At 68.8% G+C, this 56,605-nt stretch carries 52 protein-coding genes and 1 riboswitch (2 of these 53 only partly in view); of the genes, 26 read left to right on the forward strand and 26 right to left on the reverse strand.

The genetic code is table 11. The annotated features are described in order from the left end of the window. A protein-coding gene (locus tag ACQEVO_RS11210) for an arylsulfatase (RefSeq protein WP_432911864.1) crosses the window boundary here: on the reverse strand, positions 1–140 show its start. Its footprint begins 2,197 nt before the window's first position; the window shows 140 of its 2,337 coding nt (coding positions 1–140); it begins with the start codon at positions 138–140; its stop codon lies beyond the left edge, outside the window. A 347-nt stretch (positions 141–487) separates the two neighbouring features. Here ACQEVO_RS11210 and ACQEVO_RS11215 point away from each other — a divergent pair, with 347 nt between their 5' ends. The 4 genes from ACQEVO_RS11215 to ACQEVO_RS11230 all read left to right on the forward strand — a co-directional run bounded on the left by ACQEVO_RS11215 (position 488) and on the right by ACQEVO_RS11230 (position 5,702). Beyond that, entirely contained in the window at positions 488–2,062 is a 1,575-nt protein-coding gene (locus tag ACQEVO_RS11215) for an ABC transporter substrate-binding protein (protein WP_432911867.1), read from the forward strand. Between the two features lie 19 nt (positions 2,063–2,081). Continuing rightward, positions 2,082–3,041: an ABC transporter permease gene (locus ACQEVO_RS11220; protein ID WP_432911869.1), complete on the forward strand. Its 960-nt coding sequence runs from the start codon at positions 2,082–2,084 to the stop codon at positions 3,039–3,041. Positions 3,042–3,112: 71 nt separating this feature from the next. Further along, positions 3,113–4,036: an ABC transporter permease gene (locus ACQEVO_RS11225; RefSeq protein WP_432911871.1), complete on the forward strand. Its 924-nt coding sequence runs from the start codon at positions 3,113–3,115 to the stop codon at positions 4,034–4,036. A 13-nt stretch (positions 4,037–4,049) separates the two neighbouring features. Further along, positions 4,050–5,702, forward strand: a complete 1,653-nt coding sequence (locus ACQEVO_RS11230; protein ID WP_432911874.1) for a dipeptide ABC transporter ATP-binding protein — start codon at positions 4,050–4,052, stop codon at positions 5,700–5,702. 65 nt (positions 5,703–5,767) lie between these two features. Here the strand turns inward: ACQEVO_RS11230 and ACQEVO_RS11235 are convergent, their stop codons facing one another. Further along, entirely contained in the window at positions 5,768–6,853 is a 1,086-nt protein-coding gene (locus ACQEVO_RS11235) for a fatty acid desaturase family protein (RefSeq protein WP_432911877.1), read from the reverse strand. Positions 6,854–7,133: 280 nt separating this feature from the next. On the opposite strand from ACQEVO_RS11235, the gene ACQEVO_RS11240 reads away from it, so the two are divergent. Beyond that, positions 7,134–7,883 (forward strand): hypothetical protein, encoded by a 750-nt coding sequence (locus tag ACQEVO_RS11240; RefSeq protein WP_432911879.1) that lies wholly within the window; start codon positions 7,134–7,136, stop codon positions 7,881–7,883. Between the two features lie 80 nt (positions 7,884–7,963). On the opposite strand, the gene ACQEVO_RS11245 is transcribed toward ACQEVO_RS11240, so the two are convergent. Continuing rightward, complete coding sequence (locus ACQEVO_RS11245) at positions 7,964–9,256, reverse strand: NAD(P)/FAD-dependent oxidoreductase (protein ID WP_432922573.1); 1,293 nt, start codon at positions 9,254–9,256, stop codon at positions 7,964–7,966. Positions 9,257–9,398: 142 nt separating this feature from the next. Continuing rightward, a complete protein-coding gene (locus ACQEVO_RS11250) occupies positions 9,399–10,010 on the reverse strand; it encodes a TetR/AcrR family transcriptional regulator (protein ID WP_432911882.1) in 612 nt (203 codons plus the stop codon). 99 nt (positions 10,011–10,109) lie between these two features. On the opposite strand from ACQEVO_RS11250, the gene ACQEVO_RS11255 reads away from it, so the two are divergent. Further along, positions 10,110–11,489 (forward strand): cytochrome P450, encoded by a 1,380-nt coding sequence (locus ACQEVO_RS11255; protein ID WP_432911885.1) that lies wholly within the window; start codon positions 10,110–10,112, stop codon positions 11,487–11,489. A gap of 36 nt (positions 11,490–11,525) precedes the next feature. On the opposite strand, the gene ACQEVO_RS11260 is transcribed toward ACQEVO_RS11255, so the two are convergent. Continuing rightward, positions 11,526–12,311: a tyrosine-protein phosphatase gene (locus ACQEVO_RS11260; protein ID WP_432911887.1), complete on the reverse strand. Its 786-nt coding sequence runs from the start codon at positions 12,309–12,311 to the stop codon at positions 11,526–11,528. 174 nt (positions 12,312–12,485) lie between these two features. On the opposite strand from ACQEVO_RS11260, the gene ACQEVO_RS11265 reads away from it, so the two are divergent. After that, entirely contained in the window at positions 12,486–13,418 is a 933-nt protein-coding gene (locus ACQEVO_RS11265; protein WP_432911890.1) for a LysR family transcriptional regulator, read from the forward strand. 14 nt (positions 13,419–13,432) lie between these two features. On the opposite strand, the gene ACQEVO_RS11270 is transcribed toward ACQEVO_RS11265, so the two are convergent. The 5 genes from ACQEVO_RS11270 to ACQEVO_RS11290 all read right to left on the reverse strand — a co-directional run bounded on the left by ACQEVO_RS11270 (position 13,433) and on the right by ACQEVO_RS11290 (position 18,651). Continuing rightward, entirely contained in the window at positions 13,433–14,197 is a 765-nt protein-coding gene (locus ACQEVO_RS11270) for a carbohydrate ABC transporter permease (RefSeq protein WP_432922576.1), read from the reverse strand. A gap of 61 nt (positions 14,198–14,258) precedes the next feature. Further along, a complete protein-coding gene (locus ACQEVO_RS11275) occupies positions 14,259–15,209 on the reverse strand; it encodes a carbohydrate ABC transporter permease (RefSeq protein WP_432911892.1) in 951 nt (316 codons plus the stop codon). A gap of 4 nt (positions 15,210–15,213) precedes the next feature. Then, on the reverse strand, positions 15,214–16,071 hold the full coding sequence (locus ACQEVO_RS11280; protein ID WP_432911894.1) for a metallophosphoesterase: 858 nt from the start codon (positions 16,069–16,071) through the stop codon (positions 15,214–15,216). Between the two features lie 41 nt (positions 16,072–16,112). Further along, positions 16,113–17,459: an ABC transporter substrate-binding protein gene (locus ACQEVO_RS11285; RefSeq protein WP_432922579.1), complete on the reverse strand. Its 1,347-nt coding sequence runs from the start codon at positions 17,457–17,459 to the stop codon at positions 16,113–16,115. A gap of 58 nt (positions 17,460–17,517) precedes the next feature. Continuing rightward, on the reverse strand, positions 17,518–18,651 hold the full coding sequence (locus ACQEVO_RS11290) for an ABC transporter ATP-binding protein (protein ID WP_432911896.1): 1,134 nt from the start codon (positions 18,649–18,651) through the stop codon (positions 17,518–17,520). A 391-nt stretch (positions 18,652–19,042) separates the two neighbouring features. Between ACQEVO_RS11290 and ACQEVO_RS11295 the strand changes: the two genes are divergently transcribed. From ACQEVO_RS11295 to ACQEVO_RS11305, 3 genes are all read left to right on the forward strand, one after another. After that, a complete protein-coding gene (locus ACQEVO_RS11295; protein ID WP_432911898.1) occupies positions 19,043–19,471 on the forward strand; it encodes a Fur family transcriptional regulator in 429 nt (142 codons plus the stop codon). 31 nt (positions 19,472–19,502) lie between these two features. Next, positions 19,503–21,734: a catalase/peroxidase HPI gene (gene katG / locus ACQEVO_RS11300; RefSeq protein ID WP_432911899.1), complete on the forward strand. Its 2,232-nt coding sequence runs from the start codon at positions 19,503–19,505 to the stop codon at positions 21,732–21,734. A 137-nt stretch (positions 21,735–21,871) separates the two neighbouring features. Next, positions 21,872–22,738: a universal stress protein gene (locus ACQEVO_RS11305; RefSeq protein WP_432911901.1), complete on the forward strand. Its 867-nt coding sequence runs from the start codon at positions 21,872–21,874 to the stop codon at positions 22,736–22,738. An 8-nt stretch (positions 22,739–22,746) separates the two neighbouring features. Here the strand turns inward: ACQEVO_RS11305 and ACQEVO_RS11310 are convergent, their stop codons facing one another. From ACQEVO_RS11310 to ACQEVO_RS11325, 4 genes are all read right to left on the reverse strand, one after another. Further along, positions 22,747–23,712, reverse strand: coding sequence for an ADP-ribosylglycohydrolase family protein (locus ACQEVO_RS11310; RefSeq protein WP_432911904.1), 966 nt, complete (start codon positions 23,710–23,712; stop codon positions 22,747–22,749). A 202-nt stretch (positions 23,713–23,914) separates the two neighbouring features. Continuing rightward, positions 23,915–24,622: an SDR family oxidoreductase gene (locus ACQEVO_RS11315; RefSeq protein ID WP_432911907.1), complete on the reverse strand. Its 708-nt coding sequence runs from the start codon at positions 24,620–24,622 to the stop codon at positions 23,915–23,917. A gap of 410 nt (positions 24,623–25,032) precedes the next feature. Continuing rightward, positions 25,033–26,406: an aminotransferase class V-fold PLP-dependent enzyme gene (locus tag ACQEVO_RS11320; protein ID WP_432911908.1), complete on the reverse strand. Its 1,374-nt coding sequence runs from the start codon at positions 26,404–26,406 to the stop codon at positions 25,033–25,035. Between the two features lie 47 nt (positions 26,407–26,453). After that, positions 26,454–26,567, reverse strand: a riboswitch (SAM riboswitch). Positions 26,568–26,774: 207 nt separating this feature from the next. Then, positions 26,775–27,392 carry a TetR/AcrR family transcriptional regulator gene (locus ACQEVO_RS11325; RefSeq protein ID WP_432911911.1) on the reverse strand — a complete coding sequence of 206 codons (618 nt, stop codon included), beginning with the start codon at positions 27,390–27,392 and terminating at the stop codon, positions 26,775–26,777. A 49-nt stretch (positions 27,393–27,441) separates the two neighbouring features. Here ACQEVO_RS11325 and ACQEVO_RS11330 point away from each other — a divergent pair, with 49 nt between their 5' ends. The 4 genes from ACQEVO_RS11330 (at position 27,442) to ACQEVO_RS11345 (ending at position 31,038) form a co-directional block, all read left to right on the forward strand. After that, positions 27,442–28,827, forward strand: a complete 1,386-nt coding sequence (locus ACQEVO_RS11330) for an oxygenase MpaB family protein (protein WP_432911913.1) — start codon at positions 27,442–27,444, stop codon at positions 28,825–28,827. Next, positions 28,824–29,120, forward strand: a complete 297-nt coding sequence (locus ACQEVO_RS11335) for a 2Fe-2S iron-sulfur cluster-binding protein (RefSeq protein ID WP_432911915.1) — start codon at positions 28,824–28,826, stop codon at positions 29,118–29,120. The genes ACQEVO_RS11330 and ACQEVO_RS11335 overlap by 4 nt, the downstream gene beginning before the upstream one ends. Positions 29,121–29,352: 232 nt before the next feature. Continuing rightward, positions 29,353–30,870 (forward strand): flavin-containing monooxygenase, encoded by a 1,518-nt coding sequence (locus ACQEVO_RS11340; protein ID WP_432911917.1) that lies wholly within the window; start codon positions 29,353–29,355, stop codon positions 30,868–30,870. After that, positions 30,871–31,038 carry a hypothetical protein gene (locus ACQEVO_RS11345; protein WP_432911919.1) on the forward strand — a complete coding sequence of 56 codons (168 nt, stop codon included), beginning with the start codon at positions 30,871–30,873 and terminating at the stop codon, positions 31,036–31,038. Between the two features lie 566 nt (positions 31,039–31,604). Here the strand turns inward: ACQEVO_RS11345 and ACQEVO_RS11350 are convergent. Beyond that, a complete protein-coding gene (locus tag ACQEVO_RS11350) occupies positions 31,605–32,204 on the reverse strand; it encodes a hypothetical protein (protein WP_432911921.1) in 600 nt (199 codons plus the stop codon). A gap of 170 nt (positions 32,205–32,374) precedes the next feature. Further along, positions 32,375–33,574: an oxygenase MpaB family protein gene (locus ACQEVO_RS11355; RefSeq protein ID WP_432911924.1), complete on the reverse strand. Its 1,200-nt coding sequence runs from the start codon at positions 33,572–33,574 to the stop codon at positions 32,375–32,377. 336 nt (positions 33,575–33,910) lie between these two features. Between ACQEVO_RS11355 and ACQEVO_RS11360 the strand changes: the two genes are divergently transcribed. After that, a complete protein-coding gene (locus ACQEVO_RS11360) occupies positions 33,911–34,555 on the forward strand; it encodes a TetR/AcrR family transcriptional regulator (protein WP_432911926.1) in 645 nt (214 codons plus the stop codon). 37 nt (positions 34,556–34,592) lie between these two features. Here ACQEVO_RS11360 and ACQEVO_RS11365 read toward each other — a convergent pair whose 3' ends face one another. The 4 genes from ACQEVO_RS11365 to tatB all read right to left on the reverse strand — a co-directional run bounded on the left by ACQEVO_RS11365 (position 34,593) and on the right by tatB (position 38,310). After that, complete coding sequence (locus ACQEVO_RS11365; protein WP_432911929.1) at positions 34,593–35,585, reverse strand: FAS1-like dehydratase domain-containing protein; 993 nt, start codon at positions 35,583–35,585, stop codon at positions 34,593–34,595. A gap of 79 nt (positions 35,586–35,664) precedes the next feature. Further along, positions 35,665–36,873, reverse strand: a complete 1,209-nt coding sequence (locus ACQEVO_RS11370; RefSeq protein WP_432911931.1) for a PucR family transcriptional regulator — start codon at positions 36,871–36,873, stop codon at positions 35,665–35,667. A 124-nt stretch (positions 36,874–36,997) separates the two neighbouring features. Further along, on the reverse strand, positions 36,998–37,792 hold the full coding sequence (locus ACQEVO_RS11375) for a PucR family transcriptional regulator (RefSeq protein ID WP_432911934.1): 795 nt from the start codon (positions 37,790–37,792) through the stop codon (positions 36,998–37,000). Positions 37,793–37,845: 53 nt separating this feature from the next. Further along, positions 37,846–38,310 (reverse strand): Sec-independent protein translocase protein TatB, encoded by a 465-nt coding sequence (gene tatB / locus ACQEVO_RS11380; RefSeq protein ID WP_432911937.1) that lies wholly within the window; start codon positions 38,308–38,310, stop codon positions 37,846–37,848. A gap of 228 nt (positions 38,311–38,538) precedes the next feature. Between tatB and ACQEVO_RS11385 the strand changes: the two genes are divergently transcribed. The 10 genes from ACQEVO_RS11385 (at position 38,539) to tatC (ending at position 50,513) form a co-directional block, all read left to right on the forward strand. Continuing rightward, positions 38,539–40,113: a condensation domain-containing protein gene (locus ACQEVO_RS11385; protein ID WP_432911940.1), complete on the forward strand. Its 1,575-nt coding sequence runs from the start codon at positions 38,539–38,541 to the stop codon at positions 40,111–40,113. Continuing rightward, the gene (locus ACQEVO_RS11390) at positions 40,110–41,588 is read left to right on the forward strand and encodes an MFS transporter (RefSeq protein ID WP_432911943.1); all 1,479 of its coding nucleotides are present in this window, start codon (positions 40,110–40,112) and stop codon (positions 41,586–41,588) included. The genes ACQEVO_RS11385 and ACQEVO_RS11390 overlap by 4 nt, the downstream gene beginning before the upstream one ends. Beyond that, complete coding sequence (locus ACQEVO_RS11395; RefSeq protein WP_432922582.1) at positions 41,588–43,195, forward strand: glycosyltransferase family 39 protein; 1,608 nt, start codon at positions 41,588–41,590, stop codon at positions 43,193–43,195. The genes ACQEVO_RS11390 and ACQEVO_RS11395 overlap by 1 nt, the downstream gene beginning before the upstream one ends. Continuing rightward, positions 43,192–44,328, forward strand: a complete 1,137-nt coding sequence (locus ACQEVO_RS11400) for an alpha/beta hydrolase (protein ID WP_432911945.1) — start codon at positions 43,192–43,194, stop codon at positions 44,326–44,328. The genes ACQEVO_RS11395 and ACQEVO_RS11400 overlap by 4 nt, the downstream gene beginning before the upstream one ends. 56 nt (positions 44,329–44,384) lie before the next feature. Beyond that, positions 44,385–45,590, forward strand: a complete 1,206-nt coding sequence (locus ACQEVO_RS11405) for an oxygenase MpaB family protein (protein ID WP_432911948.1) — start codon at positions 44,385–44,387, stop codon at positions 45,588–45,590. A 50-nt stretch (positions 45,591–45,640) separates the two neighbouring features. Further along, entirely contained in the window at positions 45,641–46,405 is a 765-nt protein-coding gene (locus tag ACQEVO_RS11410) for a lytic transglycosylase domain-containing protein (protein ID WP_432911951.1), read from the forward strand. 167 nt (positions 46,406–46,572) lie between these two features. After that, on the forward strand, positions 46,573–46,821 hold the full coding sequence (locus ACQEVO_RS11415; protein WP_432911954.1) for a hypothetical protein: 249 nt from the start codon (positions 46,573–46,575) through the stop codon (positions 46,819–46,821). 579 nt (positions 46,822–47,400) lie between these two features. Beyond that, on the forward strand, positions 47,401–49,185 hold the full coding sequence (locus tag ACQEVO_RS11420; protein WP_432911957.1) for a hydroxysqualene dehydroxylase: 1,785 nt from the start codon (positions 47,401–47,403) through the stop codon (positions 49,183–49,185). Positions 49,186–49,271: 86 nt separating this feature from the next. After that, positions 49,272–49,535 (forward strand): Sec-independent protein translocase subunit TatA, encoded by a 264-nt coding sequence (gene tatA, locus ACQEVO_RS11425; protein WP_432911959.1) that lies wholly within the window; start codon positions 49,272–49,274, stop codon positions 49,533–49,535. A 108-nt stretch (positions 49,536–49,643) separates the two neighbouring features. After that, positions 49,644–50,513 carry a twin-arginine translocase subunit TatC gene (gene tatC / locus ACQEVO_RS11430; protein WP_432911962.1) on the forward strand — a complete coding sequence of 290 codons (870 nt, stop codon included), beginning with the start codon at positions 49,644–49,646 and terminating at the stop codon, positions 50,511–50,513. A 286-nt stretch (positions 50,514–50,799) separates the two neighbouring features. Here the strand turns inward: tatC and ACQEVO_RS11435 are convergent, their stop codons facing one another. Continuing rightward, positions 50,800–51,606: a PucR family transcriptional regulator gene (locus ACQEVO_RS11435; protein WP_432911965.1), complete on the reverse strand. Its 807-nt coding sequence runs from the start codon at positions 51,604–51,606 to the stop codon at positions 50,800–50,802. Between the two features lie 6 nt (positions 51,607–51,612). Next, positions 51,613–52,893 carry a PucR family transcriptional regulator gene (locus tag ACQEVO_RS11440; protein ID WP_432911967.1) on the reverse strand — a complete coding sequence of 427 codons (1,281 nt, stop codon included), beginning with the start codon at positions 52,891–52,893 and terminating at the stop codon, positions 51,613–51,615. 262 nt (positions 52,894–53,155) lie between these two features. Here ACQEVO_RS11440 and ACQEVO_RS11445 point away from each other — a divergent pair, with 262 nt between their 5' ends. Beyond that, on the forward strand, positions 53,156–53,803 hold the full coding sequence (locus ACQEVO_RS11445) for a TetR/AcrR family transcriptional regulator (protein WP_432911969.1): 648 nt from the start codon (positions 53,156–53,158) through the stop codon (positions 53,801–53,803). Between the two features lie 46 nt (positions 53,804–53,849). Here the strand turns inward: ACQEVO_RS11445 and ACQEVO_RS11450 are convergent, their stop codons facing one another. From ACQEVO_RS11450 to ACQEVO_RS11465, 4 genes are all read right to left on the reverse strand, one after another. Continuing rightward, the gene (locus ACQEVO_RS11450) at positions 53,850–54,341 is read right to left on the reverse strand and encodes an SSI family serine proteinase inhibitor (RefSeq protein WP_432911972.1); all 492 of its coding nucleotides are present in this window, start codon (positions 54,339–54,341) and stop codon (positions 53,850–53,852) included. A gap of 292 nt (positions 54,342–54,633) precedes the next feature. Further along, the gene (locus ACQEVO_RS11455; RefSeq protein WP_432911975.1) at positions 54,634–54,876 is read right to left on the reverse strand and encodes a hypothetical protein; all 243 of its coding nucleotides are present in this window, start codon (positions 54,874–54,876) and stop codon (positions 54,634–54,636) included. Between the two features lie 165 nt (positions 54,877–55,041). Continuing rightward, positions 55,042–55,833, reverse strand: coding sequence for an SDR family NAD(P)-dependent oxidoreductase (locus tag ACQEVO_RS11460; RefSeq protein WP_432911977.1), 792 nt, complete (start codon positions 55,831–55,833; stop codon positions 55,042–55,044). Positions 55,834–55,874: 41 nt separating this feature from the next. Further along, positions 55,875–56,605, reverse strand: the 3' portion of a protein-coding gene (locus ACQEVO_RS11465; RefSeq protein ID WP_432911979.1) for a class I adenylate-forming enzyme family protein. Its footprint extends 934 nt past the window's final position; only the last 731 of its 1,665 coding nucleotides appear in the window; its start codon lies beyond the right edge, outside the window; the stop codon is at positions 55,875–55,877.

Below are 56,605 nucleotides of genomic sequence, written 5' to 3' on the forward strand. Positions count from 1 at the left end.
ACGACCACGATATTGGGTGCCCCGGCGGGCGCTGTGGTTTCCGGTGCCCACCAGGGCGTGGATTCCGCACTGGTGCGCGCTATATGCCCGCCGAAACCCTCGTATCCTCGTGCGTGGGCGGGAATACTCGAATCCGTCACTGTGGCAGTTCCTTTCACGCGGAGGCGGTACCCCGCCGAGACGGGGAAATATCTCGGCACGGAGAACTATTTCCCGCTCGAGCCCGGAAAATATTACGTTTGCTCACGACCTCCCCGAGTAGTTGAAATCGTGGCGATTCCAACCACCGGTTTTGTTTGTCGGCGCGCTCGGGCCGGTGCTAACTTCCATTCCATGGGAACCGCGACCACCTGCTGCCACCGCGCCGATGCGCGGTCCTGCTGCCGTAGCTGACCCGATCCGCTTCCGGCCTCCGGCGCCCGCGGAACCATTCCTTCTTCGCGTCTCGTTCTCCCCAGACTCCTGGGATCACCGCTAGGACACGACCATGTTCTCCCGCCTCCTCCTCTCCGTGTCCGCTCTCGCGGCAGTGGCCGCTCTGCTCACCGGGTGCACCTCGGCGGTCGCATTGCAAAAAGCCGGGACCGCCACCGAACTCGAACCCGGTCAGGAAGTGCCCGTCGGCGGTACCGCGCGGATCGGCGTGGACCGCGACCTGGTGCCGGCGAGTTTTCTGTTCATCACCAACAACCCGGTCAACGGTGGTGTGGCGGCGAATGTCTTCGACACCCTCGTGAGCTACTCCGGCGGCAGCCTCGAACCACATCCGCGGCTGGCCACCGCATGGCAGCTCTCCGGTGACGGGCGGCGGCTCGAACTCACCTTGCGCGACGACGTCCGGTTCCACAACGGCAAACAGTTCACCTCCGCGGACGTCGCGTTCACCCTGCGCACCCTCACCGACCCCGGCTGGAACGCCCAGTTCCGCCGGACCGCGGCAACCATCACCGCCTTCGACACCAGCGACCCGTTCCGGATCGGGCTCACCCTGGCACAGCCGACGGGCAATATCTTCGATCTGCTGTCGGTCGCCCCGATCATCGACGCACAAACTCTCGCCCGTTTGAAGGAGGGCCGCGAATTCAACGGGACCGGGCCGTTCCGGTTCGTCTCCTGGCAGCCGAAGGTCGGGCTGTCGATACGCCGCAACGACGACTATTGGGGTGCGAAAGCGCCGCTCGACGGCGCGACGTTCACGGTGGTCACCGATGAGCAGGCGCTGGTGACGAAACTGCGGACCGGCCAGCTCGACGCCGCCTACGGGGTGTCGCCGCTGGACGCCGAACTCGCCGTCTCCCGCGGTGGGTTCCGCAGCCACTTGCTGGAGGGATCGGAGGGCAACCAATACGTCGGGATCAATCTCGCCAACCCGGCCCTGCGCGACGTGCGCCTACGCCAGGCGATCGCGTACGCCATCGACCGCGACCGGATCCTCACCGACGTCTACCGCGGCAACGGGTACGCGTCGAGTCTGCCCTGGCCGCGCACCTCACCCGCCTACAACGAGCAGGACGCCGGCACCTACCGGCGCGATGTGGACCGGGCGCGCGCGCTCGTCGCCGAGATCGGGACCGTCCCACCGATCCCGCTGAACTACCAGGCCGGCCGGACCGACCGGATCATCGCAGAAATCATCCAGTCCAACCTCGCCGATGCCGGTATCGAGGTCCAGCTGGTGCCCACCGATGCGGCGCAGATGCTCAGCCTGCTCGTCGCCGGCCGGTTCCCGGGATTATGGGTGGTCCAGCACGGGTTCGCGCAGATGACACCGTCGACGCTGGCGGTCGCCGCGTATCCGTTCAACGCGGCGAAGAACGCGTCGAACTTCGTGGACGCGGGGTACCAGGCGCATGCGGTCGCGGCGTGGAAACAGCAGGATCCGACCTCACCGGAGGCCATCGCGGCCTACCGCGCGCTGAATCGCGATCTGCTCGACGCACTGTTCCTCGTGGAGATCGGGGTGATCCAGCCCGAGGTGGTGACGTCTACGGCCATCGGCGGTTTCGCCTGGACCCGGACCATCGATCCGGATCTGCGCTCGGCCTACCTTCTCCGCAGCTAGCCCACGACAGGAAACGATCATGGTGACCTATCTGGTTCGGCGGCTCCCGTCGGCCGTTCTCGTACTCTTTCTGGCGTCGATCCTGGTTTTCGCCGTCCTCCGGCTGGTTCCGGGCAGCCCGGAGGTGACCCTGGCCGGTGCGGACGCGACCCCGGAACAACTCGCCGCGGTCCGCGCCGATCTCGGCCTCGACCGCCCGCTCGCGGCGCAGTACCTGTCCTGGCTCGGTGATCTGCTCACCTTCGACCTCGGCACGTCCTATCTCGTCGGCGGCTCCATCGCCGAGCTCATCTCCTACGGTGCGCAGAACACGGTGGTGCTCACGCTCGCCGCGTTACTGCTGGCTGTCGTTTTCGCGCTGACGGTGAGCACCGCATCGGTGATCTTCCGCAGCCGGATCCTGAACGCGGTGGTCACGGTGAGCAATTCGCTCGCGGCGGCGCTGCCGATCTTCATCACCGGCACGCTACTGGTGCTCCTGTTCGGGATCCTGTGGCCGATCCTCCCGTCCGGCGGTACACCACCGGACGGGTTCTTCACCCGCCCTGATCTCGCGGTGCAGTATCTGCTGCTGCCGGCGCTCACGCTCGCCGTCCCCGCCGGGGCCGCGCTGACCCGGTTCCTGGTGGAGGCGCTGCATACCGAGCTGCGCCAGCCCTATACGGCCACCGCGCAGGCGCTCGGAGTGAGCCGCCGCCGGATCGTGCTGGCGCACGCACTGCCGAATGCGCTGCCGTCGGTGCTCACCGTTCTCGGGCTCACCATCGGCGGCCTGCTCGGCGGCGCCGTACTGGTGGAATCGATCTTCGTCTGGCCCGGTCTCGGGCTACTCGCCGAGGAAGCGATCAACAGCCGCGACTACCCGCTCGTCCAGGTCCTGCTCATTCTGTCCGTCGCGGTGTTCGTGGTGTTGCAGCTGCTCACCGATATCGCGCACGCCTGGCTCGATCCCCGTATCCGGCTCGGAGGTGCCGCATGAGCGAGTCAGGCCCGGAGAAGGCAGCGGAGCGTAACCACGGAGGGCCCTCGCACATGCGCGATGGACAGAGCATGAGTGAATTGATCGATCGCGAACCTACCGTCGAGTCGCCCGCCGCGGGCTTGGATATCGCCCCGGGGCTGATACCGGAGACGCCGGCCGATCGTGATCCGCGCGGAACGGCGGAGCCGCTGTGGCGCACGGTATTACACGGGCGCGGGCTCCTGGGCCTCACACTCGTGGGGATCGTGGCGTTCCTCGGTGTGTTCGCCCCTGTCCTGGCACCGTTCGCCCCGGACGAGCAACTCGACGCCGCGTTCCTGCTCGGGCCGAGCGGCACGCACTGGCTCGGTACCGACGATGTGAACCGGGATGTGCTGTCGCGGGTCCTGTTCGGTATCCGCGCCGATCTGCTGATCGTTTTCGTCGCCGTGCCCGTCGGCGCGATCCTGGGGTCGCTTCTCGGTGTGCTCGCCACCGTCCGCGGGTTCACCGACGTCGTGGCACAGCGGGTTTTCGATGTGATCCTCGCGTTCCCCGCACTGATCCTCGCGATCGCGCTGGCGGCCGTCCTCGGTCCCGGTGTCCGCGCGATCGTGGTGGTGATCGTCCTCGCCGAGATCCCGGTTTTCGGCCGGCTGGTGCGGACCTCGGTGCTGAAGGTCCGCGAACTGCCCTACGTGGAGGCCGCGGTTGTCACGGGGGCGAGTACCTGGTGGGTGTTGCGTAAGCATGTGCTGCCCAATTCGATCGAACCACTCGGTGTGCAACTGGCCCTGTCGATGTCGATCGCGGTGTTCATCGAAGCGGCGATGAGCTACCTCGGCATCGGTGTCGTCCCGCCGGACCCGTCGCTCGGTTCGATCCTCGGCGACGGTAACCGCTACCTCGAGATCAACCCCCTGTTCGCCGCCGGACCCCTGGTCGTGGTGTCCGCGCTGACCCTCGGCTTCCTGCTGATCTCCCAGGCCTTCGCATCCGCGCGACGCCGGTGAGAAAGGACTTCCCGTGACCGCCGCCCCCAGCACCCCCGCCCTCGAGGTCACCGACCTGCAGGTGACCTTCAGCCACCCGCGCCCCGCCGTCCGCGGTATCGGCCTGCGCGTCGACCGCGGTGAGATCGTCGCGCTCGTCGGCGAATCCGGGTCCGGTAAGACCATGACCGCCCGCGCCGCGATCGGCCTGCTTCCGGAGACCGCGACCGCCGCCGGTTCCGTCCGCGTCGACGGGGCCGAGATCATCGGTGCCGGTGAACGCGACCTGGACGCCCTGCGCGGCTCCCGGGTGGCGATGGTGTTCCAGGAACCGCAGACCGCCCTGAACCCCGTGCGCACCGTGGGATGGCTACTGGGCGAGGCGTTACGCGCCCACGGCCTGCGCGACCGGAAACAGATCCGGGCCCGCGCCGTCGAACTGCTCGCCCTCGTCGAGATCCCCGAACCGGAGAAGCGCGTCGGCTATTACCCGCACCAGCTGTCGGGTGGGCAGAAGCAGCGCGTCGTCATCGCGCTGGCGCTGGCCAACGATCCCGTGCTGTTGCTGGCCGACGAACCGACGACCGCGCTCGACGTCACCGTGCAGGCCGAGATCCTCGCCCTGCTGCGGCGCCTGCGTGACCGCACGAACGCCGGCATCTTGATCATCACCCACAACCTGGGCGTCGTCGCCGATATCGCCGACCGCGTCGTCGTACTCCAGCTCGGTGAGGTCGTCGAATCCGGGGAGGTCGAGGAGCTGTTCGCCCGGCCCCGCCACGCCTACACCCGGCACCTGCTGGACTCGGTGCTGCGGTTACCCGACGCCGATCCGGGCCCCGCGGCGCCGCCCGCCGGACGAAACGCGGCCGCGCCGGCCCCGTTGCTCGAGGTGACGGATCTGTCCGTGGTGTACCCGGGACGTGGCGGCCGCCCGCCGTTCCGCGCGCTCACCGATATCTCCCTGACCCTCGCGGCCGGGGAGGTCCTCGGCGTGGTAGGTGAATCGGGTTCCGGTAAAACCACGCTGGGCCGTACCATCGGTGGGCTCGTACCGGCCACGAGCGGAACGATCACCCTCGACGGCCACGATCTCGCCACCACCCGAGGTGCCGGGCTACGGGCGCTGCGCCGCCGGCTGGCCTTCGTCCCCCAGGATCCGGCGGCGTCCCTCGACCCCCGGTTCACCGTCGCCGAAAGCATTGCCGAACCCCTGGCGATCCACGGCGTCGGCGACCGCGCGAGCCGCCGGAAGAAGGTGGACGAGCTGCTGTCCGCGGTACGGCTGCCGACAGCATTCGCCACCCGGCTGCCGTCCGAACTGTCCGGTGGCCAGCGCCAGCGGGTCGCGCTGGCCCGCGCCCTCGTCCTGGAACCGGCGCTGCTGATCGCCGACGAACCTACCAGCGCCCTCGACGTCTCGGTACAGGCCGATGTGCTCGCCTTGTTCGCGACCCTGCAGCAAGAGTGGGGTTTCGCCGCCCTTTTCATCAGCCACGACCTCGCCGTCGTCGAACGGGTGGCCACCACCGTGGCCGTCCTGCGCGCCGGTGAACTCGTCGAAACCGGACCCGCGACCGGCGTACTCACCCGGCCGCGCCACGACTACACCCGGCGCCTGGTCGCCGCCGTGCCGGTTCCCGACCCCGCGGTCCAGCGCAGCCGGCGACCGGCGCCCATCGGATAGCAGAGCGCGGTCCGCTCGCCCTCCGCGGCGAGGCGGGGTGATACCGCCTCGCCGGTGCGCCCGCGTTATCCGCTGAGTGCGGGCACCGGGTCCGGGCGGTCGATACTGCGTCCGACGGCGTGGAGATGGCCCACCGACTGGGCGTAGGAGGTGAACAGGCCCGTCTCGCAGTAGGGCACACCGATACTCGCGCAGTAATCGGCGACGATCGGCTGGGCCCGGCGCAGATTCGCGCGTGGCATGGACGGGAACAGGTGGTGCTCGATCTGGTAGTTGAGACCGCCGAACGCCGTATCGATGATCGGCCCGCCGCGGACATTGCGTGAGGTGAGGACCTGGCGGCGCAGATAGTCGGTGTTGTCGCCGGCCGGGAGGACTTCCATACCCTTGTGGTTGGGCGCGAATGTGCTGCCCATGTACAGCCCGAACAGGCCCTGATGGACGACGATGAAAACGAGGGCCTGCAGCGGCGGCAGCACCACGAAGACGAGCGCGAGATAGCCGGCGGCGTGCGCGAGCAGCGTCCCAGCTTCCAGCCGCCGCCGCGGGATGGATCGTTGTACGAGTGCCCGGACCCCCGCGAAGTGCAGGCTCCAGCCTTCCAGGAGCAGCAGCGGGAAGAACAGCCAGCCCTGATAGCGGAAGATCAGCCGCCGTACGCCGCGCCCGGCGCGGGCCCGCAGGGTCGAATGCGCCAGGACGCCCATGATGTCGGGGTCGGCATCCTCGGTGTTGGGGTGGGCGTGGTGCCGGTTGTGGTTACTCGTCCACCAGCCGATACTCACCCCGATCGCCAGATTCCCGAAGAGCAGCCCCAGCAGGTAGTCGGTATTGCGCCGGCCGGAGATCTGCCGGTGTCCGGCGTCGTGGCCGAGGAAGGCGAATTGGGCGAAGACCGCGGCCAGGAAGGCGGCGGTCGCGAGCTGCCACCACGACTCGCCGATCAGCACGAAGGCGGTCCAGCCGGCGGCCAGCGCCAGCAGCACCGTCGATGCCTTCCACACGTAGTACCGGGGTCGCCGGTCCAGTAGTCCCGCGTCCCGCACCCGCCGCAACAACACGGAGTAGTCGGTGGTGCGGGCGGTCCGCACGGGTTGCGCTTTCTCGATCCGGTCGGCGGGAAGGTCGTATTCGGCGGCGTTTGCCGTCATGTGGTAACCGATCTCTGCACAGGTTTTGTTCGCCGGTGGATCATCTGTGACCGCCGCCGGCCGACCGTCCCGGTCGACTGATGCGCTCAGCCTACCTGCGCCGTCCGTGCGCCCGTGCCCCTGTTCCGCAAACGCGGCCCCATTCGGGCGAGGTCGGTGCGGGCCGCGGAGCATCCCGCCGGTGACGAGGTGGTTCCCGGGGATACCGGCGGGTTCGTTTTCCGGTGGAGTGGGTATATGCGAGGCACCCACGGTGCCCTGAACAGGAACGAGGCGAGCGATGCGCTACCGAACTCTGGTCCTGGCGACCTTGATCGCCGCCGCCTGTTCCGGCACGGTGCCGGCGGCCGCGCAACCGATACCGCTGCCCGGCCACCCCGCCGCGGCGGCCGACAGCGTGCCCGACCGGAGCGCCGTCTCGGTCCGCGGCCCGAACGGCCTGCGCTGGGGTACGGCCAACGAGTCCGAAACCCGCAGCGCGCTGTCGATGGCCAAGCTCTACCTCGCCGACTACGCCCTGCGCCACGGGGACGGTTCGGCCGCGGACCGCGCGCACGCCGAACGGATGATCAGCGTCTCCGACGATGCCGCCGCCGACACCGTCGCCGCCAAGTATCCGCAGGCCATCGATGCGATCGCGGCGGAGTACGGGCTGGAACAGACCACGGCCGGCGGCGGCTGGAACGTTTCGACCACCAGCACGGCGGATGTCGCCGATTTCCTCGCCGCGAAACAGTCCCGCGACCCCGGTTCGCCCATCCTCGGCTGGATGGCGACGGCCCCGCCCACGGCCGCCGACGGCACCCGGCAGAACTGGGGCACCGCCCGGATTCCGGGCGTGCAGGGCAGTAAATGGGGCTGGTCGGATGTGCCGCCGCCGGAGGTCGCGTCCGCGTCGTTCGGGCCGGGGTTCACCGTCGCCGCCCATACCCGCGGCAGCCCGGACGACCAGACCGCCGACGTCGCACAAGCCCTGGCGGAGGCGTTCGGCCGGATGGCCGGCGGCCGATTGGGAGCGGGGCGGCCGTAGCGTCGGTCGTTCTGCCCGTGCTCGCGAGTCCCTCCGTCCCCGGGCGATCGCGTGATATTCGCCCGTGGCAACCGCCGTGCTCACGCGTTGTGCCGAATTCCTTCGCTGGCATGGAAAGTCGACTCTTCCGGACTGACCAGGCCCAGCAGTGTCAGCGGTCGGGCGGTGACGGCGTTGGTCAGGTAGGTCAGAGTGATCGCCCAGCGGTTGAGCCCGCGCGGTACCGCGTAGGTGTGATACGCGCGGGTGACCGCTTTGGCCGGCAGACCCGACAGGCGCAGACCCAGCGGATTGGCCACGGCGAAACGGGGACCCAGATCCACCACCAAACCCATATCGCGATGTTTGTACGGGGCCGGCGAGCCGATGCCCAGGCTCGCGGCCACATTGCGGGCCAGCGTCTTGCCCTGCCGGGTGGCGTGCTGAGCGGTGGGCGGGGTGATCTTGCCGGGCTGGGTGAGGTCCGGTACCGCGGCCGCGTCACCACCGGCGAAGACCTCGGGATGGCCCGGGACCCGCAGCTCGGCGTCGACCTTCAGCCGCCCGCGTTCCATCGGAAGATCGAGGGTGCCGAGTACGGGCGCCCCGGTCACACCGGTGACCCAGGCGACGGTATGGGTCGGCACCGTCGTCCCGTCGGTGAGTACGACGTGATCGGCGGACAGCTCCTGCAGCGATATGCCGAGGCGGATATCGATGCCGCGGCCGCGCAGGACGGACAGCACCTGGTCGCTCAGCTTCTCGCCGACCTCCGGCATCACGCGGTCGGCCGTATCCAGGAGCAGGAACCGGATCTCCGACGGATCGAAACCGCGGCGGGCGGCGTAACTGTCGGCGAGCGCCCGCAGCTGCGCGACCAGTTCGGTGCCGGCGTACGACGCGCCCACCACGACGACGGTCCGCCGTGCCTGCCGGAGCTCCGGATCCTCCTCGTGATCGGCGAGCTCGAGCTGCCGGAGCAGCTGTTCCCGCAGATACAGCGCCTCGGCGACGGTTTTCAGGCCGCGGCCGTGTTCGGGGAGACCGGGTACGTCGAACAACCGCGTGACCGACCCGGGGGTCAGCACCAGGCGATCCCAGGACAACTCGCGGGGCCCGTGGTGGTCGCTGGTCACGGTGACGGTTTTGTTGTCGAGGTCGATCGATTCGGCGGTCGCGACGACCAGCCGGACGCGGGGCAGTGCGTCGGTCAGCGATACGGCGACGAATCGGGGGTCGATGAGCCCGCCCGCGACATCCGGCAGCAGCGGGGTGTACAGCATGTAGTCGGTCGGTGTGACGAGCACGACCTCGGTGTCGTCGCCCGCCGCCGCCAGGATGCGGCAGAGTTTGCGGGCGCAGGCGAATCCGGCGAATCCGCTGCCCACGATCACGACCCGCCGCGGCCCGGTGTCGCGGTCGGCCCTGTTCTCGGTGTCCGGCACGTCCACCGCCTCCTTCGTCTCGGTTACCGGAGGCGATTCCCGGAAGCCGGGATCCGAAACGGAAAGGACCCGAATCCGGGGAAGCCCGGCGTCAGCGGTAGAGGCCGAGCAGGCTGCGCGCCGCGGCGTCGACGATATCGTCGGCGGTGACCTGCAGGGCGCCGTCCAGCCACGCGGTGACCAGTTCGGCCATCCCGCCGATGAAGAGCAGGCCCGCGGTCTCGTCGGCGGTCTCGCTGCGGCCGGGCGTGCCGAGAAATTCCCGGGCCTCCAGCGCCGACTGGTGGGCCAAATGCCGCAGCAGCTGAGTGCGGCGCTGCCGCAGTTCCGGGACGGCCACGGACTGCACGATGGCCACCCGGCCCTTGCGCGGGTCGTCGAGCAGCAGTTGCACGAACGCGCGGACCGATGCCCGCACCCGGGCCTCCGGATCCGTCCCGGCCTCGTCGGCGGCCCGCCGGCTGATGTCCTCGATCTCGGCCGCGATCCCGTCCATCACCGCTGCGAGCGCCGCGTCGAGCCCGGTGAAGCTCTCGTAGAAATACCGCTCGGTGAGTCCGGCCTCGGCGCAGATCGCGGTCATCGTGGTCCGGATTTCCGGGTCGGCCCAGACGGTGAGCGCCGCTTCGAGCAGCCTGGCCCGGCGTTCGGCGGCACGATCGGCCGCACTGACACCCCGGTAGACCCCCGATTGCACGGCCACGGTCCCAGCATGCCACAGCGGATTCGCACCAAAGGTTGACAGGACGTCCTTCCTGAATCAGGCTGGACGTGACAAAAGCCACACGATACGAGGTGAGCCATGACGGCCGAGGCCCTGGGACCAAGCGAGGAAACGGCGGTGCGGGAGGCCGCGACCCCGCGCCCGATCCCGGTCCAGCATCGCGACGACCGGGGCCTGCCCCTGATCGGCCAGGTCTTCGAATACGCGAAGGACCCGGTGGCGCTGTGCCGGGGTCGCTGGGAGCGATACGGCCCGGTGGCGCCGTTCCGGGCCCTGGGCAAACATGCGGTGATGCTGCTCGGTGCCGATGCCTGCGGTGAGGCGTTCCAGAACAAGGACAAGGCGCTGGCCAACGGCCCGGCCTGGTCCGAGCTCGTCGGTCCGTTCTTCACCCGCGGCCTCATGCTCATCGATTTCGAGGAACACCACGGGCACCGGCGGATCATGCAACAGGCGTTCACCCGGCCGCGGCTCGAGGCCTACACCCGGCGGCTACATCCCGCCATCGAACAGGGTGTGGCCGGCTGGGAACCGGGTAAGGAGTTCCCGTCCTACTGGAAGCTCAAGCAGCTCACCCTCGATATTGCGGCCGACCTGTTCATGGGCGGTGCCCAGGACACCAGCCAGGCCGAGATGGACCGGATCAACAAGGCGTTCATCGCCTGTGTCCAGGCCGCCGCCGGGATCGTGCGCGCCAATGTGCCGTTCACCCGGTGGGGGCGGGCCTATCGCGGGCGCAAGGTGCTCGAGGATTTCCTGCGCCACTATCTGCCCGCCAAACGCGCCGAGCAGACCGATGACATCTTCTCGGTGCTCTGCCATGTGGAAACCGAGGACGGCGAACGGTTCTCCGACGACGACGTGGTGAACCATATGATCTTCCTGATGATGGCGGCGCACGACACCTCCACCATCACCACCTCGACCATCCTGCAATATCTCGGGCAGGACCCGCAGTGGCAGCAGCGGTGCCGCGAGGAGTCGCTGGCGCTGGGGCCCGAACCGTCGATGGCGGAACTGGAGGGCCTGGAATCCCTCGACCTGGTGATGCGCGAGGCGCTGCGGCTGCGGGCCCCGGTGCCGGTGCTGGTGCGGTACGCGGTGAAGGACACCGTGATCCAGGGCGTGCGCATTCCGGCCGGTACCGATGTGATCGTGGGCGTCCAGTTCACCCACCTCATGGAGGACTACTGGACCGACCCGATGACCTTCGATCCCGACCGCTTCGGCCCCGGCCGCCGCGAGGACAAATCGCACCGGTTCGCGTGGGAGCCGTTCGGCGGCGGTGTGCACAAATGCATCGGCCTGTATTTCGGTGGCCTCGAGGTGAAGGCGATCATGCACCGGCTGCTGCGCGACTACCACTGGACCCTCGACCCGGCCTATGTGCCGCCGATGGACTACCACTCGCTGCCGTTCCCCAAGGACGGCCTGCCGATCACCTTGCTGGAGAACTGAGCGGCAGCCGGGCTCTCCGGCCCGGCCGGTCCGCTGTCAGGGGGTGTCCGGCGCTCCGAGCAGGCTCGCGGCCAGCTGTTCCCGGGTCGCGGCGTCCAGGCCCGCCGCCTCCGCCCATGCCGGGATGCCGCCGTATTCGGCGGTCATATGGTCGAGAAACCCTTGCATGGTCGACGCTTTCGCGGTGAACACCCAGGCGGGTATGCCCGCGACGTCCACCCCGCGGGTGAGTACCGAGCGCGTGCGCCCGGCGCGTTCGCGCAGGCGTTCGGCGTTGGCGGCGGATACGGCGTAGTCGGCGACGATCTCGTCGGCGCGGACGCCGATGACGCCGAGCAGCAGCGCGATCACCACCCCGGTCCGGTCCTTGCCCGCCGCGCAGTGCACGAGGGCCGGCAGGGTGGCGGATCCGGCGAGCAGTTCGAGCACTTCGACGATCGCGGCGGAGCTGTGCTCGAGGTAGCCCAGATAGTGCGCGAGCATGGTGTCCTCGGCGGACACCTGCGCCAGGTCGAGCCGGAGCCGGCTGCCGCCGGTGACATGGATGTGCCGGTACACCGGGACGCCGTCCGGGGCGGCACCGCGCCCGTCCACCCGGATCTCGTCGGCGGCACGCAGGTCGACGATCGTCGCGAGGCCGCAGCGGCCGAGCAGGAACGACACATCGTCCTCGCCGAGGTCGTGCAGGCTGTCGGAGCGGATGACGCGCAGCGGCCGCACCACCCGCCCGTCGTCGGTGTGCAGCCCGCCGAGGTCGCGGGCGTTGACCGCGCCCTGTAACGGCAGCGCTCGGGTGCAGGTCGGTATTTCACTGGCGGTCATGCGACTCCTCGGATATCCGATACGACGAATGTATCGCCCGCGCCGTCCCGCTGTCGCGGGCCCGGAGAGTTCATCGGCAGGTCACGGATAAGGCGACCGGGATGCGGTCGAGGTTCATCCCGGGTTACTCGCGACGGCTAGCGTGGCGGCGACGCGGAAGAAGGAGCAGGCGCCATGGAGTTCCGACACCTGGTCTCGTTCATCGCCCTCGCCGAGGAGCTGCATTTCGGCCGCGCTGCGCAGCGTCTGCATCTCACCCAGCCCGGTCTCAGTGCTCAGTTGCAGAAGCTGGAGAAATCGCTGGGCGTGCAGTTGGTGGCACGTAATTCGCACGAGGTGAAGCTGACCCCGGCGGGGCGGGAATTCGAGAGCCAGGCCCGGATCGTGGTGGACCGGTTGGAGCGGGCCGCGCAGGCCGCCAGGGCGGCCGCCGAGGGACGCAGCGGAACCCTCGATATCGGTTACAACCTGCCCGCCAGCCGGCATGTTCTGCCCGCGGCACTGGCCGCGATGACCGACCGGCATCCCGATATCGTGGTGTCGCTCTGGGAGAAGCGGACCGGGCCCCAGCTGGCCGGTTTGGCCGACGGCTCGCTCGATATCGCCATGGTCTACGGGCATCCCGGTACGACCGGCTACCGCTACCGGCGGCTGCTGCATCGCATCCCGCTGGTGGCGGTGGTCGGGCGGAGTCATCGGTGGGCCGATCGTCCGGGCGTCCCGTTCGCCGAACTGGATGGGCAGGACTGTGTGCTGTTCGCCCGGGAACAATGCCCGGCCATGTACGACGCCGTCTTCCACGCCGCCGCGCAAGCCCGGATCGCGCTGACGGTCACCCACGCGGCGGACGACCCGGGTGCCACGGCCCATCTGGTATCGGTGCGTCCGCTCGTCGGGTTCGCGTCGCTGCCCCGGGCGGTATCCATGGGCATGGGAAAACCCGATATCGGGCCGGTCGCGGTGAAACTGTTCGATCCGGTCCCGACACTGGATCTGTACGCGGTGTGGCGTGCCGGCGAAACCAACCCTGCCGTATCGCTTTTCCTGGATTGCATGGAATCCGCCGGTCCGGCGCACAGCGAGCTCGACCGCGCGATACCGGTATGACCGGGCCCGGCCGGTCACTTCAGCCCCGACCGGACGAACGCGTCGGCGATATGGCGCTGCAGCACCAGATACATCAGGAGTACGGGCAGGCAGGCCAGCCCCGCCAGCGCCATCATCGGGCCCCACTGATCGCCCTCGGTGCCCATGAAACTGCGCAGACCCAGCTGCAGCACGCTGTTGGACTGCCGTAACACCACGGCGGGCCAGAAGTACTCGTTCCACGCGTTGATGAACAGCAGGATGCCCAGTGCCGCCAGCGCCGGCCGCAGGTTCGGCACCACCACCGTCCACAGGATCGACCAGGACGACCGGCCGTCGATTTTCGCCGCCGCCACCAGCTCTTTCGGGAAGCTCGCCAGATGCTGGCGCAGCAGCAGCACCGCCAGCGCCGAGCACAGTGTCGGCAGGACGACGCCGATCAGGGTGTTGATCAGGCCCAGACGGGTGAGCAGCACATAGTTCGGCAGCATGGTCACCTGGAACGGCACCAGCCAGGTCCCGACGAACGCCAGATACAGCACCTTCCGGAACGGGAAGGTGTACATCGCGAACGCGTAGGACGCCAGTAGGGCGATGAGCAACTGCGCCGCCGCCGAGAGAAGCGCGACGAAGAAGGTGTTCCCGATCAGTCCGGCGATATCCACCTTCGTGGCGGCGTCGGTGTAGTTGGCGATAGAGACCGGCCACGGCAGTGGGGACAGCGAGGTGACGTCCTCGGGCCGCCGCAGCGAGGTCGCGAACAGCCAGTAGATGGGGAACACGGCCGCGAGGGCGACCATCGCGAGCAACAGATGCGCCGCCGCCCCGCGCAGCCGGTCGGTCACCGCCCCGTGGTAACGGTCAATCATCATGGAAGGCAACCTTTTCCGAGAGCCACACCAGAACACCCGCGAGCACGCCGAAACCGGTGAACAGCACGACGCCGGCTGCGGCACCGAGTCCGGCGTCGAAGCTGTGGAACGCGTAGTCCCAGAGCAGGTAGTAGATATTGGTGGTCGAACGTGACGGTCCGCCCTGGGTCATGGAATCGATCAGCGGGAACGTCAGGACAGGGCTCAGCAGCACCGTGGTCAGGACGAGGAACATGAGGGTCGGCGAGAGCAGCGGCAGGGTGATCCACCGCCCGACCTGCCCGGGACTCGCCCCGTCGACCCGCGCCGCCTCCGCGTAGTCACCGTTGATACCGGCCAGCCCGGCCCACATCACCAGCACCGCGAAGCCGAGCAGTTGCCAGCCGGTGATCCCGATGATCACCGCGTGCGCGGTCTCCGCGTCGTAGACCCAGTTGTGGCCGGTATCGAACACTCGGCCCACGACACCGCCGCCGGGATGCAGCAGCCACCGCCACACCGCCGCCGCGGCGACCGGTGCCACCAGGAACGGCGCGAAGATACACGCGTGGTAGAGCGTGCGGGCGCGCCCGGAGACGCGGGTGCTCGCGACGGCGATCAGCAGCGGCAGCACGACGGTGAACGGAAGCATCCCCAGGATCAGCACGCCGGTGCGGCCCAGCGAATCCCAGAACACCGGCAGGTCCAGCAGCCGCTCGTAGTTACCGGTGCCGACCGGGGTCATCGGCGAGGACGGCAGCATATTCCAGGAATAGGCCGACAGCTCGAACGCCTGGACCAGCGGCCGGTAGACCCAGATCACGAGCAGCACCAGGGCGGGCAGGAGATACAGATACGGGGCCGCACTCCGCACGAGCCGGCGGAGCCGGGCGGTACGGGGTGCGGGGGGCGCGGTAACCGGTGCGGAAGTTGTGCGCGCCGGTGCTTCGACGACGAACACGATGTCACCCGGTTTCGGCCGACAGCGCGGCCAGCTGATCGAGCACATCCCGCTCGCTGCGGTCGTAGACGGCGGCGGCCGGGGTGGCCTCGACGGCGGTGGCCACCAGGGCCGAGCCGAGCAGATCGACCCGGCTGAACCCGAAGCCGGCGAAACCGCGGTGCCGGCCGGCCGGGGCGAGGGGATCGATCCGGTACGACAGGGCCGGGCCGATCCAGACGGGGATTCCCGCCAGGGCGGCGGCGCCGGTGAGATGGTTGTGCCCGCACACGATCAGCCGGACATCGGTACCCCGTAGCACCCGCGCGAGTTCCTCCGGCGCCTGCAGCCGCAGGTACTCGGTGGTGGCGACAGGTGACGGAATCGGTGGATGGTGCAGGGCCAGCAGGGTGCCGTGCGGGGCAGGTTCCCGCAGCCGGTCGGCCAGCCAGTCGAGCTGGGCCGGGGCCAGGCGGCCGTCGTGCCGGCCGGGTGTGGTGCTGTCCAGGGCGATGATGCGCAGCCCGGAGACATCGACGACATCGTCGTGGGTGTGGTCCGGGTCGGTCACGGCCGTGTCGCTGCCGAGCAGTTCGGTGCCGAACGCGCCGCGGTCGTCGTGATTGCCCATCACATACACCGTCTGCGCGCCCAGTTCGGCGGCCGCCGGTTCGACCGCGTCCCGCAACCGGCGGTAGGCATCGGCGGATCCGTTGTCGGTCAGGTCGCCGGACAGAACGATTCCGTCGATCCGGCGGCCCGAGTCGAGCAGTTGCCGCAGGACCGCGGTGAGGTTGGCGTAGGTGTCGACGGTGCCGTGGACGTGTTCACCCGCGGGCCGGATATGGGTGTCGGTGAGCTGGACGATGGTCAGCTGGTTCATGAATCCCCCTGTCCGGCGCGAAATGCCGGGTCGGTCGGTGGTCATACCGCGGGCATCAGTTCGGTCGCCTCGTCGCGGGCGGCGGTGAGGGTGGCCTGCGGGTCCTTGCCCTGGAAGACGACCGCCTCGACGGCGTCCATCATGCCGTCGCGAATCTGGAGATAGTTGTTGCCCGGCATGGATATCCACGGCTCCATCGTGGCCAGCTGGGCGACGTTCGGTTCGAGCAGCGGATTACGCCGCGACCACTCGAGCAGCCCGTCCGGATCCTGCATCAGTCCCGTCCGCAGCGGCAGATAGCCGATACCGGTGGAGATGGTGGTGTAGGCGCTCTCGCTGGTGAGGAACTCGATCAGCTGCCACCCGGCGCGCTGCTTCGCTGGATCACTGGACAGGATATGCAGTCCCGCACCGGAATTCGTCGGCACGGGAGGCTTGCCCGCGAAAGCGGGCATCGGCGCCGCCCGCAGATCCCAGGTGCCCTGGGCACCCGCGACGAAGGTGCCCTGGACGGCGCTGGACTCCAAGATCATGCCGATCTCGCCGCGTGCGAACGCTTCGTAGCCCTGTTTCTGGTTCAGTTTCGGCATACTGCCGGCGTGCACGAGCTCCTGGCCCATCCGGGCCACCTCGACCGCCGGGGCGTCCGCGAACGTCAGCGTGGTGCGGTCGTCGGAGATCACCCGGCCGCCGTCGGAGCGGACCAGGCTCTGGAAGCACCAGTCCTTGGCGGTTTTGGTGAAACAGTCGATGTACACCCCGCCGCGCCCGGTTTTCGCGGTGATCGCGGCGGCCGCATCCGCGACCTCGGTCCAGGTGGCGGGCGGCGCGGCGGGGTCCAGGCCGGCGGTGGTGAACAGCGAAGCGTTGTAGTACAGCACCGGCGTGGAGAATACGAACGGCACACCGTAGGTGTGGCCGCCCCAGTCGGAGAGGGTGCGAGCACGCGGCGCGTAGGGGTGGCGCGCCCCGTCGAAGTTGGCGTCCACCGCCTGGCGTCCCACCAGGGTGTCCAGCGGTTTCGCGCCCAGCTGGTGGATCGTGAAATCGAGATCGCCGAATCCGAGCTGCGCCACGTCCGGCGGTGTCCCGGCGACGATCTGGTTCTGAATACTGGAAATGGTGTCGGTGGCCGGGTTGGGGCTGTTGCCCTGCGGTTTCTGCGCGACCACATCGATATTCGGGTATTTCTTCTCGAAATCGGCGATCAGCGTGTTGAACGTATCGGTCCACGCGCCCGCGAGCCCGTAGTTGTAGGACTCGAAAGCTATCGAAACCCGCTGATCGGGGGCGAGTTCGGGAATCGGTGCCGAATCGGCGGCCGGATCGGTGGCGGTACTGCCGAGTCCGCCGCACGCCGTGGCGGCGAAGGCGACGGCGAGCACCATGGCCAGTAATGGCGCGGCGCGTTTCACAGATGTCTCCTCATCAGATGTGGGTTGCCGGTCAGGCCGGGACCGTGGCTGTGCGGACAGCCGCGCCGGCCGTGGTGGACGGCGGCTCCTGCCAGGTGAGGCGGAGCCCGGTGCCGGGGTCGAACAGGTGCACGTCCGCGGGCCGCACCCGGACCCCGGCCGTTTCGCCGGTCGTCACTCCCGCGGGTCGTGGGGCGCGGACCGCGATCCGGTGCGCGCCCGCCGCGAGATGGACCAGTTCCTCGCTGCCGAGGTTCTCGATCATCGCGACGTGGCCCCGGATATCCGGATCGGCCGATACCAGCCGTAGCCGCTCCGGCCGGATACCGGCGACGACCGGCAGCTCGGCACCGAACCCTGCGGCCCGTATCGGCAATTCGATATCGATACCGCCGGCGACCAGATGCAGGGCGGCTCCCCGCGCGGTGACCTCGGCCGGGAACAGGTTCATCGGCGGCGAGCCGAGGAAACCGGCGACGAACACCGAACGCGGCCGGTCGTACAGTTCGGCCGGTGTCCCGACCTGCTGAACGCGGCCCGCGTCGAGCAACACGATCCGGTCGGCCATGGTCATGGCCTCCACCTGGTCGTGGGTGACGTAGAGGAAGGTCGCGCCCAGGGTCCGGTGCAGCGAAATAAGCTCGGCACGGGTAGCGCTGCGCAATGTCGCGTCGAGGTTCGACAGCGGCTCGTCCATCAGGAACGCACCCGGTGAGCGCACCATCGCCCGGGCCAGCGCGACCCGTTGCCGCTGCCCGCCGGAGAGCTGCGCCGGCCGGCGGTGCAGCAGGCCGGTCAGCCCGAGCGATGCCGCCACCTCGGCCACCCTGGCGGCGATCCGGGCGCGCGGGGTCCGCCGGGCCCGCAGCGGGAACCCGATATTCCCGGCGACGGTCAGGTGCGGGTAGAGCGCGTAACTCTGGAACACCATCGCCAGATCCCGCCGCTGCGGCGGCTGTTCGGTGATATCGGTGTCGTCGAGCAGGATCCGGCCCGCGCCGGGCTGTTCCAGGCCCGCGAGCATCCGCAGCAGGGTGGATTTACCGCAACCGCTCGGACCGAGCAGCACCAGGAATTCGCCGTCGGCGATATCGAGGTTCACATCGTCTACCGCGGAGGTGTCGCCGAACCGCTTCGACACACCCGTCAGCCGTACCCGCGCCATACTGCTACCCCCGCCGGTCGCAGTCTGCGACCCGGCCGGTCGGCACACTCCGCACTCGGGTGACGCGGCCGAGGTCCTGCCGGCCGGCCCCAGTGGTGAGACAGCAGCCGGCCGGTGCGTCCGGCACCCCCTCGCCGTTCGCCGGAACGCCGCGTCCCGAGGTGAATCGGGTGGTCGTTCCCACCCCGTGCCGCACAATGGTCATGGCCTCAGTGTGGGCGCGGCGGCCGTTCGCGGGCCGGGCGATAGGCGATGCCGATCGCCCGAATCGAGAGCGTGTTCGCGCCTGGGATCACCGGCTCCGGCCGCGAGGGCTCGGCGCCGTACACAGGCACGACGGGTCATATCCTTGACCCATTCCAGATAACGGACGAGACTTTGCGGTGTGCATATGGCCGAGGAATTCCAGCAGATGCTGCGGGGAGTTTCGCTACGCGTGACCGCTCCGCGGGTCGCGGTGCTGAGCGCGGTGCACGACAACCCGCACGCCGATACGGATTCGATCATCCGGGTCGTGCGGACCCGTCTGTCGGCGGTATCCCATCAGGCGGTGTACGACTCGTTGCGTACGCTCACCGCCGCGGGCCTGCTGCGCTGCATCCAGCCGTCCGGCTCGGTGGCGCGCTACGAGACCCGCGTCGGTGACAACCACCATCATGTCGTCTGCCGGACCTGCGGGGCGATCGCCGATGTCGACTGCGCGGTCGGCGAATCCCCGTGCCTGACCGCCTCCGACGACCGCGGTTTCACGATCGACGAAGCCGAGGTCATCTACTGGGGCCAATGCCCCGATTGCGCGAGATCCGCACATTTCCGATAGCAGCCCGCATCACTCGTCAGGAAGGAATATCGTGACCTCCGATAGCCGTCCACCCGCTCCTGAGACCGGGACCTCGAGTACCAGCGAAAGCGAGAACCCGGCGATCCCGTCGCCGACCGCCCAGACCGATCGCCGCCCGCACACCAACCGGGACTGGTGGCCGGACCAGATCGATGTCTCGATGCTGCACGCCCACTCGTCCAAGGCCAACCCGCTGGGCGAGGATTTCGACTACGCGAAAGAATTCGCGAAACTCGACGTCGAGGCACTGAAGGCCGATGTCGCGGCGGTCCTCACCGATTCGCAGGACTGGTGGCCCGCGGATTACGGCAACTACGGCGGCCTGTTCATCCGGATGAGCTGGCACGCCGCGGGCACCTACCGGATCGCCGACGGCCGCGGCGGCGGCGGGCAGGGCGCCCAGCGGTTCGCCCCGCTCAACAGCTGGCCCGACAATGCCAGCCTGGACAAGGCGCGCCGGCTGCTGTGGCCGGTCAAACAGAAATACGGCAACTCGCTTTCGTGGGCGGACCTGCTGGTGTTCGCCGGTAACGTCGCCCTCGAGTCGATGGGTTTCAAAACCTTCGGCTTCGGGTTCGGCCGCCCCGATATCTGGGAGCCCGAGGAGATCTACTGGGGTCCGGAGGACACCTGGCTCGGCGACGAACGCTACAGCGGTGACCGGGAACTGTCCGGTCCGCTCGCCAACGTCCAGATGGGCCTGATCTATGTGAACCCGGAGGGCCCCAACGGCCGCCCCGACCCGGTGGCCGCCGCCCGCGATATCCGGGAAACCTTCGGCCGCATGGCCATGAACGATGTGGAGACCGCCGCGTTGATCGTCGGCGGCCACAGCTTCGGCAAGACCCACGGCGCCGGCAACCCCGACCTGATCGGCCCCGAACCCGAGGCCGCCCCGATCGAGCAGCAGGGTCTGGGCTGGAAGAGCGCCCACGGCACCGGGGTCGGCCGCGATGCCATCACCGGCGGGCCGGAGGTGATCTGGACCGCCACTCCCACCCAGTGGAGCAACGGCTTCCTGCAGAACCTCTACGGCTATGAATGGGAGCTCACCAAGAGCCCCGCCGGGGCCTGGCAGTGGAAACCCAAGGACGGCGCGGGGGAGGGCACCATCCCGGATCCGTTCGACGGCCCGGCGCGTGCCCCCAGCATGCTCACCACCGACCTGGCCCTGCGCGAGGACCCGATCTACCGCGAGATCACCAGCCGCTGGCTGGAGCATCCCGAGGAACTCGCCGAGGCATTCGCCAAGGCCTGGTACAAGCTGCTGCACCGCGATATGGGCCCGATCAGCCGTTATCTCGGCCCCTGGGTTCCGGAACCGCAGCTGTGGCAGGATCCGGTGCCGCCCGTCGACCACGAACTGATCGACGAGGCGGATATCGCGGCCCTGAAGAGCAAGGTGCTCGAATCCGGTCTGTCGGTCGCGCAGCTGGTGAAAACGGCGTGGGCGTCGGCGGCCAGTTTCCGCAGCACCGATAAGCGCGGCGGTGCGAACGGCGCCCGGCTCCGGCTCGAACCGCAGAAGAACTGGGAGGTCAACGAGCCGGCCGAACTCGCGAAGGTCCTGCCCGTCCTGGAAGGGATCCAGCAGGATTTCAACAGCTCGGCCACCGGCGGGAAGCGGGTTTCGCTGGCCGATGTGATCGTGCTGGCCGGTTCGGCCGCGGTCGAGAAGGCGGCGAAGGACGCCGGATACGACATCACGGTGCCGTTCGCCCCGGGCCGCACGGACGCGACGCAGGAGAACACCGATGTGGAATCGTTCGCGGTGCTCGAACCGCGGGCCGACGGTTTCCGCAACTATGCGCGCAGCGGCGAGAAGGCGCAGCTGGAACGCCTGCTGGTGGACCGCGCCTACATGCTGGACCTGACCGCCCCGGAGCTCACCGTCCTGGTCGGCGGGATGCGGGCCCTGGGCGCCAACCACGGCGGCACGAAGCACGGCGTGTTCACCGACCGGCCGGGTGTGCTGACCAACGATTTCTTCGTCAACCTGCTCGATATGGGCACCGAATGGAAACCGTCGGAATCGGCGGAGAACGTCTACGAGGGCTTCGACCGGCGCACCGGGCAACCCAAGTGGACCGCCACCGCCAACGACCTGATCTTCGGATCCCATTCGCAGCTGCGCGCGGTGGCCGAAGTGTACGGCCAGCGTGATACCGGGCCGAAGTTCGTCCGCGACTTCGTGGACGCCTGGGTCAAGGTCGCGAACAACGATCGGTACGACCTGCGCTGATCGGGCCGAACCGGTGAGACACGGGACCGGCGCCTGCACCCGCGGGCGCCGGTCCCGCCATATCCTCGACTGGATCGGATGGGTAGCACCGGCGGATTCCGCCGCACCGAGCTGGGCGAGGCGAGAGGCAACCCGATATGGCCGTACATTCCGAAGCGCCGATCGTGGTCGGCGTCGACGGTTCACCGACGTCACTGGACGCCGTGCGCTGGGCGGCACGCCGCGCCGCGTTGCACCGCTGCCCGCTCCGGCTCGTCCACGCGATCGGCGCCCCGGTCACCTTCGGGCCCGAGGTCAGCGTGGTCGGCCTCGACAACCAGGCGCTGCGCGCCGACGGTGAGGCATTGCTGGCTTCGGCCGCCGAGACCGCCCGGGAAACCGCGGGCGAACTCGATATCGACACCACAGTCGCCGATCTCGGCGCCACCACCGTCCTGCTCGACCTGTCACCGGACGCGCGGATGATCGTGGCCGGCACCCGCGGTCTGGGCACCCTCGGCCGGCTGCTGCTCGGTTCGGTGAGTACCGCACTGGCCCGCCACGCCCACTGCCCGGTGGCGGTGATCCCGGATGCCGAGGAACCGGTGCGTGATCTGTCGCAGCGGCCGGTGGTCGTCGGGGTCGACGGCTCGCCGCGCAGCCAGGAAGCCGTCGATATCGCCTTCGAGGAGGCCGCCCGCGGTAGCGTCGGCCTGATCGCGGTGACCACCTGGTCGGAATTCTTCCGCTACAGCTCCCGCGAGGAGATGCAGGAACAGGCCCGCGCCATGCAGGCCGAAAGCCTGGCCGGGCGGGCGGAACGCTACCCCGATGTCCCCGTCACCCATATCGTCGCCGAGGACCGCCCCGCCCGCCGCCTACTGGCGGAATCCGAGAACGCGCAGCTGATGGTCGTGGGCAGTCACGGTCGCGGCGGTTTCACCGGGATGACACTCGGTTCGGTGGGCCAGGCGGTCCTGCACAGCACCCGCGTGCCGCTCATCATCGCCCGCTCCCGCGACTGACCGGCAGATCACGACCGGTTCGACAGCCAGTGCCGGAGACGGCCGAAGCCGGAATTCCTGCGCCGGTGTGCCCGACGGGCCTCGTCCAGCCAGCTGGGTAATGGTTCCCGCGCGGTGAGCCAGGCCGGCGGCACTCCGGACGGAGAATCGGTGCCGGTGTAGGCGGCGACGATACCGCCGGCGATCGCGCTGGTGGTGTCGATATCACCGTCGGCCGCGATACAGGTGGTGATGGCGGCGGGATAGTCCGTCATATGCGTCGCGGCCGCCCAGAGGGTGAACGGGACCGTGTTCTGGGCGGTGACGCGCGACCCGTTGCCGAGTTCGGCCACCGCCTGTTCGGCGGGCGCGCCGAGGAGCGTGCGGGCATGGGCGATCAACCGCCTCGTCTCACCGTCGCCGAGGTGGTCGAGGACGCCGGTGAGGAAATCGTGCGGCGCGGGCAGGGTTCCGGTGCGCCGGGCCCACGCGGCCTGCCCGGCGGCGAGTGCCACGGCCACTGCCCCGGCGATGCCTTCGGGATGCAGATGGGTCACTTCGGCCGACCGGACCGCCTCGGCCACAATCCTTTCCGGATCACCGGCGAAGAAGGCGCCGAGCGGGGCGACCCGCATGGCGGCGCCGTTGCCGCAGGAGCCCTGGTGGTCGTAGGCGGCCGCGGAGATCTCCCGCCACGGCGCCCCCTCGCGGATACGGCGCAGTGTGCCGACGGCGAGGAAACCGTAGTCACGGCGTGGATCGAAGCGCCGCGCGAAGGCGAGGGCCAGCCGGTCCTGATCGATCCGGCCGTGTGTGCAGAGCTCGGTGACCACGGTGCAGGCCATTTCGGTATCGTCGGTCCAGTCCCAGGGCCCGGCGGTGAGGTTGCCGACACGGAGGTCGGAAATCGACCGCCGCATCACCGGAAATTGCTGCCCCAGTGCGTCCCCCACGGACAGGCCGTCCAGTGAATCGAACATCGAGTCGATAGTCATCGGGCCCGATCGTATCCACGGCGGGGAAGCGGCGGCGCATCCGGAGTGGTCGGCCGGGCTGCGGAAGCCGAGTACCGGCCGACCGATACGCCGGTCGGTCCGGCGGCGGCGCCGGTGTGGTCCGTGGCGCTCGCTGCCACCGTGCTGTGCGCCGGCCCGACCCGGTCGATGCGGCGTGGGCTACGCGGCGGGCGGGAGTGGGTCAGGGTAGCGGTGCCGCGGTGTATCGGACGGCCGGCTTCCCGGGGCGGACCACCAGTTCGGTGCCCGGTTCCCCTGTCCGCAAAACGCTTTCGACCGCGGCCGCCACCTCGTCGGCCGCCAGCATAGGGATGCCCGCGGCGCGGAAGCGCTCGCGTCCGCCCGCGGTGAGCGGTGTGTCCACCAGGCCCGGGCATACGGCGCTCAACCGGATGCCTTCGCGGGCGAGCTTGCCGTGCAATGCGCGCACCAGGCCGATCACCGCGTGCTTGGTCATGGTGTAGATCGGATCCTGCGGGACTCCCGCGATCGCCGCATGCGAGGCGGTGACGACGATGGAGCCGCCGCCCTGCCGGCGCATGACCGGCAGGGCGGCGCGCAGACCCCACACCACCGCGTGCTGATTGATTCCGACAACCGCGTAGTAGCGGTCGAGATCCAGCGTTGCCGGGTCCTTGTCGACCGAGTTGGTACCGGCGTTGAGGACGAGCAGGTCCACCCGGTCCCCGGCCGCGGCCACCGCCGCCTGCGAGAGCGCCGGATCCGTCAGGTCCCCGACGATCGCCTCGCCGCCCAGTTCCGCGGCGACCTGCCGGACGACCGGATTGCGGTCCACCAGGATGCACCGGACGCCGTCGGCCGCCAATCGCCGCGCGGTGTGCTCGCCGATACCACCCGCCGCCCCGGTGATCACTGCGGTTTCTGCCATCTCGAACTCCTTCAGCGCGACCTCTCCGAAACAGAGAATATGCTTTCCGAAACACAGAATGCAATTCTGACGCTACTGGAGCCGGGTCGCTGACCTGTTCCGCCTGGTGAGGCTGATCCACGGCAAACCCGCGCTGGTCCGTCCGGCGGGGATACTCAGCGCCGGTTGCTGAGTGAGGTTGAACTGATAGGTCTACGGAGGCCGGTCCGGCCGGTCGGACGAACCGGCCGGGAGCACTCGGCCGGCAGCGGCGGAGCGCACTTTCCGGACGGTGCGCTCCGCCGCTGCGGTCGCCGAGTGGCGGGCCAACGTTGATCGCTGTGGCCGTTTGCCCTATGGATTATCTGCGGCCGTGGCACGAGCGTTGACCGGTGACAGCGGTCCGGGCCTCACCGGTACCCGCGCGATTCTCATACCGCGCAGGGCGCGGCGCCTGCGGCGGTACCGGGGGCCAGACCCGGGCGGGTCTCCGGGAACGGGTCCCAGCGTCCCGCGGCGCAGACGTAGTTCCAGCGTGGACCGTGGGCGACCAGTGCGGCCACCGCGTCCAGTAGCCGGTCGATATCTTCCTGCGTGGTACCCAGGCCGATACTGGCGCGCACTGCCGCGTCGATGCCCAGCCGGGCGAGCAGGGGATGCGCGCAGAATCGGCCGTCCCGGACGCCGATCCCGAATTCCGCGGACAGATACGCCGCGACCTGTCCCGGCTCGAAACCGTCCACGGTGAAGGCGACGATCCCCACGCTGTCGACTTCGCCGAGGCTTGCGGCCGTATCGGCTTCACCGCCGGCGACCGAGCCGGAGTTGCCGGCGTCGGGTTTCCAGATCCGCAGGCACTCGACACCCCGGGTCGCGGCGAGGCCGGTGCGGAGCCGGTGCGTCAGGGAACGCTCGTGCGCCTCGGCCTCCGGGCCGAGTTCGGTAAGGACCTCACAGGCCCTGGCCAGGGCCGCAGCACCCAGCACATTCGGCGATCCCGCTTCGTGCCGCTGCGGTGCGGGCGCCCACTCCGTGCTGTCGACAGTGACCTCCCGCACCGCGCCACCACCGGAGAGGTAGGGCGCCGCGGCATCCAGCCAGTCCCGGCGCCCGGCCAGCACGCCGGCGCCGAACGGGGCATACAGTTTGTGCCCGGAAAGCACCAGATAGTCGATACCGGTGGCGCGCAGGTCGATTCGCCGGTGCGGAGCCAGCTGTGCCGCGTCCACCAGGATCCGTGCGCCGCACTGGTGCGCCAGTTCGGCCAGACGGTCGAGGGGCAGCACTTCGCCCGTCACATTGGAAGCCCCGGTGACCGCCAGCAGCGCCGCGGGTTTCGCGCACAGCTCGGCCGCGAGCCGCTGCAGTGTCTCGGCGACGGTATCGGCCGCGCGCACCACCCGGCGCCCCCGGTGTTCCCACGCCAGCAGGTTCGCGTGATGTTCGATATCGAGTACCACGGTATCGCCGGGAACGCAGCCGGCCAGCAGATTCAGCGCGTCGGTGGTGTTGCGGGTGAACACCACCACTTGGTCGTCGGCGCAACCCAGGAATCGGCCCACCGTTTCCCGCGCCGCCTCGTAGCACTGTGTGGAGATCCGGGAGGCATACCCGGCCCCGCGGTGCACGCTGGCGTAGTAGGGCAACAGCTCGGCGACCCGGTCGCTGACCGGCGCCAGCGCGGGTGCACTGGCGGCGTAGTCGAAATTGGCGTAGGTCCGGGTTCCCCCTTGTACCAGGGGAACTCGCAAATCGGCACCGGAAACTCGGGCGAGGGTACCGGTCCGGTCGAGTACAGCGGTCATCACGCAATCCCATCGGCTCTGGGACTCCGGTGAGGAATGGTAGACGGAGTCCGCGCTTGCCGCGCCTGGTCGAGCGGCGGCCAGGTCGTCACCCGGGGCACCCCACCGCGGAGGAGGGTTGCCGGCCAGCAAGCCGGGGCTTGACGCTGGCACTCATGACCTGCAGCGAGAGTTTCAGATGCGCCCGCGAATGTCAACCCGTGTGGTCGGGCCCGGAGCGCTTACCGGCGTCGCAGATTGCGAGCAGCAATTCGCGTATTGCTCCCGAATCGGCGCCGCAGGCGGGCAGTGAGCGCCACTGTGCGGGCAGGGGATCCGGTACTCGCGTACTGCTCGGCTTCGCCGTCCGCGGTGCGTCTGCAGAGCCACTACCTGCGGAAATAGTTGAGTATCATGCGCGTGATATTGGTGAGGAAGGTATCGCGGGGGATATCGGGCTGGTCGAGGATGTAGCGGACGGTCAAGTGTTCGACGGTGCGCACCAGCATCCAGGCGGCGGTCGGGATATCCGTATCGTCGTGCAGGCGGTAGCCGCGCAGGGTGAGTGCGGCGCGGGTGAGGTCGGCGATCTGGTCCTCGAAGCTGACCACCGTATGCTCGACACTGAGCCGGGGTGTCTGCTCGACCACCGCGCGCAGCAGTTCGGGCTGATTACCGAGGGCGTCGAGCAGTGCTGAGATCGACTGGCGCAGAGCCACTTCCGGAGGTTCCGGCATATTCTCCAGGACCTGTGCGCGGACCCGGTCGGAGACCTCGCTGTTGTAGCGGTCGATGGCGGCGCCGAGCACCGCGTCCTTGTTGGGGAAGTACTGATACAGCGATCCCGGGCTGATTCCGGCGGCCCGGGCTATCCGGTTGGTCGAGGCGCCCTCGTAGCCGTGCGCGATGAGCACGGCCTGGCCGGCATCGATGATGCGCTCCACCATCTCCTTCGAGCGTTGCTGGCGCGGGGTCCGGCGGAGGCCGGCGCGAGGTACGGGCGGCATCTCAGAATGCGAATTGAACGCGAGCAATTATTCGTGTCAGCATTCGCTCATGCTGCCACAGGAGCCCACCACGAGCCCGCCGGGCGGGGAATCAGACCATGCCCACGAGGGGAACCGGCACCGGTTCGACTACTACTTCCGCACCGGGATGCCGCTGCGACCCCCACCGCCGCGGATCGCCCCGTCCGGTCTGTGGTTCGAAACCCGGAAACGGATGCTCGCGCCCTGGATCGATGTGCGGCGGGTACCGGTGGACACCCCGCAGGCCCGGATGATGGCCGATCACCTCTGGCAGGGTGACGAATTGATGGACGGTGTGGTCACCGCCTTCGCCCGGGTGGGTACGGCCGCCGGCCGGAAAATGCTCGATCAGGCGCTCGCGCACGGTATCGATACCGTCGACGACCCGCCCGCCGAACTCGTCGCCCTCTTCGATCACCTCGACAACCCGCCTGCGTGGTTCGACTCGCAGCGCTGGGAACAGGGCCGCCGGCTGTGGCTGAACGCCTCGATGTCGGGGAAGACGGCCATGCTGATGCAGGATTTCATGGGCACCTTCGTCGGCGCCGAGGTCGCGTCGGCCACCGGTGCGACGGGCCGCTACACCAACAACCCCTACCGGCGGAACCTGGAGACCGCGAACTGGTTCCGCAGTATGACCGTGGCCGGCGCACTGGACCGGTGGTCGCCGACCTTCCAGGACACGGTGCGGGTGCGGCTCATGCACGCACAGGTGCGGTCGGGGTTGAAGAAGGCCTGGGGTCCGGAGCATTTCGCGCGGCACGGCAACCCGATCTCCAATTCGACCACGATGGGCGCGGCGGTGACCTTCGGGCTGACACCGCTGTGTTTCGACCATGTGCACGGCCGGCGCGTCACCACCGGGCAGTTGGACGATGTCATGCACTACTGGGCGGGTATCGCGCACGTATTCGGGGTGGCCCCGGAACTGGTCCCCGCGACCGCGCTGGAAGGGATGCGCTTGGTCGACTATATGGTCGCCACCGCCGGAACGGCACCGGAATGGACGGCCCGGATGGCGGGCGCGGCAACCCGGGGTTTCGCAGGCGACGGTGCGCCGGCCCGGGCGAAGGTCGCGGCGGCGGCACCGGTGGCGGGCATGATGGCCTACTACAGCAGCGATGTCCTGGTCCGGGAACTTCTCGCGGAGACCCCGCTGCGGAATGTGCGGTTGCAGCCGTGGAAATCGGCGACCGGCCTGGCTTCCGCGGTAGAGGTCCGGGCGCGGGCACTGGGCGACAGGCTTCCCGGCGCGCAGGAGAGGCTGGCCCGTAAGGCGCGCCGCGACGATCCGATGTGGCGCTGGCAGTCGCGGATCGCGAAAGCAGCCGCGGCTCGCGCAGGAATCCGCGATACCCCCTACAACCACCACGACGGCTCCGCGGACGGGCAGCTGCGTCGTTCCCGGCGGTGAGGAGAAGGCGCCGCCGCCCCCGCCCCGAACCGGCGCGGGTGGTGATCGTCGAATTACGCCGATCGGGTGTCGAACTCGTGGTGCCGCCCGCGCTGACCGTACTCGAAGCATTGGAGCGCAACGGGTTCGACGTGCCCTCGATGTGCCGCGCGGGCCTGTGCGGCGCCTGCGAACAGCGACCACTGACAATCGAAACCGTACCGGGGACGCGCCCGCAGCGGGCGGCCGGTGATCCGATCCGCCTGTGTGTGACAACCGCCGGAACCGTCACCCGGTTGGTCCTCGACCTGTAATCCTCTCGTCCGCGCCACTCGCCGGACCGGTGCCGAACGGTTCCGGTGACGCCGTTGGGGAAAATCACCAATCCGGACTCGGTGTGTTCACCCGGCTGTACCGCTGAGTTAGGTTGGTGCGCGCGGACCCGAATCCGATTCGGCTTCCGAATTCCGGTATCGGCCGGAAACCCTCTCCCACACCGAAACCGGGAGACTTCCGGAGCCTTTTCCAGCGTCGGCAGGAGCGGTAGTGAGCACCGAAGACCCGAACCATCCAACGATCGCCGTCGTCGGCAGTGGATTCAGCGGAATAGGCTTGGCGATAAGCCTTGTACGCGCCGGATTCACCGGAGTGACCGTTTACGAACGGGCCGATGATATCGGGGGAGTGTGGCGGGACAACACCTACCCGGGTGCGGCCTGCGATGCACCGTCGCACCTCTATTCGTATTCCTTCGCGCCGAATCCAGGGTGGTCGCGCCGGTTCGCCCCACAGCCGGAAATTCTGGAGTATCTGCGCCGCTGCGCCGACGACCATGGAATCCGCGGACATATCCGCACCGGCACCGAGGTGGTCGCGGCGGTATTCGACGAACATCGATACCGCTGGGAACTCGAACTCTCCTCGGGCGAAACCGCCTACGCCGACGTACTGGTGACGGCCTGCGGACAGTTGAGCGGGCCCTCCTATCCGCGGTTGCCCGGCCTCGCCGATTTCACCGGTGCGGCCTTCCATTCCGCGCGCTGGGATCACACATTCGATCCCGCCGGCCGCGATATCGCGGTGATCGGCAACGGCGCCAGCGCAATCCAATTCGTCCCGCACCTGGTGGAAACCGCGCGCACGGTCACCGTGTTCCAGCGGCAAGCGCATTGGATCAGCCCCAAACCCGATGGCGAATACGGCCGGTTCCGGCGCCGGGCCAACCGATGGCTGCCGGTACTGCAGAAGATCCCGCGGCTGGCGATTTTCTGCTGGTTCGAGGGCATTCTCAACCCGATGCTGGTGTCGCGGCGCGGACGCCGGATACTGGCCGCGCCGATCAGGTTGTGGTGCCGGTGGAATCTGCGCCGGATCAGCGATCCCGGGCTGCGGCGCGCGTTGCTGCCCGACTACGAACTGGGCTGTAACCGCATTCTCACCTCGAACGAATACTACGAGGCGCTCGACCGGCAGACGGCACAGGTGGTGACGGACTCGATCCGGGAGGTCCGGCCCACCGGGATCGTCACCGAGGACGGCCGGCATTTCGATGTGGACGCCATCATCTACGCGACCGGTTTCCGGTCCCACGATTTCATGGCACCGATGCGCGTCACCGGTCCGGCCGGGCAGGATCTCGACACCATGTGGACAACCGGGCCGCGCGCCTATCTCGGTCTCACGGTGCCCGGTTTCCCCAATTTCTTCATGATGTACGGACCCAATACGAATGTCGGATCCGGGTCGATCGTCCATATGCTGGAAAGCCAGATGAAATATATTGTCGCTGCTGTCGGAGAAATACAGCGGGTGCGGTATCTGGATTTGCGGCCGGAGGTGCTCGAGGAATTCGACAGCGAAACCCGGCAGCGGCTGGCGGGCACAGTCTGGAACACCGGTGGCTGTCACAGCTGGTATGTCGCGGATACCGCCGCGGGCCCGCTGAATACGAACAACTGGCCGGGTTCGATGCTCGGGTACCGGCGCAGAACCCGCCGCTTCGATATCGAGAACTACCGCACGGTACCGCGCCCCGCCGCCGCCACGCGCGATGGAACGGTCTGAGTGCAGCCCGCAGCGGGCAGCGTCGGGCGCCCGCCGCGGGCGGGCAGCGAAACCGGCACCGGCAGCACCCTCGGGAGAAGGCACCCCTGCGCCATCGCCGGCCGGGGGCATCTCCTCGCTGCGCTGGTCGAGGTGGCGGCCTACGACAGCATGGTGGCGCACTACTAGGCGGAACGGGCCGCACGCCTATCCGATCCGGTTGTGCGGATCCACCGGCCGAACCGCACACGATTGCGGCTGCGCTGAGCAGGGCTGTGGGCGCTGTGCCGGTAGGCCGGTAAGGACGCGTCGGCTGGAGAGCGCTGCTGGTTTCCGGGACAGATGCCCGGTGACGGAGATCGGCGACACGGTCGAATTCGCGGCGCGATCCGCAGCAGGTGATCGCCCTGCCGGGACGGATACATCGCCGACGAAGCGGGCCGGCGTCGCGAGAGGCTCAGGGTGAACGGGTACAGACTGTTCGCGCGGTGGTGTAATCCGGTGGAATGCGCTGCGGTGACCACGGCGGGGGATGCGCAGCGGTCGAATCGCAGCGCGGTCGCGGTGGAGCCGGGCGGGTGCAGCGGGCACGGCAAAGCCCCTACTGCCGGGTGGTGTGCCCGGGAGTAGGGGCTTCGGTGGGCGGGTGCCGGGCGGCGTCCCGAAGTTCCGGCGCACCGGGGTTCACCGCGCAACCCGTGCTCGGTTCCCTTGCTGCCCGGCCGCATGCCGTCGGTGCCCGGTTGCGCCCGGGCCTAGCCCTCCGGCTGTTCCTCGGCCGGCGGTTCTTCGGCCGGGGGTTCCTCGACCGGCGGCTCGTCGACCGGATGGGTGGCACAGGCGAGAATCGCCTTACCCTTGTCCCGGGCGACCGTCTTGGCCTCGTCCACGTCGGGCAGCACCTCGACCGACGCGTCCTCGAACATGCAGGCGACCCGGCCGACCAGCGTCTCCAGCGGAGATTCGGGTGACAGGGCCGGTGTCTCGTCCGGCGGTGCCGGTTCACCCTCGGCGGGCGGCGGAGCCTCGCCTTCCGCGGGCGGTGCGGGTGCTTCGCTTTCCGCGGGCGGTGCGGGTGTTTCACCCTCGGCGGGCGGTGCGGTATCCGTACTTTCCGCCGGTGGCGCCGGCTCGGTGGTCGGAGCGGGTTGTTCCTCCGTGGGTGGCGTGGGTTCGCCCGGTGCAGTCGGCTCCTCGTTTCCGGTGGTCGGTGCCGGTTCGACCGGCGCCTCGCTGGTCGGCGTGGGCACCGGGGTGGTGACGTCCGGTGGCTGCGCCGACGCCAGCGGCGACACCAATCCGGCGGCCGCCACCGCGATGGCGAACGTGGCGAGCCTGCGGGAGGTTATCGGCATCACAAATCCTTGCTGTCGTGGAACTGGAATTTCGAGCTCGATTACCGATCGGTCTCCGCAGTGTATGTCCGCAATAATTCGGTATGTCGATTCCCGGCCTATCGACACAATTTACATATGAACGGCTGGGCCGCTGCACAATACATTCCGCTGCCGAATTTCCGGCAATTTCACAATTGAGTGGGTGCGCCCGCGGTAATCGGGGCGGCGGTGAGGAGTTCGAGGAATCGCTGCTGTTGGCGGCGGCCGCGTTCGGCGGCGTGCACGCGCCCGTCGCGAGCGAACCGCGCGGCGGCGCTGCGTGCGAGGTTGACGGGAAAACGCAGCAGCGGGTACCAGGGCGGCATATACGGCCACAATCCGAGCCGGTGCACCGCCCGGGGGCCGAGAAATGTTGTGGCGATGGACAGATGCTGGGCGCGTGCGAGCTGTCCGCGCAGCCGGGGCATATTCGGGTACGACCAGCCGAGCGGATCCCGGGCCATCGGAATCGCGAGCCGCCGGCTCGTTTCGTCGGGGTTCATGATCGCGGTGAGGCAGTGGTAGAGCACCCGCACACCGTCGCGGAACCCGGTGGGCAGCCACTGATCCTCGACGCCGATCAGCCAGCCCACGTACCGGGTGAGGTGGGCGGCGGCGTCGAGGTCGGCGCGGCGGGGGAGCATACCCATGGCCATACCGCCGACGAACGGCGCCAGCAGCGCACCCACCAGGGTCGCGGCCATATCGGTCTGGTTGATCGGCAGCCCCCATTCGCCGGTACGCCAATCGGGTTCGGCGAGCAGCTGCCGGCGGACCAGGGCGTGGATGAGCCGCACCCGCAGCGTCGAACGGTATCCGGCGCCGAACGGAGCCATGGCGTCCTCGCCTGATACGTCCATGGCCCAGCGCAGGGTGTCGGCGAAGCGGGCGGCCGGGCCTTTTTCGAGCGCGCCGGTGCGCAGCAGGGTCTTGTTGAAGCCGGAAGCCAGATAGCCGCCCAGGAAGGAGACGTCGCGGGCCAGGTAGAGGCCGTCCGCGCCGCCCATCCGGTAGACCTGCGCACCGCGCCGGAGCAGGGCGGGGTCCACCCAGGCCGGTGGTGTTTCGATGTGCCGGAAGAAGGCGGCCAACGGTGCGGGCGGGTCCGGGATCGAGGCAATTCCCGAGGCGAGCGCCTGGTCGAACAGTGGGCGGGTGGTGGCGGTGCCGGTTTCACACATCCAGGCGGCGAGTTCGTCCATGGCGGGGTCGGCGACCAGCAGTGATTCGCCCAGGGCCTGCCAGCGGCGGGTATCGGGCCTGCGGATCCCCAGCAGGAGTGCGAACGGCCGGAGGCCGGGTACCGCGCGGGGCGTGCGGGGGTGGCGGGTGGGAACGATCTGGTTCATGGAATCGGTCCTTAGAAATCCTGCTGTGTCCTTGTACCGAAGTGAAACGAACATATGAATGCCGTTACATGGTGTCAATGTGTTTGTAAGGTAACACCGGGCAAACCGTAATCGGGCCAGGCCGGCGTGGCTCCAGACAGAGCATCCGTGCGGGCAGTGGCGGTGCGCGTGCGCCGGGTCGGGCGGCCTGCCCGACCGCCCGTTGTGGTAGAGCACAACCGAAATGTTCTGTGCCGCGCGATTCTCCGAGGGGTTCGTATCGACTGCGCAACGGTGTACCCGGGAGCGGTGGATTGTATCGGCTATTGGTACGGCGCGATTGGTAGATTGAAAATCATGGTGAGGCAGGGTGACGCGGTCGACGAGAAGATCATGGATGCTGCGCTGGTGCGGTTGCTGCAGGTCGGTATCCGCCGGGCGAGCCTCGACGATATCGCCCGGCGCTCCGGGCTCAACCGCGTCACCATCTATCGCCGGTTCTCCGGTAAGGACAATCTCATCGAAGCCGTCATCATGCGCGAAATCGAGCGTATGCTCGCCGAGGTCGGCCGGATCGGTAGCGAGGGCAGCGATGTCGACGAGCAGATCGCCCGGACCGCACTGTATGTCCTACGACAGGCCCGCACCCATCCACTGCTGACCCAGCTCATCGAGGTCTCTCCGGAAGAGGCGATCGAGTTCTACACCGTGCGCGGCGAAGAGATGGTGAGTTCGGCGATCGGCTATATCGTGGCGATGCTGGAGCGTGGGCAGGCCGACGGCACGATCGACGAATACGATCCGCGGCCGGTGGCCGAACTACTGGCCCGGCTGGCGCATTCGCTGCTGCTCACCCCGCTCGGCGGTGTCGATTTCCGGGACGAGGGCCAGGCCGCGGCCTTCGTCCGGACGGCCGTGGTGCCCCTGGTCCGGCACGGTGCGGCCGCCGGGGCGGGGGCGGCACGCGAAACGCCGGCGTCCGGGCGGTCGGGGACACGCTGATCCGCCGTACGGACAAGGGCGGCTCGCTCGGCGCCGTTCAGTGGTGCGGCGGGCGCAGGACGGCGTGTGCGCGAATGAACAGTCTGCGGTCCAGGCAGCGTCCGTCGAGTTCGACCACGGCCGCGCAGCGTTCGTCGACCGCGATCACCCGGCCCGAGATCTCCACCGGATGGACGGCGCGGCCGGGCATCCCGCTGTAGTGGGTGAATTCGGCCTCGTAGCGCGATACCGCGGCGGGGTCGCCCAGGCAGGAGGAGAGGTACCCGGCGGTCAGGGCGAGCCGCATCATGCCCGGCGGTGGGCCGCTGCGCGCGTGCGGATCCGGCGCCGTGCGGGTAGGCGTGCAGAGCGCGGCATACCTTTCCGGATCGGCACTGCGCATCGGGAAGGTGCGCCGCGGTAACGGCAGTCCCGGCCGGAACATGGTGTGGTCGTGCGATTTCACGGGCTCCGGCACTGCTGTCGCCGCGGTATCGCGGATGCCGGTAAGCAATTCCGCCGGGGGCGCCGCGCCCGGCGGAACACAGACATGGAGGGAACTGGAACCCGATTGCACGACCTGGCCCTCGTGGTCGGTGAGCACCGCCTGCGCTTCGACACTGGCGTAGTCGGCGGTGGCGCGGATCGATCGGATCCGGATATCGGTGGTGACGACGTCACCGGCCACCAGCAGACGCCGGATGTGCAGGGTCTGGCGGGTGTGCAGGAGCGCATCGGGTCCGATACCCGGCGCGAGGATCCGGACGGCGTCGTGCTGGGCCCGGACCATGGCGAGTGCCGCGAAAGTGGGCGGTGCGGCCGGCGCCGGATAACCGTAGTCGCGGGCCACCGCATCACTGTGATGGATGGGATGGTTGTTGTGCGTGATATCGGCGAAGGCCCGAATACGTTCCCGCGTCACGATATACGTGTTTCGCCCGGCGGCGGTGCCGCGGTCGCCGGACCGCGCCGCGGGATCGTGGGTGCGCGGTGGTGTACCGGGCCGGGGTGCGTTCCGGGTGGATCTCGGTAGCCGGTTGGCGATCTGCATGATGTCTCCTCGGTGTTCCGCGGGCCCGCTGCAGGGGAGGCGGGACGGCGGGCGTACAGCGCGATACCGCGGTAGGCGCTCACACGGCTGTGCCGACCGCCGGACCGGACCGGGTATTCGGGGCCGGCACCGACGGGCCCGGATACCCGCGACCTTCGTAGGCGCCGACCACCATGGCCGCCTGCAGTTTCGACAGCCCGGCTACGGTCGCCGGGTCGTACCCGGTGACCTGATGGATGCGGCGGAACCGGTAGTCCACCGTATTCGGGTGGACGTGCAGCTGCCGAGCGGTGAGCTTGCGGCTGCCGTCGCTGCGGATGTACACGAGCAGGGCGTCGATGAGGTCGGGGTGGCCCTCCAGCGAGGCCGCGATCCGGGAGAGGCTTGCGCGGGCGGGACCCGGCCGGGTGACCTGGTATTCCAGCGCGATGCGGTCGAACCGGTAGATACCGTGGGGGTAGCCGAGCCGGCGCACCACGTCCAGCATTTCGTGCACGGTATCGACCCGATCCCGGACCTGGCCGGCCGGACAGACCAGGACGGCGGCGGTCACCTGGGTGCGTAGCACGGTGCGCAGCCGGGCGGTGATCCGGGCGAGCTGGGTATCGATGTCCTCGGCCGCCCGCACGGCCAGCGTTCCGCCGTGTTCGGTGAGCAGCGACAGGGCGCTGACAGCGGTGTCGCCGGCCAGGCAGGATTCGATGCGATCGACCGGAATGCGGCGATTCGGCGCCGGTTCGACGGTGGTGATCGGCTCGAATTCGAGGGCGACCACGGCGGCGGTTTCGGTGGAGGCGCGCGGACCGGTGACCGGGAAACCGCCGTGTAGCGGGACCACGTTCCGTGCGGTGTCCCGTCCGGCGCCGTCGCAGGCGGTGGCCACGGTGGTCGTGATGAATTCGCGGACCCGGCCCAGTCGCCGGCTGTATGCGGCGAGACGGCCCGCGGGCAGCCCGGCGGTACGTAATTCCTGCACGGTGACCTCGATCGCGCCGTGCACCGCGTCGGTCACGTGTGTGGCCGTGTCCTGCTGGGCGAGGGCCGCCTCGACGGCTCGGTGGAGGTCGGCGACGAGTGTTCCGGTTCTCCCGTGCGCGCCCTGGGCCGGTTCGAGCAGGTGGAGCAGTAATGCGATCACCGGTCCGTTGACCGGATGGCGGGTGCGGGTTTCGCCCGGCCGTCGTGGTGTTCCGTTGGCTGCGATCGCTGCGCCCGGCCCCGGCGGCGGGGTGCTGCGTGCGGATCGGGCGAGTGGTGTATTCACCAGCTGAGTGGCTGCGGCATTCATGATCACATCTGCTCCGGTGTGCTGAGGCCGAATGGCCGGCGGGTTTCTCCGCGGTACCGTTGATGTAACAATGTATCAGTAGTTGGTTCATCGTGATACGGATTCGGGAATTGTGGAGCGGTATTTATCGGCCACCGACGCGGAATCTGTAGGCAATAAGTGCGGAACGCAGCAGCCAGCTGTCGTCCGGTCGCATCGGATCCAGGCCGATCAGATCGAAGGTGCGCTCGAGCCGATGACGCACGGTATTGATATGCACCCCCAGCCGCCGTGCGGTACGCCGCGGCTGAAATCCGGTTTCCAAGTGGTGTGCCAAGGTCTCCAGCAGATGCGGATGGGATTCCAGTGGTTCGAGCAGGGCGCTGAGCCGGTCGAAGGCGGGGCCGGGCCGGGTGAGGTGATAGGGCAGTGCCAGATCCGCCCACCGGTACATTCCCGGCCGGTGGTCCAGCCGGACCGCCACCTCGAGCAGTTCGTGCGCGAGTGTCGCGGCGGACGGAACCCGGTCGATATCGGCCGGCGCGACGGTCGCCAGCAGGGCGGCGTCGGCAGCATCGGCCAGGTGCGTCAGCAGCTCCTCGGCGCACCGGGTATGGCGGCCGGTGCTCGGCAGTAAGACGGTATTGCCGTCGGGGCCGAGTAATGCGGGCAGCGGATCGGGTCCGCCGAGCAGGAGTTCCGCACGTATCCGCTCGATGATCTCGGCCTCGGCGGGCGTACCGGGCTGCCGGCGCACCGGGGCCGCCCGGCACACGGTGACGGCAATGACTTCGTAACGGTCGGTATAGGCGTGCCCGGCGATCCGGGCGGCGGCCGCCGCCCGCGGCGGGAAGAGCAGTGAGCGGGCCAGTTCCTCGCTGGTAGCGCGCTTCCGGTGGCCGTAGGTGCCGTGGTCCGCATAGCGTATCGGTGCGCTCATCGCCGAATCTCCGATCGTGTGCTGGTGGCGAACCGGTGCGCGGCGGCGCGGAGCTAGCGGGCCGGTTCGCCCGACTGGGTGCGGTCGCCCGGATCGTCGCCGAGCGCCTCCGGCCCGCCGGCGGCCGGCGATTCGGTGAGGTTCACCGTGGGTGTCGTGGCGGGCTGGTTGATCAGGCCGAAGTTACCGGGATCGATTTTTTCGGCACTGAGGCCGGCCAGGGTCGCCCGGATATCTTCGGGGACAAGGGGTTCGTCGCCGAGCAGATGCCGCGTGACCAGCGAGCGCGGGTCGGCGTTGCGCAGCCGGCGGAGTTCGGCCAGTGGCGCACGGAGCTCGTCGAGTTCCGGGCCCAGCTCGCGTTTCAGGCCGGCGGTCGCGCCGGTGGCGTATTCGCGGGCCTGCCGGAGTGTCCGGGCGGTCCATCGTGCGGCCTCGGGAAGCCGCTCGGGACCGAGGATTACCAGCGCCGCCACGAGGAGGACCAGGACCTCGCCCCATCCGATACTGCTGAACACATGGCCGAGCGTATCCGGCGTGCATCTCCGAAATTACAAAGCAACGCAACTTTGTTCACTGTCACAGTGGATGTATCGGTAAAGGCCGTGCCGCGGTCGGGAAATCGGAAATTCAATATGCGAGAGCGCAATTTGGATTGCGGTCCAGGTAGGAGTTCGAACGTCGCTGGAGTTGCTCACAGAATCGCCACCACCGGTGGTCGCGGTGGTGCGGGGTGTCGTTAACTCGTGGGCGAGTTCGCCGGGGAACACAGGCTTTTCGGCGGCTCCGGCGTCGGCGAACGCCGCGCGGCGGCCGGTCTCGGCCGTCGGTTCCCGGGTGGGGACGGCGCATTCCGCATGTGCCGGACCCACCCCGATCGGCACGAATCGAGGCATTCGGTGGTCAATTACGGCTTCTTCGAAGAATGGGATCCCGCAGGCGGTGTGCTCACCACCTGGACCGCGACCCCGCAGTCGCGGGAAGCGGCGCGACGGGCGCCCGCCCACCCCACTGCGCCGTCGTATCAGCAGGAGGTCTACCTGCGGGCCGCGCACCGCGAGACCGGGAAGGGATTCCGCGCGTCCCGGCTGTGCATGATCTCCTTCGACCTGCCCGGTAAGCCCGACCACCGTGCGATGACCCGCACCGTGAACGCCTTCCTGCGCCGCCACGATACGTTCGCCGGCCGGTTCGTGCGCCGCGCCGACGGCTCCTTCGCCCGCCACCGGATCGACGTCCGCAGTATCGAATTCCAGCCGGTGCGGCACGGGGAGGTCGCCGGGAGTGCCGCGGTGCGCGCGCATGTACAGCGCGAAACCCCCGGACCGTTCGACTGGGACTGTTTCACCTTCGGCATCATCGAGCGGGCCGACGCGTTCACGGTGTACGCGGCTGTCGACCATCTGCACACCGACGGGGTCGCGCAGGCCCTCACCTTCGTGGATCTGCTGACGATCTATTCCGCGGAAAGCGGCGGCCGTGCCCCCGTGCTCCCGGCGGTGACCGGCCATATCGCCTACTGTGCCCGGGACCGGCGGGTGAACGAGGGGCTGGGCCGGGCATCGGCCGGCGTGCGCGCATGGCGCAATATCCTCTACCGGCACGGCGGTGAAATCCCGGGCTTCCCGGTGGATACCGGATCCGAGCGGGGCGGCTACACCCGGGGTGCGCAGGTGACCGCGACGCTGCTCCCGGAGGAGCGGGCGGTCGAATTCGACGAATTGTGCGCGAAACAGGGCGGCCGTTTCCTCGCGGGTATCTTCGCGGCGGCCGCCTGTGTGGAACGAGAACTCGCCGGCCGCAGCCGATACCTGGGGCTGACTCCGGTCAACACCCGGCACGAGGCCGGGGAAGCGGCCTCGGTCGGCTGGTACACCAACCTCGTCCCCGTATCGTTCCCGGTGGGGGCCGCCGACAGCTTCGCCTCGCTGGTGGGTTCCGCACAGCGGGCGATGGACCGGTCCAGGGAGTTGTCCGATATCTCGCTGCACCGGGTGCTGGAACTCGCTGCCGATGATCCGAATATCACCGCGGCCCCGGGGTGTTCCACGCCGATGCTGTCGTATCTGGATATCCGGCGGATTTCGGGTGCCGCTCTGTTCACAGCGGTCAACGGCGGGATCTACGCCAATCCGATCAGTCCGCGTGAGGTCTATATCTGGGTGAACCGGTTCGCGGACGCCACCCGGATCACGCTGCTGTTCCCCGATACCGCGGTGGCCCGCGAATCCGTTACCCGCTACCTGACCGCGTTCCGCCGTGTCGTGGACACCGTCTGCGCCACCGGGGATTACGGCCTCGCCGTGGAAGCCGTGCCGTGATCGTCCCGGTCGCCTCCGGCGCCACGGAATCCCGCGTACCCCGGCGTCCGGTCCCGGGACCGCTGGTGGCCTGTCTGTTCGCTGTGGCGGTGCAGGTGCTCGATATGACCATGCTGGCGACGGCGCTGCCGGCCGTCACCCGTGAGCTGCGGCTACCGGCGCCCCAGCAGGTGCTCGTGATCTCCGGATACAGCCTGGCCTTCGGCTGCCTTCTCCTGGCCGGGGCCCAGTTCGGTGACCGGTTCGGCCGCCGGCGCGCCTACCTGACGGGAATGGCGGGGTTCGCCGTCGCCGCGGGCTGGTGCGCCACGGCCGGCAGCGGACCGGAATTGATTGCCGGCCGGTGCGTCCAGGGGCTGTGCGCCGCGCTGGTGGCGGCACAGACCCTGGCGATTCTCACCGCGTCCTACGGGCCGCGGCGGCGGGTGACGGCGTTCACCGCGCAGAGCGCCACCGGCGCGGCCGTGGCCGTCGCAGGTCCCGTACTCGGCGGGATCCTCGTCGACGCGGACCTCGGCGGTATCGGCTGGCGTTCGGCTTTCCTGGCCGAACTGGTGCTCGCGGTGGTGGCGGTGGCGGTGGCCCTGCGGTATCTGCCGGGGCACCAGCCCACTGCCGGTGGGCGTTTCGATCCTGTCGGTGCGGGCCTGGTGGTCGCGGTCGTCGGCACACTCCTGTATCTGGCGATGCCGGTAGGCGGACCGCGCTCGGTGACCGAACTGGCGCTCGGTGCCGGGTGTGCCGCGGTGCTGCTGCCGGTGATCGTCCACCGCGGCCGCGGTCCGCAGCGCGCTCCGGCCTTCCCCGCTGGGTTGTTCACGCGGCGCGAATTCGCCCTCGGCGCCGTGGCCCTGGTCGGCTTTTCGGCGCTGTTCGCCGGAGTTCCGGTCACGGTGTCGAGTACGGTCCAGCTCGGGCTCGGGTTCAGTGCCCGGCAGGCCGGAATGCTGCTGCTACCCAGCGCACTCGGTGCCGTGGCGGGAGCGCTCACCGCGCCCATCCTGGTGCGCCGGTGGGGGCACGCGACGCTCACCGCGGGCATGCTGCTCTTCGGGCTCGCCGCGCTGACCGTCGCCGTGCTGCTCGACCCCGGTTCGGGCCGGATCGAACTCCCCGCCCTGGTGCTGCCGCTGGCGGTGGCGGGGGTGGGGCTCGGCTGGTTCGCGGCGCCGCTGACGGGCCTGCTGATGTCGGAAGCCGATCCGGCGGACCCGGGTCCGGCGTCGGGACTGGTGCCCACCCTGCAGCAATGGGGCGGTGCGCTGGGCCCGGCGGTTCTGCTGGCCCGGCCGGGACACGGATCACCTGAGCCCCTCCCTGCGCCGGCTTCCGGTCCGGCCGGATCGGGTGCGGAGCTCGATTCCCTTGCCGTAGCCCAGTCCTACCTCGCCGCACTCGACGGCGCGCTGTGGATCGTCACCGGCGTCGCGGCCGCCTTGGCCGCCGTGGTCCTGGCATTACCCGGGCGGCGGTGATGGTCTCCGCGGGACGTGCGCTACCGGCCGGGGTCACCGGCGCGGCGCGTCACCGGGATGCCGCGATATCGACGTTCGCGGTGGTTCCGGTATCGGTCCTGGCGGGTGCGGCGGGACTGTTGTGGCTGCTGCGCGCGGATCGCTACCCCCATTTCGGGGACGAACTGTATTTCCTGATGGCCGGGCGCAATCTCGCCGTGGGATACGTGGATCAGGGGCCGGTCGTCGCGCTGGTCGCCCGGGTGGCCGATCTTGCCGCGCCCGGCTCGCTGATGGCCCTGCGCGCGCCGGCCGTGCTGGCGGCGGTGGCCGCCGTGTTGCTCACTGCCGTGCTGGCCCGGGAATTCGGTGGTGGTACCTACGCCCAGGTGCTGGCGGCGCTGGCCTACGCGACCTGCCCGTTCGCGCTCTCCCAGGCCGCCGCACTGTCCACCTTCGCGCTCGAGGTCACCTGCTCGGCGCTGGTGGTGTGGTTCGTGGTGCGTTGGGCCCGGACCCGCGACCCTCGGCTCATCCCGGTGGCGCTGGCCGTGGCGGCCCTGGGCCTGCAGATCAAATGGCTCGCACTGGTGGTACCGGCCGGTCTCGCCGCCGGGATCGCGCTGGCCGGGCCCCGTGCGCTGTGGCGTCAGCGGGTGTTGTGGGTGGCGGTCCCGGTGGCCGCGCTGAGCGCGCTACCCGGTGTCGTCTGGCAGGCCCGGCACGGCTGGCCGCAGTGGGCGATGGGGGAGGTGATCCGCGCGGAGCAGACGCCGGCGACCGGCGGGCGGATCGGTCTGCCCGGACACCAGTTCGTGCAGGCCGGTGTGCTCGGAACGGTTCTCGTCGTCGCGGCGATCGTGGGATTCCTGCGCTACGACGGGCTGCGCCGGTACCGGTTCGTCGCGGTGGCGGCGGCGGTGGCGCTGCTGTTCGTCGTCGTCACCGCGACCCGGCCCTACTACACGGCGGCGCTGCTGCCGGCCGTGCTCGCGGCCGGGGCGGTGGCCCTGACGGCATGGTCCGGGCGGTGGATCCGTGGGGTCGCGGTGGGCTCCGGCGTCCTGGCCGCGGCGCTCGCGGTCGCCGCGGTGCTGGTGTTGCCGCTGGAATCGGCGGACCGGCCCAGCGATTCGGCCGCGCAGGTGTACACGCGGCTGCGGATGTCCGGGACGAGCGGCTGGCCGGTGCTGACGGCGACGGTGCTGCGGGCCTACCGCGATCTGCCGGCGAATATCCGTGACCGCACGGTGATCGTCACCGATACGTATTGGCAGGCCTCGGGGCTCGAATACCTCGCGGGCGCGCAGCTGCCGCCGGTCTACAGTCCCAATCGCGGCTACATCTCGTTCGGCCGGCCGCCCGACAGCACCGGCAGCGTTCTCTACGTCGGTTCGGCACGGGGCCGGGCCGCACTGTGCGGCCACTTCCGGACCGCGGCAACGGTGGCAGCGGCCGACGATCCGCTCGGTTTCCCCGGCATCAGCCGGTTCGTCACCGTGGCGCACTGCGCTGGACCGGTGCGGCCCTGGTCCGAAATCTGGTCGCACACAGCAACCCTGGCACTCGATATGGGTGTCGCAACAGGGCCCGATACGGACCGTTCGTCCCGAAGGAGTGACAAATGACCCGGTATGCACCGGATTCGAGACAATCCGCGCCCACCGAACCGGGCTCCACCCGCGGTGCGGTCCGGCCGGCGGGCCGAAGGCGGTGGCGTTCGGCACCCGGTATCGCATGCTGTCTGCGCACGGTCGGGCGGTGCCTCGCGGCTCTGCTCGTACCGATCGTGCTCTTCGTCGGCGCCGCGCCGGGTTCGGGGGGTCCGCAGGCGGCCGCCGGGCCGGCGGGGGAGTCCCGGATCGTCGGCATCGCGCCGGACCCCGACGGAGTTCTCGACGTGCAGGTGTACTCGGCGGCCATGGATACCGTCCTGGCGGTCAAGGTGCTGCGCGCCCGGGATACCGCCGCCGCGGCACCGGCGTTGTATCTGCTGAACGGGGCCGCCGGTGGGCACGGCGCAAGCAGCTGGCACCAGAAAACCGATATCCGGGAGTTGTTCGCCGGCGAACAGGTGAATGTCGTGATACCGCTGGGCGGTTCGGGCAGTTACTTCACCGATTGGCAGCACGACGATCCGGTACTCGGCCGGCAACAGTGGACGACATTTCTGACCCAGGAGCTGCCGCCCCTGATCGACGAGGCGTTCAACGGGACGGGCGTGAACGCGGTGGCGGGAATCTCCATGGCGGCGACCTCGGTGTTCCAGCTGGCTCTGGCCGCTCCCGGCCGCTACGTGGCCCTCGGTTCCTACAGCGGTTGTGTCCGTACCTCGGATCCGATGGGGCGGATGATGGTCCGGTCGGTCGTCGGCCGCTGGGGCGGGGACGCGACCAATATGTGGGGGCCGTGGCCGAGCCCGGCGTGGACGGCCAACGATCCCTATCTGCACGCCGAGGAGTTACGCGGTATCACCCTGTACGTCTCGACCGGGACCGGTCTGCCGGGACCGCTGGAAACCCTGCAGGGATCGGGTATCGGTGGCGATATCGGCAAACTCGTGGATCAGGCGGTGGTGGGCGGCCTGCTCGAGGCGGTCACCAACCATTGCGCGCATACGCTGCGCGATCGGCTGAACGAACTGGGAATTCCCGCTGTTTTCGACCTGCGGCCGAACGGGACGCATTCCTGGGGGTACTGGGAACACGACCTGCACCGGTCGTGGCCGCTGTTCCGGGATGCGCTGGCGCGCGGGCAGTAACGCACGTGACCGTGCCGCAGATTTCTCGTGCTCGTCGACCGTCCGAAGGACCGAATATGACTGTGATCGTTCCCGTCCGGCATCCCGAACTACCCCGCAAGCTACCGGCCATGCGCGTGCTCGCCGCGTTGCTCGGCGTCGGAGATCCGACCCCGGCGCGATGGAAGGAACTCGGCGAGGCCCTGACGATCGGTGATCCGCCGATGGATGCCGTGGTCGACTGGATGTACCGCTACGGGCTCGACGTCACCTGGCCGCTGTTCGAGCAGGCGCTGGCGCAGGGAATCGCCGAAATGCGCGGTGCGCCCGCCCCGCTGCGGGATTTCTTCGTCGAAGTGGAATCCCCGCCGGCGTGGCTGGAACGCGACCGGTTGCACCGGGGTGCGCGCGTGTACCGGTTGGGCGGGGCCGACGGGGTCTACGTCGCGCGTGATGTCTCGTTCCTCGGTGGCTACCTGGCCTCCGGATTCAACAAGACCCTGTTGCGCACCGGTGCGCTGGAGAAGGGCCCCGCCAAACGGTTCGCCGAAACGGCGCAGTGGGCATTGAACGTCACCGCGGAGAACGGATTACAGCCCGGTGGCCCGGGCTACCGGTCGACGATTCAGGTCCGCCTGATCCACGCGATGGTGCGGCGCCGGGTCGCGGCCATGCCCGACTGGCGCGGGACGGAGTGGGGGCTGCCGGTCAATCAGACGGATATGGCCGCGACGCTGGTGGGGGCATTGATCGCACCGCTGGTGGGCTCGATCCCGCTGGGCATCATCCCGCCGCGGCGGGACCTGGACGACGCCGCCCACCTGGTGCGCTATGTGGGATGGCTGATCGGTGTGCAGGACAGTTTCCTGCCCACCGATTTCCGCGGTGCCGTCCGGGTGCTCTACCACACCCTGTCCGCCATCACCGATCCGGACGAGACGACACCGCAGTTGGCGATACCGATGGCCGACGACCCGCTGAACTGGCACTATCGGAACTTCCCGGCACTACGCGGGCGGATCGCCCGCGCCCAGCACCTCTCCATCGCCGGCGCCCTGCTGGGCCCCAAGGCGATGCGCCGGCTCGGCATTCCGGCGTATATGCCGCCGTGGTACCCGCTGCTGCGACTACCGGTGAACCTGGTTCGGTCGGTGCTGATCCGATTACCCGGTGGCGCGGACCGGGCCGCCGCGCGCGGCCGCCGGGCCCAGGAAGCGTTCCAGTGGACGCTCACCGGATCGAATTCGGTGGTGATCGGCGAATCGGTCCGGGGGTTCGGGTGACGGGCCGGCATCGCCGGCGGCAGCGGCGGGCGGTACCCCGGCTCTCGGTGGTGACACTCGGCAGTCTGCTGCCCACCGGAGTCTTTGCCGTGGCGAACCCATCCGATGAAGTGACCGCTGTGCCGGAGGACGATCTCGCGCGCGGGGTGAAGGGCGTGGACGAGAATCCGGTCGCCGTGCCGCGCATCTCCTCTCCTGCCTTCGTACCGTTGAAAGAAGCGAAACCGGCCCCGCCGCCACCACCACCGCCGCCTGTGGTGGCGGTTTCGGTGCCGGTGGCCGGGGATATCCCGGCGGTGGCGGTGGCCGCGTATCAGCACAGTGCCGAGGTACTCGGCGCGGAGAGTCCTGCCTGCGGCCTGCCGTGGACCCTGCTCGCCGGAATCGGCCGCATCGAATCGGGTCATGCCTTCGGTGCGCCGGCCGACGACGCCGGAAATCCGGTGGAACCGATCTACGGTCCGGTATTGGACGGGACCCTGGACGGAAACGAAATCATCACCGATACCGACGACGGCGTACTCGACGGTACGACGACCCACGATCGTGCGGTGGGCCCGATGCAATTCATCCCGGAAACCTGGCAGTACTACGCCTCGGACGGCAACGGCGACGGCGTCACGGATCCGCAGAATATTTTCGACGCCGCCCTGGCCGCGGGCCGATATCTCTGCGACGGTGGCACCGAGCTCGCGCACCGAGAGCAGCGTGAACGGGCGATCCTGCGCTACAACAATTCCGTGGCCTACGTGGTCTCGGTCCTGGCTGCGGAACAGGCTTACCGCGAAGGCTCGGGTGGGACCGCGGTGAGCTGATCGGTTCCTGCCGCCGGCGGAACCGAATAGTTTCGGTTCGGGGGATCGAAAGTGCAGAAAGCGATTCGGCCGCACTATATACGGTCACAAACAATTCGGGATCGGAAAATATCCGCGATACGATTTCGTTGTCTTATCGGATAGCCGCGCGAAAGGTTGAGTGATTTATGCGTGCTATGGCAAAAGTGGGTGCAGCCGGAGCGATTTTCGGTGGCCTGGTATTCGGTGCGGTACCGGCGCAGGCGGCTCCGGGTATTGCACTCGGGCCCGCGGCGCCCGTCGCGGAGCCGGCGGTGGTCGCCGATCCGTTGTCGTCGCTGAGTGCCACGGGATCCGGTGCGGTCAGCGCCGGTTCTTCGGTGCTGTCCTGCATCGCGTCGACCATTTCGGCCGGTCCGTGGTGCCTGCCGGGGTAGCATTCGCGCGGGTTCCGGTTCGGTTCGGGCCCAGTAATTCGGGCCGGTGACAACCGCTTTCACACCGCGGCGGCGGTCCGGGAGTGATCCCGGGCCGCCGCCGCTTTCGTTGTTGTGAACGTGCCAGGGCGGTTCGGGAATCCGATAGGCGATTCTCCGATGACGTACCGAAAGCACCTGTGGTGCAGTGCCGTACGGTACCGTCTGTGCCGGGCACCGTAACGCGCGGCGGGTGCCTTTTCTCGCTCGGCGGTTTCGAAATAATGGAACAGGCACCGATCGGGGCCGCCGAGCGAGATTCCGCCGCCACTCCGATTGATCCAGCTTCTCGGTTGTCGCGTCGCCGTATATCCGACCCGGTTCGCACCGGGACCGTCGCCGGTGGGTGGCGGTCCTGATATTTATATTCCATGCTCTCCGTGTGGATTTGGGTAACCCCTTGGTAGGCGGTAGCGGAAATAGGTGTCGCTGTCTGTGACATCACATCAAGAGCGAAACTTCCGTTGACCCCATGTATCAAATCTGGATACGTTGTTGCCCACCTGATCGGAAGCCTGATGCCAAAAAGGACGTGATCCAATGGCCGAATCCGAAGTCTCCCGCCGTAGTTTCGTGAAAGGTGCTGCGGCCGGTTCGATCGCCGCGGCCGCCGCCGCAGCCGCCGGCAGCGGGCTGGTGGGCATCACCAATGCCCAGGCTGCTCCCGCCCAGAAGAAAGTTGCCGTTCTGGGCGGCGGTATCGCCGGTCTGACCGCCGCGCACGAACTCGTCGAGCGCGGGTTCGAAGTCACCGTGTACGAACGACGTGCGTGGGGTGGTAAAGCCCGCAGTATCGATACACCGCTGCCGGTGGCCGGCGGCCGCAAACCACTGCCGGGCGAGCACGGCTTCCGATTCTTCCCCGGCTATTACCAGGCCATCCCCGATACGATGAGCCGAATCCCCTTCGAGGGCAACGCACGCGGGGTGCAGGACAATCTCGTCGAGGCGCTCACCGCGACGGGTGCGCAGTCAGCGCCCGACATCACCATTCCGTTCGCGCTGGATTTCGACGCGATCGGGCTGGCGGCGAACCCGGAGAAGATCCTCCGGACACTGCTCGGCGGCATGATCTGGCTGCCGAAGCTGCCGATCCCCGATCTCGTCGTGCTGCTCCGGTCGCTGCTCGTCTTCTTCACCAGTAGTGACGAGCGCCGGCTCGGCCAGTGGGAGCACACCTCCTTCAAGGACTTCGTCCTGATGGACGGCTCGAACCCCACCTACAACCTGCTCATCTCCACCGTCACTCGCGCCCTGGTGGCGGCCAAGGAGGAGAAGGCCAGCGCCCGGACGATCTGCAACCAGGCCGAGGGATTCCTGGCCGCCATCCTGCACCGCACCGACGGCCGGTTCCCGGACCAGGTCCTGAACGGGCCGACCAACGAGCGGTGGTTCAACCCGTGGCTGGCCTATCTGCAGAGCCAGGGTGTCAAGTTCGAGCTGGGTACGGAAATCACATCGCTGGAAGTCGCCGACGGGAAGATCAGGGCGGCGAAGGCGACCACCGCATCCGGTGACACCGATATCGAGTCCGACTGGTTCGTGCTCGCCTTCGCCCCGGAGCAGGTGCCGCAGTACCTGAGCCCGGAGATCCTGGAGCTGGATCCGGATCTGGAGCGGATCAAGAAGCTCGAGGTGGACTGGATGAACGGTATCCAGTTCTACCTGAATACCGATCACCGGTTCTTCCGGGGCCACGTCGGCTGGATCGACTCGCCCTGGCGCCTCACCGGTATCCAGCAGGGCCAGTTCTGGACCACGAATTTCGCCGACACCTACGGCGACGGCAATGCCAAAGACTGCCTGTCGCTGTGCATCTCGGACTGGGAGGTGCCCGGCCACGTCGTGCGCAAGCCCGCCATGGAATGCAGCCCGGAGGAAATCGCCGAGGAGGTCTGGCATCAGGTCACGAAGGCGGCCCAGGGCGAGCCGCTGGTCCCCGATCTCACGGACCGGCAGCTGCACTCGTGGTTCCTCGATCCGGGATACCGGTACGACCCGGCCGCGGGCAAGGGGACCAACGAGGACTACTTGATGATCAACACCAAGAGCTCCTGGGAAAATCGTCCCACCGGACCCACCAAGATTCCGAACCTGTTCCTGGCCGGCGACTATCTGCAGACCGAGGTCGACCTCGCGACGATGGAAGGTGCCTGCGAGGGCGGACGGCACGCGGCGAACGCCATCCTCGACGCGGCCGGCTCGGATGCGGAGAAGGCAGTAATTCTGCCGCACCCGACCCTGAAGGAGTTCGAAGGGGCCCGGAGGCTCGACGCCAAGCGGTACGCGGCCGGTCTGCCCAACCTGCTGGATTTCAAGCGGTAATCCGTTCCATTTCGGTTCGGATCCGGCCGGCCCTGGTCCCCTTGCCGGGCGGCCGGATCACCCTTCGACAACGACTGGAGGTAGCCATGGGTTCGTTGAGTCCCACACACTGGCTGATAGTTGTCCTGGTATTCGCCTTGTTCTTCGGCGCCAAACGGTTGCCGGACGCCGCCCGCAGCCTGGGCCGTTCGATGCGGATATTCAAGACCGAAGTACAAGAGATGCACGAACCGGCGAAAACCGATTCGACCGATCCGGGCACCGCGACGGTGCGGCAGCTGCCCGCGCCCGAGAAACCCGGACAGGTATCGGAGGCGAAACCCGTACTTCGGGATTCCGTGCGCGCCTGACGCTTCCGGAGACAGGCCGGGCGGGGGTGTTACCGGAATCGGATCCGGTGACACCCCCGCTGGTGCGCGTGGGGCCCTTATCGAGACAGCACGATCCGAGGCGAGGTTATGGGAATTTTGGCGGGTATCCGTCGCGGCCGGCGGCGGACCGATCCGGACGGCACCATGCCGCTGGTCGAGCACCTGCGCGAACTGCGCAGCCGGCTGCTGACATCGCTGGCGGTCATCGCCGTCACCACCGTGCTCGGCTTCTACTGGTACGGGCATACGGTGTTCGGGCTGCCGAGCCTCGGCGAGATGGTGCGCGGACCGTACTGCTCACTGCCGCCGCATGTGCGTGCGGCCATCACCCCCGACGGGAGTTGCCGGCTGCTCGCGACCGGCCCGTTCGAACAGTTCGTGCTGCGGCTGAAGGTCGGGCTCACCGCGGGGGTCGTGCTGGCGGCGCCGGTATGGCTGTACCAGCTGTGGGCGTTCATCACGCCCGCGCTGCGGACCGCGGAGCGCAGATATACCGTGGGTTTCGTCGTTGTGGGCAGCGCACTGTTCGCCTGCGGCGCGGTGCTGGCGTACGTGGTGGTGGCGCACGCCCTGGGGTTCCTGCTCGCCATCGGTGACAATGCGCAGATCACGGCATTGAGCGGTGCCGAATACTTCGGGTTCGTGATCCAGCTGCTGGTGATCTTCGGGGTGAGTTTCGAAACCCCGCTGCTCATCGTCGGACTGAACCTGATCGGGGTGCTGGACTATCAGCGCCTGGCCGCGTGGCGCCGCGGAATCATCTTCGGGCTCTTCGTTTTCGCGGCCGTGGTCACGCCGCAGGACCCGCTGTCGATGTTGGTGCTCGCAGGATCCCTCACGGTCCTGTTCGAACTGGCCGTCCAGTTCACCCGATTCAACGACAAACGCCGGGCCCGGCGCGCCGCAGCCCTCCCCGATGACGAGGCCGCCCCGATACCCGGCCCGGAGCCGGTGTAGTCGCGGAGGACGAGGGCTACCCGGTACCCGGCCGGAGCCGGTGTAGTCGCCGAGGGCGAATCGGCCCCGGTCGTTCGGCCTGTGAACCGATATCACCGCCGGGTTCGGTCCGGCGACGGTACCCGGCCCGCGAGCCGGTGTGGCCTCCGAGGGCGAGCGCACGTCGGTGCGTGGCCCGGGAGGGGCGTTGTCACCCCCGGGGGTGCGGCCTGTCCCGGCTTCTGACCGGCGGCGACCGGTGGGCGCACGCGGTGACACGGGCGGGACGTGGCTCCGCCCGGGGGATTTATTCGGCCTCCGCGTACCCCCGGACGACCAGTGCGGAGCGCAGATACCACAGCCCCGGTGCTTCATTGGCGTCCAGGCCGGTGAGTTCGCCGATGCGTTTGAGCCGGTAATCCACTGTGTTGGGGTGAATATGCAGGGTGCGGGCGGTCCGCTGCCGATTGAGGTTGTTGGCGATATGGGTGCGCAGCGTGCGGGTCAGCTCCGGGTGTCCGTCGAGGGGGTCCAGGAGCGATCCGAGCTGGTCGCGTCCCGGTCCGGGCCGGGTGAGCTGATATTCGAGGGCGAGATCGTCGAACCGGTAGACCCCGGCCGGGAGGTGCAGCCGACGGACCACATCCATGACCTCCCAGACCTGTTCGGCCGCCTGCGGGATATCGGCCGGCGCCGCCTCCGCGACCACAGCCGACACCGGCGCGCCCACCGCCGGGGCCATCAGGTCGGTGAGGGTGTCCACGACCCGGCCGGTGCCGGCGGGCAGGAGGACGGTGGTGCCGTGCGCGGTCCGGTGCGCCAGCGCGCCCGGGTCGATCAGGCCGGCGATATCCGTTCCCGGTCGGTCCGACCCGGGTCCGTGGTGTTCGCCGACCGCCGCGGAAACCGCGATATCCACGGCCAGAACGTGATACGAGTCGGCCACCACGATCCCGGCAGCCCGCGCAGCCATGGCCGCGCTGCGTCCCGACAGCAGTGTGGCAGCCAGCGCCTCGGCCGTGCCGCCGAGTTGCGCGGCCTCGGGGCTGTGCCGGTCGGCGGCGAGCGTGCTCGATGTGGTGCGGGAGGGAAATACCGTGTCCTGAAAAGCCATTCGCGATCACCTGGGTTCCGGGCTGTCTTCCCGCACCGGGTCTGCGGCGGGTGGCCGGGTCGCGCACGCGCAGGCGGCGCGCGGCGGCGCGCCGGATCCGGCCGAGGGGTGCACGGCGCGGCCGCATTCGTAATCGTGGGCGACGAGCGCGGACTGCAGGCACCACAGCCCGGTTTGCTGCACCGGGTCGCATCCGGTGAGTTCCTGGATCCGCCGCAACCGGTAGTCGACGGTATTGCGGTGCAATTCGAGGATGTGCGCGGTGACCTGTCGGCGCAGCCGGTTGCGGATATAGAGCAACAGGGTGTCCAGGAGCTCGGGATGGTCGTAGAGCGGCGCGACCCGTTCGGCCAGCCGGGCCCGGGCGGGTCCCGGACGGGTGAGCTGGTATTCGAGGGCCAGATCACGGAACCGGTAGAGACCGGGGTCGTACTGCAACCGCTGGGCGAGATCGAGGAGTTCGTGGGCGGTATCGGCGGCGCCGGTGATTCCCGTGCGCTGCGCCGTGACCGCTGTCGCGAGGACCGGGACCTCGGCTGCCGCGGCGAGCTCGGCGACCAGGTCGGCGGGGTCGGCGGCGGATTCGGCGGGTACGAGCAGTGTGCCGCCGTGTACGCCGAGTGCGGGCAGGATCGACGGGTCGCGGAGCAGGACCGGGCGCATCCGGTGCAGAGCGCCGGGTGCCTCCGGATCCGGCGGTGCCGCATCGGATGCGGCGCAGCGGCGTCCGGTGGACTGATCGAACGCGAGGGCGAGAACCGTGTATGTGGTGCCGATCCGGGCACCGGGCGGTAATGCCTCGGTGCGGCCGTCGGCCACGGCGGCGGCGAGTGACCGCAGAGCCGGTACGGGACTGTCCGATCCGGTGGACAGCGGCCGGGTGAGCCCGGTGGAGACCGCGCGAGCCACGGCTTCGTGGGCGTGTACGAACCGGCGGAGGGCGGGCAGCAGTTCCCCGGCCGAATCTGCGGGCGCACCGGCGAGGACAGCGGCGAAGGATTCGTCGACCGCAGTGCGCACGACACGGTGGAACGCCTCGGCGGTGCCGCCGCGCCGGACCCAGTCGGCGGCCGATTCGTGCAGCCGGGCGAGTTCGGGAACCGCCGGTGCGGGCTCCCGGTCCGCGGTGTCGCCGGTGAGGATCCGGGTGCACGCCTGGAGGACCGAGGCCCGGCAATCCGGGAGGTCCGGGTGATTCGCCCGCCCACCCGGTGCCCGGGCCTCCCCGGGCGCGCCCGGCCGCGGGTCGCGGTCGCCGGGGCGGCGAACGTCGGCGCTGACGGTCATATCGGCTCCATTCCGCTGGCCGGCCGCGTCGGGACAGCGGCCGGATGGATCGGCCCCCGGACCGGCTGGGGTGCGGTAACGGTGGCGGATCGGGACGCGCATGGCGTAGGTATCGAGCAGGGCGCCAACGAGGGGTGGGTTGGCTTACTGGTCGTCTACAATAGCCGGAATGTAACAATGCATCAATATCGGGTTCGTCGTTTTCGGACACGGGTCATTACAAGCCTTTGACCCGATGAAACAGGGGATGTATTTTCGATACATGTTGCGCGCGTACGACGAAATCGACGAAAGGATCCTGGACGCGGCCCTGCAGCGCATCCTGCAGGTGGGAATCCGGCGGAGCAGCCTGGATGACATCGCGCGCCGCTCCGGAGTCAACCGGGTCACCATCTACCGGCGCTTCGCCGGCAAGGACAACCTCGTCGACGCCGTACTCGCCCGCGAGATCCAGCGGGTACTGGCCGAAGCCACGGCGATCGCCACCACCACGCCGGGGGTCGAGGCGCAGATCGAGGAAACGGTTCTCTACATCCTGCGGCTCACCCGTACCCATCCGCTGGTCACGCAGTTGATCGAGGTGGCGCCGGAGGAGGCGCTGAGTTTCTACACCGTCCGCGGTGAAGAGCTCGTAGCGGCGGGCATCAAATTCATCGTGAGCATTCTCGACGCCGCGCAGGAGCGCGGGGAGATCGACCGGTACGGCACCCGGCCGGTGGCCGAACTCGTCGCCCGGTTCGCGCATTCACTGATGCTGACGCCCACGGCCGGAGCGGATTTCGCCGACGCCGAATCGGCCCGCGCCTTCGTGCGTGCGGCGATTCTCCCGCTGATGCAACACGGCCTGGGCCCGTCGGCGTGGCCCGCGCCGCGCCGCCGGGCACGGTCGAAATCGCCGCGAACCGAATGAGGTCGTGGCGCCCGGAGCCGCGGCGGCGCGTCCGGGCGCCACGCGGTCAGAACTTGTAGACGTACTCGGCGGCATTCGCCAGCATGCACCAGTTACCGAAATCGTGCTGGTAGGTGACGGGGCGGCTGTCCCATAAACCGATCACCAGCAGCGAAACCGGTTCGTAGACCATCGGGCAGGCTCCGTGCTCAGCGGTGAGCTTCGCGAAATCCCCACCCGCCTCGGTCAATTCGGCGCAGGCGTCCACCGGCTCCGGATGGGTACCGCCCTGTGTGGGCGCGCACAGCAGAGTGGTGGTGCGGAACTCGGGTTTGCCGGATCGGGCGACCGCGGCCAGCGTCAGCACCGAGACCCGGGAATCCGCCGAATCGGGTGCGGGAGTCGTGCGGGTGGTGTCCGGTGCCGTGCTCGGCGGTGCCTGCGTGCCGGTCGTCGGCTCGATGGTCGTCGTGGATTCCTGGGCCTGGGCGGGTGCGAGGGCGAACCATGTGCCGCAGACGAGTACCGCCGCGGCGGCGAGGCGACCGAGTTCCATCATTGTCCGAGCCTTCCTCGAATATCGGCCGCAACGATATTTCCCACCATTCGGCGCGGCCGGTCCGGTTACCGGAACCAGTGTGAATTATGCGCCGGAAAGTGGGATATGTGAATTGTCCACAGGGCGCTCGAAAGGGTTTTGCGCGGTAATTCCGCGGATGCTCCGGGCCGGCAGCGGGGGCGCACTGCCGGACCCGGAGTTGCCGGCTCCGAGCCGGACCGGGCGCGTGGAATGGGCCGCGCCCGGTCCGGCTCGGAGCCGGAGCTCACTGTCCCGCGAGGCGGGACACCGATCAGGATCCCATGCCGCCGGACAGGCTCGAGACCAGGTCGGTCATGATGTCCAGACTGGTTTCGAGGACTCCGGTTCCGGCATCGATGATGCCCGACCCGGTGCTGGGCAGCAGGCCGGAATCGGTGACCCCGGGCGCGGTGCCGGAGTTACCGGGTGTCGGGGCGGCCTGGGCGGGCGCCGCCGCCAATGCCAGCGTGCCGGCAATAGCGGCGGAAGCGAGAATTCCGGAAAATGCGCGCATGATTGTTTCTTTCTGGTCGGAAACTTCTTGCGCCGCCAGGCTATCCCGGGATTTTCGGCCCTCGGCGGAATTGGTGGCGATACACGACAATTGCGCATATCCATTCGTGCGGTGATACGGCAGGGCCGTGGAGGCGCCGCAATACGAACTACGGGCCGGCCGGGATCAACTGCGGTTCATCAGTTTTCGCATGACCCGGGCGGCGCCGGCGACGAGACGGTCGCGCGGGAAGCCGCTGCGTTTCTGGGCGTCGGCGTAGTTGCCGCCCGCCACCCGGACCGGGCCGTCGGCGAGATGGTCGAGTCCCTCGCGGGCGACGTCGGCGGGTTCGGCGACGAGCATGCCGGGGATGTCCATGTTCAGGCCGGCGCGCTGCATGGCCGGGGTGCGCGTGACGCCGAGGACCAATTCGAGGACGTGCACACCGTGTTCCCGCAGTTCGAACCACAGGCCCTCGGCGAAGATCCGGCTGAACGCCTTGGCGGCGGAGTAGACGCTCTGCTGTTCGGTGCCGAGGTAGCCGGCCAGGGAGCCGAGCAGCACGATCCCGCCGCGGCCGCGCTGTTTCATGAGGGCACCGAAATGGTGGGTGAGTTCGAGCTGGCGGTCGATGTTCAGGGTGATCACACCGCGGAACGCGGTGAGGTCGCCGGTGACGAAATCGTGGCCGTAGGTGTTGGCGCCGGCGTTGAAGATCAGCAGTCCCACCTCGAGATCCGCGGTGGCCGCGCGGATTCGGTCCACGGCATCGCCGGCGAGCAGATCGAGGGTGAGGGTTCGGACCTCGACACCGGCGGCGCGTACTTTCGCGGCGGTTTCTTCGAGGGGGCCGGGTTTGCGCGCGATGAGTACCAGGTTGATCCCGGCGGCGCCGAGCTGGTCGGCGAAGGCCGCGCCCACGCCCTCGGAGCCGCCGGCGATCACAGCCCAGGGGCCGTATCGGTTCGAGTCGATCACTGTCGGGGACCTTCCTTGTAGGAAGCCGGTTGTCCGGCGGATCAGAGGGTGATCTCGCGGCGGGCGAGTTTTCCGGTCGCATTCCGGGGCAGCGGCTCGGTGGTGATCCGCCAGCGGGCCGGCACCTTGAAATACGACAGCCGTTCTCGCGCATACTCGGTGAGCTGTTCGGCGGTGAGGTGCGCACCGGGAGCGACCACCACCACGGCCGCCACCTCCTGGCCGAGATCCGCGTGCGGAACACCCAGGACGGCGCATTCGGTGACGTCCGGATGTTCGTCGAGACAGTCCTCGATCTCGGTGGGGTAGACGTTCTCCCCGCCACGCAGGATCAGATCCGAACGGCGCCCGCTCAACCGCAGTCGTCCCCCTTCGAGCACACCGAAATCGCCGGTGCGCAACCAGCGGTCCGGGGTGAGTGCCGCGGCGGTGGCGGCTTCGTCGTCCCAGTAGCCGAGCATCACATACGGGCTGCGGACACATACCTCGCCCTCCGTACCGTCCGGGACCCGCGCAGCGGACGGATCCCGGATCTCGAGGTCCACCAGCAGGATCGGACGCCCGAGCGTTCCCGGCGCCTGTTCGAGGTCGGCGGCGGTGGCGACCGCGATCGCGGTACTGCATTCGGTGAGACCGTAGCTGTCGACCAGCGCGTTGCGGGCGAACGGGAACCGTTCGCGCAGCCGGTCCTTGAACGCGATCGAGGAGGGCGCCGAGGCCAGAGCGAAAGCGGTGAGCGAGGACAGATCGTAGGCGTCGGTGCCCTCGTGTT

Source organism: Nocardia sp. CA-290969 (genome assembly GCF_050936135.1).
Classification (GTDB): domain Bacteria; phylum Actinomycetota; class Actinomycetes; order Mycobacteriales; family Mycobacteriaceae; genus Nocardia.

Bases quoted from the DNA above. Each gene is read 5' to 3' on its own strand.
- ACQEVO_RS11355 (WP_432911924.1), bottom strand. From the start codon at position 33,574: ATGAACCAGATCGTTCCCACCCGCCACCCCCGCACGCCCCGCGCGGTA.
- ACQEVO_RS11270 (WP_432922576.1), bottom strand. From the start codon at position 14,197: ATGGTCGCCCTCGCGGCCGTGTTCCCCATCTACTGGCTGTTCGCGACC.
- ACQEVO_RS11320 (WP_432911908.1), bottom strand. From the start codon at position 26,406: ATGACCGCTGTACTCGACCGGACCGGTACCCTCGCCCGAGTTTCCGGT.
- ACQEVO_RS11450 (WP_432911972.1), bottom strand. From the start codon at position 54,341: ATGATGGAACTCGGTCGCCTCGCCGCCGCGGCGGTACTCGTCTGCGGC.
- ACQEVO_RS11225 (WP_432911871.1), top strand. From the start codon at position 3,113: ATGAGTGAATTGATCGATCGCGAACCTACCGTCGAGTCGCCCGCCGCG.
- ACQEVO_RS11265 (WP_432911890.1), top strand. From the start codon at position 12,486: ATGGAGTTCCGACACCTGGTCTCGTTCATCGCCCTCGCCGAGGAGCTG.
- ACQEVO_RS11295 (WP_432911898.1), top strand. From the start codon at position 19,043: ATGGCCGAGGAATTCCAGCAGATGCTGCGGGGAGTTTCGCTACGCGTG.
- ACQEVO_RS11395 (WP_432922582.1), top strand. From the start codon at position 41,588: ATGGTCTCCGCGGGACGTGCGCTACCGGCCGGGGTCACCGGCGCGGCG.
- ACQEVO_RS11445 (WP_432911969.1), top strand. From the start codon at position 53,156: ATGTTGCGCGCGTACGACGAAATCGACGAAAGGATCCTGGACGCGGCC.
- ACQEVO_RS11415 (WP_432911954.1), top strand. From the start codon at position 46,573: ATGCGTGCTATGGCAAAAGTGGGTGCAGCCGGAGCGATTTTCGGTGGC.
- ACQEVO_RS11235 (WP_432911877.1), bottom strand. From the start codon at position 6,853: ATGACGGCAAACGCCGCCGAATACGACCTTCCCGCCGACCGGATCGAG.
- ACQEVO_RS11220 (WP_432911869.1), top strand. From the start codon at position 2,082: ATGGTGACCTATCTGGTTCGGCGGCTCCCGTCGGCCGTTCTCGTACTC.
- ACQEVO_RS11420 (WP_432911957.1), top strand. From the start codon at position 47,401: ATGGCCGAATCCGAAGTCTCCCGCCGTAGTTTCGTGAAAGGTGCTGCG.
- tatC (WP_432911962.1), top strand. From the start codon at position 49,644: ATGGGAATTTTGGCGGGTATCCGTCGCGGCCGGCGGCGGACCGATCCG.
- ACQEVO_RS11375 (WP_432911934.1), bottom strand. From the start codon at position 37,792: ATGAGCGCACCGATACGCTATGCGGACCACGGCACCTACGGCCACCGG.
- ACQEVO_RS11315 (WP_432911907.1), bottom strand. From the start codon at position 24,622: ATGGCAGAAACCGCAGTGATCACCGGGGCGGCGGGTGGTATCGGCGAG.
- ACQEVO_RS11455 (WP_432911975.1), bottom strand. From the start codon at position 54,876: ATGCGCGCATTTTCCGGAATTCTCGCTTCCGCCGCTATTGCCGGCACG.
- ACQEVO_RS11360 (WP_432911926.1), top strand. From the start codon at position 33,911: ATGGTGAGGCAGGGTGACGCGGTCGACGAGAAGATCATGGATGCTGCG.
- ACQEVO_RS11365 (WP_432911929.1), bottom strand. From the start codon at position 35,585: ATGCAGATCGCCAACCGGCTACCGAGATCCACCCGGAACGCACCCCGG.
- ACQEVO_RS11290 (WP_432911896.1), bottom strand. From the start codon at position 18,651: ATGGCGCGGGTACGGCTGACGGGTGTGTCGAAGCGGTTCGGCGACACC.
- ACQEVO_RS11310 (WP_432911904.1), bottom strand. From the start codon at position 23,712: ATGACTATCGACTCGATGTTCGATTCACTGGACGGCCTGTCCGTGGGG.
- ACQEVO_RS11330 (WP_432911913.1), top strand. From the start codon at position 27,442: ATGCTGCCACAGGAGCCCACCACGAGCCCGCCGGGCGGGGAATCAGAC.
- ACQEVO_RS11325 (WP_432911911.1), bottom strand. From the start codon at position 27,392: ATGCCGCCCGTACCTCGCGCCGGCCTCCGCCGGACCCCGCGCCAGCAA.
- ACQEVO_RS11305 (WP_432911901.1), top strand. From the start codon at position 21,872: ATGGCCGTACATTCCGAAGCGCCGATCGTGGTCGGCGTCGACGGTTCA.
- tatA (WP_432911959.1), top strand. From the start codon at position 49,272: ATGGGTTCGTTGAGTCCCACACACTGGCTGATAGTTGTCCTGGTATTC.
- ACQEVO_RS11215 (WP_432911867.1), top strand. From the start codon at position 488: ATGTTCTCCCGCCTCCTCCTCTCCGTGTCCGCTCTCGCGGCAGTGGCC.
- ACQEVO_RS11285 (WP_432922579.1), bottom strand. From the start codon at position 17,459: ATGGTGCTCGCCGTCGCCTTCGCCGCCACGGCGTGCGGCGGACTCGGC.
- ACQEVO_RS11370 (WP_432911931.1), bottom strand. From the start codon at position 36,873: ATGAATGCCGCAGCCACTCAGCTGGTGAATACACCACTCGCCCGATCC.
- ACQEVO_RS11435 (WP_432911965.1), bottom strand. From the start codon at position 51,606: ATGGCTTTTCAGGACACGGTATTTCCCTCCCGCACCACATCGAGCACG.
- ACQEVO_RS11405 (WP_432911948.1), top strand. From the start codon at position 44,385: ATGACTGTGATCGTTCCCGTCCGGCATCCCGAACTACCCCGCAAGCTA.
- ACQEVO_RS11240 (WP_432911879.1), top strand. From the start codon at position 7,134: ATGCGCTACCGAACTCTGGTCCTGGCGACCTTGATCGCCGCCGCCTGT.
- ACQEVO_RS11280 (WP_432911894.1), bottom strand. From the start codon at position 16,071: ATGAACCAGCTGACCATCGTCCAGCTCACCGACACCCATATCCGGCCC.
- ACQEVO_RS11350 (WP_432911921.1), bottom strand. From the start codon at position 32,204: ATGCCGATAACCTCCCGCAGGCTCGCCACGTTCGCCATCGCGGTGGCG.
- ACQEVO_RS11260 (WP_432911887.1), bottom strand. From the start codon at position 12,311: ATGACCGCCAGTGAAATACCGACCTGCACCCGAGCGCTGCCGTTACAG.
- ACQEVO_RS11255 (WP_432911885.1), top strand. From the start codon at position 10,110: ATGACGGCCGAGGCCCTGGGACCAAGCGAGGAAACGGCGGTGCGGGAG.
- ACQEVO_RS11440 (WP_432911967.1), bottom strand. From the start codon at position 52,893: ATGACCGTCAGCGCCGACGTTCGCCGCCCCGGCGACCGCGACCCGCGG.
- ACQEVO_RS11400 (WP_432911945.1), top strand. From the start codon at position 43,192: ATGACCCGGTATGCACCGGATTCGAGACAATCCGCGCCCACCGAACCG.